Origin of the sequence: Streptomyces sp. NPDC090994 (assembly GCF_044768905.1) — a bacterium.
Taxonomy (GTDB): Bacteria; Actinomycetota; Actinomycetes; order Streptomycetales; family Streptomycetaceae; genus Streptomyces.
Genome location: NZ_JBIVWS010000004.1, coordinates 513,540 through 567,585, shown reverse-complemented (window position 1 = coordinate 567,585; position 54,046 = coordinate 513,540). Strand labels below are relative to the sequence as shown.

Genomic DNA, 54,046 nt, shown 5'->3' with positions numbered 1-54,046 from the left:
CGACCACGCTGGAGACGAGGGCCGTCAGGAGGGGCATGGCCCCGGGGGCCGTCCTGGGGTCCTCGATGGGTTCACCTACCACGTAAAGGGTTCCCCCTTCGTGGATGAAGGAATCCAGGGCGAGCGTGTCGGTTCGGTGTGGAGTGCAGCTCTCGCGGATGTTGAGCGTGGAGAGGGCGGCCAGGGCACGGTTGGTCAACTGGTGGGCCGTGTCGCGGCGGTCGGGGTGCGCGGTGAGCGCGGCTTCGAGTTCGCCGGCGGTGCCGGGGGCGGCCTTCGGGTTCGTACGGAGGATGCGGACGGCGTCCTGGACCTGGCTGCCCTGGGACCACCGGTGGACGTGGCGGACGGTGCGGGCGTCCACGGCGGCGGCGTGCAGGTAGCTGCGGAGGAGGGTTTCCGCGGTGTCGGTGATCGCCTGGTCCAGGCGGGCGGTGGGGCGTACGGGGGCGAGGAGGGCGGTGGCGCGGGCGGTGGCCGTGTGCTTGTCCTCGCAGCCGGTGGTGGGGGACCAGTGGAGGCGGGACGGGGTGTCGCAGCGGTGGGTGGGGTCGTAGAGGTGGACGGGGCCGAGTTTGGCTCGGGCGTCCTTTGTCTCCTGCCAGAGGGCGGGGGACGAGGTGACGACGAGGGCGGGGCCCTCCGCGTCCGCGAGGGCTTGGGTCGCGGTGGTGTGGTGGGTGGCTCTGGGCGCGTAGTGGACCGCGCCTTCGGCGCGGGGGTTCTCCCGGCCGCCCGCCCGTTTGCCGTCGGCTGCGGAGGTGGAGGGCTCCTCCGGTGCCGGCGTCCGCTGGTGCGGTGTCCTCGGGAGCGGGACCTCGTGGGGCGGCGGCGGGGGCGGTGTCTCGCGCCTCCGATGCCGTACCGCCTTCCACCTCGCCAGCGTGCCCAGCACGAAGACCGTGAGGACCACCAGGATCATCAGCTGGCCGATGAACAGGCCCCAGAACAGGCCGGGGCCGGAGAGGCCGGTGGCGGGGACGTCGGGCCAGGCGCCGGGGAGGTCGCCGGGGTGGGTGATCAGGTGGCGCATGGCCAGGGGGGTGCGGGTGAACGACAGGCCGTGCGGCCAGGCGCCGTGGGCGAACAGGGCGGACAGGCCCGTCGCCGTCCACACCAGGACGGTCATGCCGAGGAGGAAGCCGAGGATGCCGAGCAGCAGGCCGTCGGGGATGCCGCCGCTGTGGCCGCCGGGCCGTCGGTCGTCGGGTCTCATCGGTCCCTCCCGCTAGGCGACCGTCGATTCGGACGAGTCGCCGAGGTGCTGTTCCACGAAGGCCGCCGCCCGCTCCTCGGCCTCCAGCTCGGCGGCGTGCAGGGCGTCGTCGGCGAAGTCGGCGGAGGACTCGGTCATCGCGCGGTCGGTGAAGACCAGGGGGCGTTCGGTCTCGGTGACCAGGTGTTTGACGACCTGGACGTTGCCGTTGACGTCCCAGACGGCGATGCCGGGGGTGAGGGTCGGGATGATCTCCACGGCCCAGCGGGGCAGGCCCAGGACGCGGCCGGTCGCGCGGGCCTCGTCGGCTTTCTGGGCGTAGATCGTCCTGGTCGACGCCATCTTCAGGATCGCCGCCGCCTCCTTCGCCGCCGCGCCGTCGACCACGTCGGAGAGGTGGTGGACGACCGCCACGAAGGACAGGCCGAGCCGGCGGCCGAACTTCAGCAGGCGCTGGAAGAGCTGGGCGACGAACGGGCTGTTGATGATGTGCCAGGCCTCTTCCACCAGGAAGATGCGCTTCTTGCGGTCGGGGCGGATCCAGGTGTGCTCCAGCCACACGCCGACGATCGCCATCAGGATCGGCATGGCGATGGAGTTGCGGTCGATGTGCGAGAGGTCGAAGACGATCAGCGGGGCGTCGAGGTCGATGCCGACGGTCGTCGGGCCGTCGAACATGCCGCGCAGGTCACCGTCGACCAGGCGGTCCAGGACCAGGGCGACGTCCAGGCCCCAGGCGCGTACGTCGTCTATGGCGACGTTCATCGCCTCGGCGGACTCGGGCTCGGGGTGGCGCAGCTGCTCGACGATGTCGGAGAGGACCGGCTGGCGTTCGACGATCGTCTCGTTGACGTAGGCGTGCGCGACCTTGAGGGCGAAGCCGGAGCGTTCGTCCAGGCCGTGGCCCATCGCGACCTCGATGATCGTGCGGAGCAGCGCCAGCTGGCCCGTGGTGGTGATCGCGGGGTCGAGGGGGTTGAGCCGGATGCCCTGGTCGAGCGCGGCCATCGGGTCCAGGCGGATGGGAGTTATGCCCAGCTCCTGGGCGATGAGGTTCCATTCGCCGGCGCCGTCCTCGCCCTGGGCGTCCAGGACGACGACCTGGCGGTCCTTGAAGCGGAGCTGACGCAGGACGTAGGTCTTCTCCAGCGCCGACTTGCCGTTGCCGGACTCGCCGAGGACCAGCCAGTGCGGGGCCGGGAGCTGCTGGCCGTACAGCTGGAAGGGGTCGTAGATGTACCCCTTGCCGGAGTAGACCTCGCGGCCGATGATCACGCCGGAGTCGCCGAGGCCGGGGGCCGCGGTGGGGAGGTAGACGGCCTGGGCCTGGCCCGTGGAGGTGCGGACGGGGAGGCGGGTCGTCTCGACCTTCCCGAAGAGGAAGGACGTGAAGGCTTCGGTGAGGACGGTCAGCGGATCCCGCATCAGGCTCAGCCCCTACCTTCGGATGCCGGTGGCGAACGGAAGCGTGTTCACGAAGGCGCGGTGGTGCTCTCGGTCGCACCACTCCAGTTTCAGGTACGACTTCCCGGCCGACGCCCGGATCGTCCGCTTGTCGCGGGCGAGGGCCTCGGGGTTGCGGGAGGAGACGGTGATGTAGCCGACCAGGTTGACGCCGGCGGCGCCGCTGGCGAGGTCCTCGCCGCGCTGGTCCAGGCGGTCGTGGGCGGCCATGTCGCGGGGGTCGACCGTGCGGTTCATCTTGGCGGCGCGGGACTGCTCGGCCACGTCGTTGGTCTTCTCGGTCAGCATCCGCTCGATGGCGACCTCGGTGGGTTCGAGGTCCATGGTGACGGCGACCGTGCGGATGACGTCCGGGGTGTGGACCAGGAGCGGTGCGAGGAAGTTGACGCCGACCGGGGTCATCGGCCACTCCTTCACCCAGGCGGTGGCGTGGCACCAGGGGGCGCGGGTGGCCGACTCGCGGGTCTTGGCCTGGAGGAACGTGGGCTCCATGGCGTCCAGCTCGGCCGGCCAGGCGTTGCGCTGGGTCATCGCCTGGATGTGGTCGATGGGGTGGTCGGGGTCGTACATGGAGTGGATGAGGGAGGCGAGCCGGCCCTGCCCGAGGGGCTGGCGGACGCGGATGTCGGCCTCCTGGAGGCGCGAGCAGATGTCGGTCAGCTCGCGGGCCATGACGACGGCGAGACCGGCGTCGCGGTCCAGCTTGCGGCCGCCCTGGGGGCGGACGGCGCGGGCCATGGCGTGCGCCTCGGCGGCCAGCTCGCGGGTGTAGTGCATGCAGGCGACGAGGTAGGCGCGGTGCTGCTCGCTGCTGGTGGACACCATCGACTGCAGCTGGTCGTAGGACTGCTGGAGCCAGGGCAGGGCCTTGTCGTCGCCGCGCTGGGCGACGTCCTTGGCGTGCGCGTCGGGGTCGGCGGGCAGGGTGCGGGCGAGCATCTGGAGGCGGGTGACGAAGCCGTCGCCGTTGGCCACGTGCTTGAGCAGCGTGCCGAACCGGTCGACCAGGGCCTCCTGGTCCTCGGAGTCGCGCAGGCCGACGCCGGGGCCCTCGATCTCGATGGCGGCGGTGACCGTCTTGCGGTCGGCGTGCAGCAGTACGGCGATCTCGTCGGGGCCGAAGGGGGCGGCGAGCCAGGTGATGCGGCCGATGCCGGGGGGCGGGCCGATCTCGACCTCGCGGCCGTCGAGGCGGGTGCCGGCCTCGACGGCGCCGGAACGGTACGTCGTGCCCTTGCGCAGGGTCCGCTTGTAGCTGCGGTTGATCTCGAACCACTTGTAGAACGTGCGGTGCTTGTACGGCACGTAGACCGCGGCCAGCGCGAGCATCGGGAAGCCGGCGAGCAGCACGATGCGCAGGGAGAGGACGGGGACGAGCAGCCCGCACATCATGCCGAGGAAGGCGCCGACGACGATCAGCGCGATCTCGCCGGTCTCGCGGTTGCGGCCGACGATCGCGTTCGGCCGGGCGCGGCCGATCAGATACGTACGGCGGGGCGTGACCGGATGGGACACGTGGGACTCGGTCGTCAACGCCCGTCACCTCCTGTGCTCTTGCTGTTGCGGGTGTTGCTGGAGTGGGGGCTGTTCATCGGGCTGCCGGAGCGCGGCGCGGGTGCGGCGGAGGGGACAGTTCCGCCGCCGCCGTTCGAGGCGCGGGTGCTGTGGGCGGCGACGCCGCCGGAGGCGGGGTTGGCGGGGCGGGGGCCGGAGGCGGACTGGCCGCCGCCTCCGCCGTCGCCGTTGTTGCGGGTGCTGTGGGTTCTGATGCCCTGGGCCACGAGGTTGGCCGGGGAGCTGATGACGGCGGCGGCCTTGTTCTCGGCGCCCCGCATCAGGCGGTTGTTGCGGGAGCCGGCGATCTCGTCGCCGAAGCCGGGGACGAAGCGGTAGATCATCGCGGAGGCGAAGATGGCCAGCAGGATGATGGCGAGGCCGGAGACGACGGCGGAGAAGGCGTCCGGCCCGTCGTCGGCGGAGAGCGCGCCGGCCAGGCCGAGGACGATGACGATGACCGGCTTGACCAGGATCACGGCGATCATGATCCCGGCCCAGCGGCGGACGTGGCCCCACAGGTTCTTGTCGACGAGGCCGGCGTAGACGACGGTGCCGAGCAGGGCGCCCACGTAGAGCAGGGCGGCCCGGATGACCAGTTCCAGCCAGAGGACGCCGGCGGCGAGGATCGACACCAGGGAGACCACGATCAGCATGATCGGTCCGCCGCCGATGTCCTCGCCCTTCTCCAGGGCGCCGGAGAAGGTGCCGAAGAACGTGTCCGTCTGGTCGCCGGTGGCCTGGGCCAGCACCTCCGTGACGCCGTCGGTGGCCGAGACGACCGTGTAGAGGATCAGCGGCGTGAAGGCCGAGGCGAGGACGGTCAGCCACAGGAAGCCGACGGCCTCGGACAGGGCGGTGGTCAGCGGGACGCCGCGCACGGCGCGCTTGGCGACCGCCAGCAGCCACAGGACCAGGGTGAGGATGGTCGAGGCGGCGAAGACGACGGCGTACTGCTGGAGGAACTTGGGGTTGGTGAAGTCGACGTTGGCGGTGTCCTTCACGGCCTCGCTGAGTTTGTCGACGGTCCAGGCGGCGGCTTCGGCGCAGCCCTTGGCGAGGGAGGAGAGGGGGTCGGCGGTGGTGCTGACGTCGAGGGAGGGGGAGCCGTCGGAGGTTCCGTTGCCCTGCTCGCACAGATCCTTGGCCTGGCCGGAGACCTTGCTGCAGTCGAACGACGACGACGGCGACGGAGACGCCGAGGGACTGCCGGACGGATCGGGCGTGGGCGCGGCGGCGGCGCGGGTCGCCAGCAGGACGACCGCGGTCTGTACGGCCGTCAGCGCTCCGGCCAGCGTGAGCACGCGACGCGGGTTACCGGGCATACGTGAACCCTCCGTACTCCTCGATGGCCTTGCTGATCTCTTCGGACGTGGCGGCCCTGTCGTCGCCGGGGACCGGGGCGGGGCCGTCCTTCTGCGTGTCCTTGACGATCTTCCAGTCGCCGTCCGTCCAGCGCAGGTCGAAGGTCCAGGTCTTCCACGACGAGGTGATGGGGTTGGTGGTCTTCTCCGCCGAGGTTCCGAGCAGTCCCATGTACCAGACGGCGACCCGGGCGTCGCCGTCGCCGTACTTCTCGACGGAGGTGCCCAGCGGCGTGACGCGGGAGACGAACGTGCTCCCCTTCGGCGCCTCGCCGTCGGCGTTCAGCCCCAGCCTGGCGAGGAAGTCGGCCGAGTACGCCGCGTCCATCGGCGTCTTCAGCGCGGCCGCCGCGTCCGGTGTGTACAGGGCGTCGACGATCTCGTGCCGGGTGTCCTTGGTGAACATGCCGGTCGAGCCGAGGGTGACCGCGTAGTTGGCGGCGGCGCTCTGCGCGCCCTGTTCGTCGTGGGCGAAGCCGGACCGGACCGCACGCGTCCCGGTGGGGGCGGTGGCCGAGGTCTGGGGCTTGTCGGCGGATTCCGCGGAGGTCGCGGAATCGTCTCCTCCACGGTTCGCGAAGGCGATCGCGGCGATCAGGACGACCACCACGCCGACCACCGTGACCAGGCTCCGGGAGGAGGACCGGCCGCCTCTGCGCGGGGAGCCGTACGGGTCGGCGTCGCCTTCGGGCAGACGGGTGCGGGTGCCGCCGTAACCGCCGGAGGACTGGTGCTCGTCTCCGAGACTCATGCCGCGTACGCCCCCTCGACGTCGTGCGGAACCGGGTGCCCGTACCCCGTGCCGTAGTAGTACGACGGTAGCCGCACTGGTTCCCGCGCGGGCGCGGTGTGGTGACTCGACATCAGGGTGACGCAACCTCAGCCGGGGGGCACGACGGGCGGGTGGTGGATGGGGAGGAAGGGAACGGGAGGCCGGCGTGGACGCGGACCGGCGGGCTGTCGGACGGTGGCCGGCTACACGGCCATGCCGTAGACGATGGTGAAGAGCGTGCCGAGCGATCCGATGATGAAGACGCCCGTCAGGCCGGCGATGATGAGGCCCTTGCCCTGCTCGGCGCTGAAGGTGTCACGGAGTGCGGTGGCGCCGATGCGCTGCTTGGCGGCGCCCCAGATGGCGATGCCGAGACAGAGCAGGATGGCGACCGCCATGACGACCTGGACCATCGTCTTCGCCTCGGTCCCCAGCGCCCCGAAGGGTCCCCAGTCGGGAGCGATCCCGCCGATGATGGTGTTGATGTCTCCCTTGTCGGCCGCAAAGAACATGTAAGTCACCGCCCCTGGTGGGTAGTTCCGCATCCTCTGCGGTCGTGCAGAGGTCACGCCTCATTGTCGCCGACAATGCCGCCGTCGTATGTCGACTTGGCGTCATTGATTGGCGGGTTTTGTACGAACAGCTTGCCACCGGTTCACGCCGGGCGCTCAGGGAGGCGTGGAGTCCGGGGGCGAGCAGTCACATGGTCACTCTGTGTATCACGGCAGGTCACGCCGGGCAATCATGCTGAAGCGGAACCTGTCGTGTGGTTTCGTCGTTGGGCACTTCTACGGTTCGTCAGGTCCGAGGGGTGGCCGGGCCGTCGGGCGAGCGGGTGAGCGGATCCACTCGTTCCGTGGGCGAAGGCTACCTCTGTTGCGTGAACGGCTTCGGCGCGGAGGAGGGGGCGGCGCGGGGCTGTCAAGACGTCAGGTCGGCCGGTTCGCGGCCGAATAACGCCACTCTTGCCGGAAAGAGTGCTGAACAGCGCCTGTATGGGGCAAGGTTGGGCCGTGCGAAAAGTGTGGGTGATCGGTGGCGCGGCGGTCGGACTCGGCATGGGCTTCGTCATGCTGCTCGTCGTCGGCGTGTACATGGCCGCCGGGAGCCTGGCGGGCGGCGTGAGCGGCGGGGCGAAGAATCTGGCCAAGGGAGCGGTGCCCGCCGCGTACGAGGCGTTGGTGGCCAAGGCGGGCCGGTCCTGCGCGGCGATCAACCCGGCCCTGCTGGCCGCGCAGCTCTACCAGGAGAGCGGCTTCGATCCCAAGGCGCAGAGCCCGGCGGCGGCGCAGGGGATAGCGCAGTTCATCCCCGGCACGTGGGCGACGCACGGCGTCGACGGGGACGGCGACGGGGACCGGGACGTGTGGGACCCGGCCGACGCGATCCCGTCGGCCGCCGCCTACGACTGCTCCCTCGCGTCGTACGTGAAGAGCGTTCCCGGGAATCTGACCGAAAACATGCTGGCCGCCTACAACGCCGGCCCGGACGCGGTGATCCGGTACCAGGGCGTGCCGCCGTACGCGGAGACGCAGAACTACGTCAAGACGATCACGACGCTCGCGGAGAGCTTCGCCGCGCCCGAGACCCGGGTCGACCCCTCCGAGCAGGCCGCCGGGGCCATCACCTACGCCCAGGACAAGCTCGGCACGCCCTACCTCTGGGGCGGCAACGGCACCGCTGACCAGGGCGGACGCTTCGACTGCTCGGGCCTGACCAAGGCCGCGTACGAGTCGGTCGGGATCACGCTGCCGCGCGTCGCCAACGACCAGTACAACGCCGGACCGCACCCCTCCCGGGACGAGCTGCTCCCCGGCGATCTGGTGTTCTTCTCGGACGACCTGACCAATTCGCGGGCCATCCGGCATGTCGGGATCTATGTCGGCGGCGGGCAGATGATCAACGCGCCGTATACGGGTGCCGTGATCCGGTTCGACCCGATCGACACCCCGGACTACTTCGGGGCCACCCGGGTGACCGAGGATGGCGCGAAAGCGCTCCCCGGAAACGCCTGAACGGACCGTGAACCCTTCCCCTGAGCTGCGACGATGCATCTCTCTTCGATAACGTCTCCGTGATCATTTCGTGGATTGTGGAACGGAACGCCGAGGGCCGTGCGTTCCTGTTGGCGTAGATGTGCGAGCCGGCGGACGCCCAGCGGATCTACCACCACGGGGGTGGCAGGAGAGGCGCGTGCAGAAGACGTGCCGGAGAACATGACGAAGGGGCCGCAGCGCTATGGCTGGACTCGCCGATTCCGGGTCGAACCCCGACGTCGACCTGCTCTACGACATCAACGGCCTCGCCAAGGACGCACCGCACTGGTTCGACCGGGTCATGGAGTTCACCGGTGAGTACGGGCTGCTCTTCGCCATCCTCGCGCTCGTGCTGTGGTGCTGGTGGGGCGTACGGCGGCGGGGCGGCGAGGACGCGGCCCCCGCGGTGGCCGCGCTGGTCTGGGCGCCGCTCGCGGCCGGCATAGCCGTGCTGGTCAACGTGCCGATCCGGGGCTTCGTGGAGCGGCCCCGGCCGTTCAAGGACCACCAGGGCCTGGAAGTCCTCGTCGACGGCAAGAACGACTTCTCGTTCGTCAGCGACCACGCCACCCTCGTCATGGCGATGGCCGTCGCCCTGTTCGTCGCCCGCCGCAAGTTCGGCGTCGTCGCGATCGTGCTGGCGCTGCTCGGCGGGTTCTGCCGGGTCTACATGGGCGTGCACTACCCGACCGACGTCGTCGGCGGCTTCGCGCTCGGCACCGCGGTGGCCCTGCTGCTCTCGCCGGTGGCCATGGCCCTGCTGACCCCGCTGGCCCGGGCGATCGAGCGCTCCCCGCGCGTGGGGTGGCTGATCAGCGCACGGGGGCGATCCGCGTCCGGGACACGGGACGCCGTGATCCCCGGCGCGCGCACGGAGCGGGAGTCCGCGGAGGCCGGCGAGCGGGACCTGGCGGCCTGACGGTCACAGGGCCTGCGGCCAGGTGAACAGGCGGTCCGGGTCGTACCGCCGCTTCACCTGCGCCAGCCGGGGCGCGGCGTCCCCGTAGTACGCCGTCCGCCAGTCCGTCAGATCCGGGTCGGGGTAGTTCTGGTAGGCGGCTCCCGAGGCGTGCGGTCGCAGGGCGGCGTGGGCGGCGGCCAGCCAGGAGCGGCCGGCGGCGCCGCTCTCGCCGGCCGGCCAGGAGACCAGGTACTGGGCGAGCGTCCGGGAACGGCGGTGCACGAAGGCGGTGGCCGTCGGGGAGACCCGGTTGACCGCCCCGCCGAGCGCCGTGAACGCGACGGTGCCGGTGCCGCCGCGCACCGAGCGCACCTGGGCGAGCAGGGTGTCGATCCCGGCCGCCGACAGCGAGCGGTCGAAGAAGTCGGAGCGGGCCGCGTACGTCTCCCGCTCCAGGGCCCCCTCCGGGGAGCGGCCCGGGACCGTGCCGGGCAGGTGGCACTGGGCGCCGGAGGCGAAGGACGCGCAGCCGGCGTACGCCTCCATCGTCTCCTCGTACGTGTGCCGGTTCAGGGAGACGCCGCTCGCCGGGGCGCCGATCCGGTCGGCGAGGCGGTCGACGGCGTTCTGGAGTTCGCCGTAGGTGCCCAGCGAGAAGGCGGAGACGGCGACGGTGGGGGTGGCGCCGTCCGCGCTCTCCAGGTGCAGGGACGACCAGATCTCGTCGGGCTGGTCCGGCCCCCACTCCTGCCAGGCGCCGACCACCTCCGCGGCCCTCGCCCAGGGCCAGGTCAGATACGCGGTGACGCCCTGGGGCGCGGCGTGCGTACGGAAGCGCAGTTCCGTCACGACGCCGAAGTTGCCGTTGCCCGCGCCGCGCAGCGCCCAGAACAGGTCGGGGTGTTCGCCGGCGTCGGCGGTGAGCTGCTCGCCGGCGGCCGTGATCAGGGTGGCGCCGGTCAGGCTGTCGCAGGTCAGGCCGTAGGCGCGGGAGACGACGCCGTGGCCGCCGCCGAGGGTGAGGCCGGCGATGCCGACGGTGGGACAGGAACCGGCGGGGACGGTGACGCCCCGGGCGGCCAGCGCGCGGTACACGTCGATCAGCCGGGCGCCGGCGCCGACGACGGCCTCGCCGCCCGAGGCGCGGACGCCGTTCAGTTCCGCGACGTCGATGACCAGGCGGTCGTCGCCGGAGGACCAGCCCGCGTAGGAGTGGCCGCCGCCCCGGATCGCCGGGCGGACCCCGTGGGCGCGGGCGTACGCCAGGGCGGTGCGGATGTCGTCGGCGTGGGCGGCGTATGCGACGGCGGCGGGCCGCAGGCTGTCGAAGCGGGTGTTGTAGAGCTGCCGCGCGGGTTCCCAGTCGGCGTCACCGGGCCGGACGAGCGTGCCGTCGAGGGAGCGGGCGAGGGCGGTCCAGTCGGCGGGGGCGGAGCCGCGCGTCGGGGAGGCCGTGGCCGAGGGGCCGCGGTTCTTGCCACCGCCCGAACCACCGCGGTTGCCGCTGCCGTCGGTGTCGCACGCGGCCGTCGTCGTCACCGTGAGGCCGGCGGCCGCGGCGCCGCCGAGGAAAGTACGCCGGTCCATGGGTCCTCGGTCTCCTCGGTCTCCTCGATCCCCTGGGGGGCTCGTGGAGCGAGACGGGGAGGAGGAGACGGAGGTTCCCCCGGGGACGTGATCCGGCCGTTCAGGAATCGACGTGCTTGCTCGCGTCCGTCCGCGCCAGGCTTCTCGCCCGGCGGGCCGGTCCGCGCCAGCCGCAGGAGCAGCGGGCCGAACAGAAGGGGCCCTGTTCGACCGTGGTCGTCCGGTGTTCCGTGGAATCCGGAAGGTCCTGGGGGGCGTCAAGGCCGTCCTGCTGTGCCACGGCGACCACGTTACCGGGGTCACCCGCACGTCGTTAAGCGGGACGACGGGCGGCCCGGTACGGGGGGTGGACAGGCGATGGCCAGGAGGCAGCGACGGCAGCAGCGGCGACGGGGCGCGGCAGGTGCCGTGGCGGGCGTCGTGGCCTGCGTCGGACTGGGCGCCGGCGGCTGCTCCGACACCGCCGCCGTCGCGCCCGAGGCCCGCCACGGCGACCCGGTCCGGACCCTGCGCGGCGCGGCCGACCGGCTGACCGAGTCCGGCAGCGCCAAGGCGCGCACGTCGATGCAGATGGCCAGCGGCGGCACCCGGGTCACCATCCGGGGCGAGGGCGTCTACGACTTCGCCGGGCGGCGCGGGCGGCTGAAGGTACGGCTGCCGCAGGACGCGGCGGGCACCAGCGACCGCCGGCCCATCACCGAACTGCTGGTCCCCGGCGCGCTCTACATGAAGAACCGGGGCGCCGGCGTCCCCGCCGGCAAATGGGTCCGGGTGGAGACCGCGAGCCTGTCCGACGGCAATCTCGTGACCGGCGGCGCCACCGATCCGCTCACCGCCGCGGAGGTGCTGCGCGGCACCCACGAGGCGGAGTACCTCGGGCGGACGGCGGTCGCGGGCACCCCGCTGCACCACTACCGGGGCACCGCCGACCTGGCGCGGGCCGCCGAGCGCGCCGGGGGCAGCGCGCGCACCTCGCTGCGCGCGGCGGCGAAAGGGTTCGCCACCGTCCAGGTGCCGTTCGACGCCTACCTCGACGACCGGGGCCGCGTCCGCAAGGTCCGCCACCGGTTCGGATTCGTCAACGGGCAGCGGGAAGGCACCGTCGCGGTGGCCTCGACGACGCTGCTGTACGACTTCGGCGTCCCCGTCACCGTACGGCTGCCGGACGAGGACGACATCTACGCCGGCAAGATCGCCGAATAGCCCGCTGTCAAGGAGGACTAGCCCGTCCGTGCCATGCGCGGTGCGTAGAGCGCTCCCTACTCTAGGAATCCGGTACTGGCAGGGACGAGGTGATGCGCGTGGCTCCGGTCGGCGGTACGGCGGTTCAGGACCACGTGGCCCTCGCCGAGATCGAACTGTGCGGCGACCTGATCATCGCGGCGTCGGCGGCCAGGGAACGGCTCAGCCTGGAGAGCATCGACGAGGTGCTGCGGGTGGCCGAGGAGCGAGAACGCGCCAGGCGGGCCGCCGGGCGCTGACCCTCAGGTGCGCAGCAGCCGCCCGATCGCCTTCGTGGCCTCCTCCACCTTGGCGTCGATCTCGGCGCCGCCCTTGAGGGCCGCGTCCGCGACGCAGTGGCGCAGGTGCTCCTCCAGGAGCTGGAGGGCGAAGGACTGGAGGGCCTTGGTGGAGGCGGAGACCTGGGTGAGTATGTCGATGCAGTAGACGTCCTCGTCGACCATCCGTTGCAGGCCGCGGATCTGGCCTTCGATCCGGCGCAGCCGCTTCAGGTGCTCGTCCTTCTGCTGGTGATAGCCGTGCACCCCGCGGTCATGGTCGGTCACGATGTCCGTTTCCGCCCCTTCCGCCTCGGTGGAGGGCGCTCCGGCACCGGCCTGTGTGGTCGTCATCGCGTCCTCCTGTGAGACAGATCGCCGCCATATACCCCTGGTGGGTATATGGTAACGAATTTCCCTGGGTATGGGGCTCTTGGCCCATGCGGTGCGCGACGTCCGGAAACAGGCCCCGGGTCGCCCCCCTGCTCATCACTGTGCCTGATGGGCGACACTGGGGGACGGCCCGTTAGCCGTGGCCGGATGATGCGCCTAGCATCAGCCTGACCGAAACCGATGCATACCGAGGACCCCACGTGCGCTTTCGTCTGACCCCCAGGGAGACGAGCTTCTACGACATGTTTGCCGCGTCCGCGGACAACATCGTCACGGGCTCGAAACTCCTGATGGAACTGCTCGGGGCGGACGCATCCGCCCGGGCCGAGATCGCAGAGCGTATGCGGGCCGCGGAACACGCCGGTGACGATGCGACGCACGCGATCTTCCACCAGCTGAACTCCTCGTTCATCACGCCGTTCGACCGTGAGGACATCTACACCCTCGCGTCGTCCCTCGACGACATCATGGACTTCATGGAGGAGGCCGTCGACCTCGTCGTCCTCTACAACGTGGAGGAACTGCCCAAGGGCGTCGAGCAGCAGATCGAGGTGCTGGCCCGGGCCGCCGAGCTGACCGCCGAGGCCATGCCGAACCTGCGCACGATGGACAACCTCACCGAGTACTGGATCGAGGTCAACCGGCTGGAGAACCAGGCCGACCAGATCCACCGCAAGCTGCTGGCCCACCTCTTCAACGGCAAGTACGACGCGATCGAGGTGCTGAAGCTGAAGCAGATCGTGGACGTCCTGGAAGAGGCGGCCGACGCATTCGAGCACGTGGCGAACACGGTGGAGACCATCGCGGTCAAGGAGTCCTGAGCGCACGCCATGGACACCTTCGCTCTGATCGTGACCGTCGCGGTCGCGCTCTTCTTCACCTACACCAACGGCTTCCACGACTCGGCCAACGCGATCGCCACGTCGGTGTCGACGCGGGCGCTGACGCCCCGCGCCGCGCTCGCGATGGCGGCCGTGATGAACCTCGCCGGCGCGTTCCTCGGTTCCGGGGTCGCCAAGACCGTCAGCGAGGGCCTGATCGAGACGCCCGAGGGCTCGACGGGGATGGGCATCCTCTTCGCCGCACTGATCGGCGCGATCGCCTGGAACCTCGTCACCTGGTACTTCGGCCTGCCCTCGTCCTCCTCGCACGCGCTGTTCGGCGGCATGGTGGGCGCGGCACTGGCCGGCGGCACCACGGTGTACTGGGGCGGGGTCGTCGACAAGATCATCCTGCCCATGTTCATCTCGCCGGTGGTCGGGCTGGTCATCGGCTATCTGGTCATGACCGCGATCATGTGGCTCTTCCGGCGCTCCAACCCGCACAAGGCGAAGCGCGGTTTCCGGATCGCGCAGACGGTGTCGGCGGCGGGCATGGCCCTCGGCCACGGCCTCCAGGACGCGCAGAAGACGATGGGCATCGTGGTGATGGCGCTGGTCATCGCCGACGTCGAGGACTACGGCGACCCGATCCCGATCTGGGTGAAGATCGTCTGCGCGCTGATGCTGTCGCTGGGGACGTACGCCGGTGGCTGGCGGATCATGCGGACGCTGGGCCGGAAGATCATCGAGCTCGACCCGCCGCAGGGTTTCGCGGCGGAGACGACCGGTGCGTCGATCATGTTCACGACGGCGTTCCTCTTCCACGCGCCGATCTCGACGACGCATGTGATCACGTCGGCGATCATGGGGGTCGGGGCGACGAAGCGGGTGAACGCCGTGCGGTGGGGTGTCGCGAAGAACATCATCCTGGGGTGGTTCATCACGATGCCGGCGGCTGCGGTGGTCGCTGCGCTGTCGTTCTGGGTCGTCCAGCTGGCGTTTCTCTGACGTGGCGTGACGTGACCTGACGCGGGGGGTGGGTGGCGCGACCCGGCGCTGCCGGGGTGCGCCGCGCCCACCCTCCCCCACTCTCGGCTTCGCTCGAGCGGGGGGACCCCCATCGCCCCAGGCGGCACGGCTGCCCGCGGTGACGCGGCGTCTGCGGTCGGGCGGGGTACGGACCCGCACCCGCGTACGGCGGGAAGGGGACGGGTGGGGGGTGTCCGCCCGCAGCGGTTGGCGCGTCGACCCGGTTCACCCCCGTAGAAGACCGATTCCGCGCCGTTCCGAGGACGGACACCCCCCCCACCCCGGCCCCGACCCACCCGCACACGACTGGGCGCTACGCGCACCCCCACCGAACCCGCACAGGCGCCGCAGGCACCGGCACGCGAACGGCAATGGGCCCGCCCCCGGGAGCCAGGGGCGGGCCCGTTCCTCGCGGTGGCACCGCCATGCAGCACCGCGAGGGTCAGAGGGGCAGGCTCAGCCGAAGCGGCCGGAGATGTAGTCCTCCGTGGCCTGCACCGACGGGTTGGAGAAGATCCGCTCCGTCTCGTCGATCTCGATGAGCTTGCCGGGCTGCCCGACGGCCGCCAGGTTGAAGAACGCCGTACGGTCCGAGACCCGCGCCGCCTGCTGCATGTTGTGCGTCACGATGACGATCGTGAAGCGCTCCTTCAGCTCACCGATCAGGTCCTCGATGGCGAGGGTGGAGATCGGGTCGAGGGCCGAGCAGGGCTCGTCCATCAGCAGCACGTTCGGCTCGACCGCGATCGCCCGCGCGATGCACAGCCGCTGCTGCTGGCCGCCCGACAGGCCGGAGCCCGGCTTGTTCAGGCGGTCCTTGACCTCGTTCCAGAGGTTCGCGCCCTTGAGGGACTTCTCGACGATGTCGTCCATCTCGGACTTCTTGTACCGGCCGTTGAGCCGCAGGCCGGCCGCCACGTTGTCGTAGACGGACATGGTCGGGAACGGGTTCGGACGCTGGAAGACCATGCCGACCTCGCGCCGCACCGCCACCGGGTCGATCCCGGCGCCGTACAGGTTCTCGTCGTCGAGCATGACCTTGCCGTCGACCCGGCCGCCCGGCGTCACCTCGTGCATGCGGTTCAGCGTGCGCAGGAACGTGGACTTGCCGCAGCCGGAGGGGCCGATGAAGGCCGTCACCGAGCGGGGTTCGACGGTCATCGAGATGTCCTCGATGGCCAGGAAGGAGCCGTAGTAGGCGTTGAGGCCGCTGACATCGATGCGCTTGGCCATGTGAATCACTGCTTCTTTCGGGTCGGGAGGGCCTTAGCGACCGGTCTTGGGGGCCTTCCAGCGGGCGATGCCGCGGGCCACCAGGTTGAGGATCATGATGAACGCGATGAGCGTCAGGGCCGCCGCCCAGGCACGGTCGACCGAGAACTCGGTACCGGCGCTGTACTGCAGGTAGATGTACATCGGCAGCGATTCCTGCGCGTCCTTGAACGGGTTCGCGTTGATGAAGTCCGCGCCCCAGACCAGCAGCAGCACGGGGGCCGTCTCACCGGTGATACGGGCGATGGCCAGCATGATGCCGGTGGTGATGCCGCCGATGGAGGTCGGCAGGACCACCTTGAGGATCGTGCGCCACTTCGGGACGCCCAGGGCCAGGGACGCCTCGCGCAGCTCGTTCGGGACGAGCTTCAGCATCTCCTCGGTGGACCGGACGACGACCGGGATCATCAGGATGGTCAGCGCCATCGAGCCGGCGAAGCCGGAGGGACCCATGTCCAGGATCAGGACCCACACGCTGAGGATGAACAGACCCGCGACGATCGACGGGATGCCCGTCATGACGTCGACGAAGAAGGTGACGGCCTGGGCGAGCTTGCCGCGGCCGTACTCGACCAGGTAGATCGCGGTCAGCACGCCGATCGGCACGGAGATCACGGCCGCCAGGCCGACCTGCTCCGCGGTGCCGAGGATGGCGTGGTAGATGCCGCCGCCGGGTTCGAGGTCGCCGACGACGCCCATCGAGTGGCTGAGGAAGTACCCGTCGAGGACCTTGACGCCGCGCTTGATGGTCGTCCAGACCAGGGAGGCCAGCGGGATGACCGCCAGCAGGAAGGCGACCCAGACCAGGCTGGTCGCCACCCGGTCCTTGGCCTGGCGCCCGCCCTCGACCTTGGCGGAGATGCCGTAGGTGCCGAGGACGAAGAGGACCGCGGCGATCAGCGCCCACTGGATGGAGCTGTCCAGGCCGGCCGCGAAGCTGATGCCGATGCCCAGCACGACCGCGCCCGCGGCGACCGCCCACGCGAACCACTTGGGCAGGGTGGCGCCCTTGAGGGAGCTGGGCGGACGCTGGTCGGGCTTTTCGGTGAGAGTGGCGTTGCTCATGCGTTGGCCCCCGAGTACTCCTTGCGGCGGGCGATGATCATGCGGGCCGCGCCGTTGACCAGCAAGGTGATGAGGAAGAGGACGAGACCGGAGGCGATCAGCGCGTCACGGCCCATCGGGGTGGCCTCGTTGAACTTGCTGGCGATGTTCTGCGCGAACGTGCCGCCGCCCGGGTCGAGCAGGCTGGCGGTGATGTCGAAGCTCGGGGAGAGGACCATGGCCACGGCCATCGTCTCGCCGAGCGCGCGGCCGAGGCCGAGCATCGAGGCGGAGATGATGCCGGAGCGGGCGAAGGGCAGCACCGACATGCGGATGACCTCCCAGCGCGTGGCGCCGAGGGCCAGCGCGGCCTCCTCGTGCATGCGCGGGACCTGCCGGAAGACCTCACGGCTCACGTTGGTGATGATCGGCAGGATCATGATCGCGAGCAGGATGCCGACGGTCAGCAGCGAGCGCGGCGCGCCGTCGTTCCAGGCCAGGACGCCGGTCCAGCCGAGGTACTCGTCCAGCCAGCCGTAGAGCCCGGTCAGGTGCGGTACGAGGACGAGGGCGCCCCACAGGCCGTAGACGATGGACGGCACGGCGGCGAGCAGGTCGATCACGTAGGCGACCGTGCCGCCGAGCTTGCGCGGGGCGTAGTGGGTGATGAACAGGGCGATGCCCACCGCGATCGGGACCGCGATGGCCATGGCGATGACCGACGACACGATGGTGCCGAAGGCCAGGACCGCGATGCCGAACTCGGCCGGCACGGCGGTGGGGTTCCACTCGAAGGTGGTGAAGAAGTTGGCTTCGTCGTTGCTGATCGCGTTCGCGGCGCGGTAGGTCAGGAACGACGCGATCGCGGCCATCAGGACCAGGACGAAGATGCCGGAGCCGCGGGAGAGGCCGAGGAAGATCCGGTCTCCGGGGCGGGTGGCGCCGCGGGCGGCCCGCTTCTGCTCGGCTTCGGTCGGTCGGGGGCTCGGTGGGGCTGCGGGATTCTGTGTCGATATGTCCATCGGGTTCTCCGGTCTGCGGAGCCGTCGTGGGGGACGGCCCGGACGGGGCCGCCCGCGTCTCGGGGGCTCCTGGCGGCGGTGCACCGGACGGTGCGGTCAGGTCCCCCGGAGGTGCGGGGGACCTGACCGCACTCGGGTCAGCTCAGGCCCGAGATGGTGTCGCGGACCTTGGTGATGATCTCGTCGGGCATCGGGGCGTAGCCGGCCTCCGCCAGCAGGCCCTGACCGTCCTCGGAGGCGATGTAGTTGAGGAACGCCTTGGTCGCGGGCAGGGTCTCCGCCTTGTTGCCCTTGTCGCAGACGATCTCGTACGTGACCAGGGTGATCGGGTAGGCGCCCGCGGCGGACGGCGTGTAGTCCAGCTCCAGCGCCATGTCCTTGCCGGTGCCGACGACCTTGGCGGCGCCGATGGCGGCGGTCGCGTTCTCGACGGTGGCCTTGACCGGTTCGGCGGCCTCGGTCTTGATGTCGACCGTCTTGATGCCGCCCTCGGCGTAGGACAGCTCGAAGTAGGAGATGGCGCCGGAGGTCTGCTTCACCTGCTGCGCGAGGCCGGAGGAGCCGGAGGCGGACTGGCCGCCCTTGGCCTCCCAGGACTTGCCCGGCTCGTAGCTCCAGTCGTCGGGCGCGGCGGCCTTCAGGTACTTGGTGAAGTTGTCCGTGGTGCCGGACTCGTCCGAGCGGTGGAACGCCTGGATCTTCAGGTCGGGAAGCTTGGCGTCGGGGTTGAGCTTGGCGATCGCCTCGTCGTTCCAGTTGGTGATCTTGCTGTCGAAGATCTGGGCGAGGGTGGCCGCGTCCAGGGTGAGCGTGTCGACACCGGGGACGTTGAAGCCCACGGCGATCGGGCCGCCGACCATGGGCAGGTCGATGGCCTGGCCGTTGGAGCAGACCTTCTTGGAGGCCGTGATCTCCTCGGGCTTCAGCGCGGAGTCCGAACCGGCGAACGCGGTCTGGCCCTGGGTGAACGCGGTGATGCCGGCGCCCGAACCCGTCGGGTTGTAGTTGATCTGGACGCTCTTGCACGCCGCGGCGAACTGCTTCACCCAGGCGCCGATCGCGTTGTTCTGGGCGGAGGAGCCGGACGCCTGCAGCTGGCCCGAGGCGTCGCCGCAGTCGATGCTGCCGGCCTTGGCGCTCGCCGAGGAGTCGCCGCTGCCGGTGTCACCGGTTTCGTCGGAGCCGCACGCCGTGAGGGCCAGGGCGCCGGAGACGGCGAGAGCACCGAGAGCGAGGGCCCGCCGGTTCATGCGCTGAAGCTTCACTTGAGGAATGTCCTTCCTGGAGCCGCCGTCCTGATTCGGCGGCGTGCGAAGACTGGTGCTGGGGACTGGATATGCAAACGGGGTGATACGAACGCGTTTTCCAGGTGCGCCCCGTATCGGGTAAGGCCGAAATTAGGCAGAACAGGTGAAGGCGCTGATGGCCGTAAATGAACGCGGGGTGAACCCCTGGGGACGGTGCGGTGAGGTCACGGAACGCTTACGTCGAGGACACGGGGTGATTCCGGTGGGCTGTCCCCCCGACTATGGCAGGCGGGCGGTGGCCAGCAGGGCGTCGACCAGGGCGCGGTCCCTCGGTCGAGTGAGCCGGGCCCGGGCGGCGTCGGGCGCCAGCCACAGGACGCGGTCCACCTCGTCGTTCGGTACGAACGTCCCGGAGACGGCCTCGGCGGCCCAGTAGCGCACCTGTTTGGGCCGGCCGTCGGCCGGATAGCGCGCGGTCGGCAGTTCGGGGCCCGGCGCGGCGGTGTGCCCGGTCTCCTCGGCGACCTCGCGCAGGGCGCCGGCGAGGGCGTCCTCGCCCGGCTTCAGCTTTCCCTTGGGGTGGGACCAGTCGTCGTACTTCGGCCGGTGGACGAGACACAGCTCCGTCCCGCCGGTGACCGGCGAGCGGCGCCACAGGACGCAGCCGGCCGCGAGGACCGTGGTGTCGTCGGGGGTGCCGTCCGGGGTGCCGTCCGGGGTGCTCAACGGGTGCCTCCGCTCGGTGCCGGGCCTACGGCGTGCCGACGGCTTCCTTGCGCCAGCAGTGCTGGAACGCGTACCGCGCCGCCTCCACCTCATGCCGCTGGTCGGCGTGGAGCACGCCCAGCGCGTACGCCGTCGCCGGGGCGATCCGGGGGGTGCGGGCCGCCTGGGCGGCGGCCGCGGCGGCCTCCGCGGCGTCCCGGTGCCGGTCCAGGGCCTCGCCGGCCGCGAGCAGGCGTACGCCGACGGGGGCGTCGCCGCCGGTGACGGCCTCACGGGCGTAGCGGTGCAGGCGCAGCAGCAGGCGTACCTGGTGCCAGGGCGCGTCCTGCGGATGCGGGGACGGGTCCGGGGACAGCCCGTGGACCAGGGCTTCCGCGTTGTAAGGGCTGCCGGCGGTGACCAGGGGCAGCGCGGCCACGGCGTCGGTGAGGCGGTCCTCGGCGGCGGCGGCCAGCGGGCGCAGGTCGGCGCCGGCCGCGCCGGTGGCCAGCGGGACGTCGCTGGCCAGGACGGCGACCTTGTCGGCGACCGCGTGGAAGCGGCTGCTGCCCAGGGCTTGCAGCGCCGTGGAGTGGGCCCGGGTGCGGGCCAGGGTCAGCTGGCGGTCCAGCAGGGCGCCCGCCTTGGCCGCGCCCACGGTGAGGGCGCCGCGCTCGGTCCCGGCCGCCTGCTGGGCGGGGACGCCCGGGGGCAGGTCCGGGAAGGCCGAGACGCCCGACAGCCGGTGCAGGGCCTGGAGCAGGCGTTCGAGGCGGGACGCGTACGCGTGCTCCATCGCCAGCGTGCCCGACAGCCAGGCCAGCTCGGGGCGGATGTCCTCCGCCCAGGCGCCGTCGAGCAGCGCCTGGAAGGTGTGCAGGCTGCCGCTGATCCGGCGGGCCGCGCGGCGCAGGGCGCGGGCCGCGTCGACGGAGCCGTCCGCGGTGTGCGCGCCCGCGCCGTTCTCCCGGTGCAGGCGCAGGGCGCGGAGGAACTCCGTGGCCTGGGCGCGCAGGTAGCGGGCGAGGGCGTCGGCGTCCACCGGGCCGTCCGGCCGGGGCGGGGTGTCCGGCCGGGGCGGGGTGTCCGCCTGCGCGGTGCTGTCTTTCCGCGTGGGGCTGTCCGGCTGCATCGGGCTGTCCACCTGCACAGAGCTGTCCGCCGGCGCCGGGCCGGGCAGCGGGGGTGGGCCGGACGGGGCCGGCCGGGACGGGGGGTGCGTCGGTTCAAGGTGTCGCTGTGCCACGCCGGCGCCTCCGGGCGTCTATGAGCATCTCCTGGACGTTGCGCAGGGGGTGACCGTCCGCGTCGGTCGCGTGCCGGGTCCACTCGCCGTCCGGGCCGAGGTGCCAGGACGCGGTGGTGTCGGACATGCCGGTCTCCAGCAGGCGGCACAGGGCCGCCCGGTGGGCCGGGTCGGTGACCCGGACCAGGGCTTCTATCCGGCGGTCGAGGTTGCGGTGCATCATGTCGGCGCTGCCGAACCACACCTCCGGCTCGCCGCCGTTGCCGAACGCGAAGACCCGGGAGTGCTCCAGGAACCGGCCGAGCACCGAGCGGACCCGGATGTTCTCCGACAGGCCGTCCACGCCGGGGCGCACCGCGCAGATGCCGCGCACCCACACGTCGACGGGGACGCCCGCCTGGCTCGCGCGGTAGCAGGCGTCGATCACCGCCTCGTCGACCATGGAGTTGACCTTGATCTTGACGTACGCGGGGCGGCCGGCGCGGTGGTGCTGGATCTCCTTGTGGATGCGGGAGACCAGGCCGTCGCGGAGCGACTTGGGGGCGACCAGCAGACGGCGGTACGTCTCCCGGCGGGAGTAGCCGGAGAGGCGGTTGAAGAGGTCGGAGAGGTCCGCGCCGACCTGCGGGTCCGCGGTGAGCAGGCCGAGGTCCTCGTAGAGCCGGGCCGTCTTCGGGTGGTAGTTGCCCGTGCCGACGTGGCTGTAGCGGCGGAGGGTCTCGCCCTCCTGCCGTACGACGAGGGAGAGCTTGCAGTGGGTCTTGAGGCCCACCAGGCCGTAGACGACGTGGCAGCCGGCCTCTTCGAGCTTGCGGGCCCACTTGATGTTGGCGTGCTCGTCGAAGCGGGCCTTGATCTCGACCAGGACGAGGACCTGCTTGCCGGCCTCGGCGGCGTCGATCAGCGCGTTGACTATGGGGGAGTCGCCGGAGGTGCGGTACAGCGTCTGCTTGATGGCGAGGACGTCCGGGTCCTCGGCGGCCTGCTCCAGGAACGCCTGTACGGAGGTGGAGAACGAGTCGTACGGGTGGTGGAGGAGGACGTCGCGGCTGCGCAGCGCGGCGAAGATGTCGGGGGCGGAGGCGGACTCGACCTCGGCCAGGTCGCGGTGGGTGCCGGCGACGAACTTCGGGTACTTCAGCTCCGGGCGGTCCAGGCTGTGGACGCGGAAGAGGCCGGTGAGGTCCAGGGGGCCGGGGAGGGGGTAGACCTCGGCTTCGGTGATCTTCAGCTCGCGGACCAGCAGGTCCAGTACCTCACGGTCGATGCTCTCCTCGACCTCCAGGCGGACCGGGGGGCCGAAGCGGCGGCGCATGAGTTCCTTTTCGAGCGCCTTGAGGAGGTTCTCGGCGTCGTCTTCCTCTACTTCGAGGTCCTCGTTGCGGGTGACGCGGAAGGCGTGGCTCTCCAGGACCTCCATGCCGGGGAAGAGTTCTTCCAGGTGGGCGGCGATGACGTCCTCGATGGGGACGTAGCGGCCCGGGGAGGCTTCCAGGAAGCGGGAGAGCAGCGGGGGGACCTTGACGCGGGCGAAGTGGCGGTGGCCGGTGACCGGGTTGCGGACGACGACCGCGAGGTTGAGGCTCAGGCCCGAGATGTACGGGAACGGGTGGGCCGGGTCGACCGCGAGGGGGGTCAGGACCGGGAAGATCTGGTGGCGGAAGAGGGTGAACAGGCGGGCCTGCTCCTTCTCCGCGAGTTCCCTCCAGCGGACCAGGTGGATGCCCTCTTCGGCCAGGGCCGGCAGGACGTCCTCGTGGAAGCAGGCGGCGTGCCGGGCCATCAGCTCGCGCGAGCGGGCCCAGATCATCTCCAGGATCTCGCGGGGCTGGAGGCCGGAGGCGGAGCGGGTGGCGACGCCGGTGGTGATGCGACGCTTGAGGCCCGCGACGCGGACCATGAAGAACTCGTCCAGGTTGCTGGCGAAGATCGCGAGGAAGTTCGCGCGTTCCAGGAGCGGGGTGTTCGGGTCCTCGGCCAGCTCCAGGACGCGCTCGTTGAACGCCAGCCAGCTGCGCTCGCGGTCGAGGAAGCGGTTCCGGGGGAGGCGGGTGGCCCTGCCGTTGCCGTAGCCGCTGCCGCTGCCGACGCCGGTGGCCTGGGATTCGTCCAGGTCGTCCTCGTAGGCATCGAGGTCGGAGTCCAGGTCGGGCTCCAGGTCGGAGACCGCGGCGGCGATCGTGTGCGGGCGGTGCGCGGCGATGGAGCCCACGGAGGGCTGCGTGTGCTGGACCTCTGCCTGGGGGTTCGACTGACTCATGGACCTATTCTTCCGCGCACCGAGCAGGACAGGCGCGTCGGAAGGAACGGGCGGGCGCGGGGTTCCCTCCGGGGGCGGTGAAGGCTCTGGCACGGCGGGCTTCATTCGGTGAGCGTCGCAAGCTCGTCTGAATCGATGGTTACGGGGAGATGGCGTGGGGGATAGCGGGGGGCGGCTTGGGGGTGTGGGCGGGTGTATGGGGTGGGCGTGCGCACGGGGTGGTGGGTGGGTCGGGGTCGTGGGGGTGCGGCGAGCCCGCCGCCGGATGGACGCCCGGGTGGGGGGAGTCGTCACCTCTGTGGCGACCGGGTAAGCGGCGGGCTGCGCCGCACCCCCACGACCCGCTCCCGCCGTCGTGCGGCTGCGGGTCGTGGGGGTGCGGGGGGCGCTTCCGTCGTGAGGCGGGTGCGGCGTCGTGCGGCTGGGCTGGTGGGGTGGGGTGAACCGGTCGGGGGGTGTCGTGCGATGAGGAGACGTGAGCGGAACGAGAAGCGACGGGGAGCTGTTGCGGGCCGTCGCGGGCGACGGTGACCGGCGGGCCTTCGAGGAGCTGTACCGGCGGTACGCGCCGTGGCTGACGGCCCGGCTGCGGGGCCGCTGTGCCGATCCGGGCGTCGTCGACGACGTGGTGCAGGAGACCTTCCTCGCGGTGTGGCGCGGCAGCGCGCGGTACCGGGAGGACGGGGACGTCGCCGGGTGGCTGTGGCGTATCGGGTCGCGGCGGCTGATCGACGTACTCCGCGGGGACGGGGCGCGCGGGCGGCTGCGGCAGGCGCTGGCGCGGCTGCGGCACCGGGACGAGGTGTCGGCGGAGGAGCGGGTGCTCGCCGGCGTCGAGCACGGGGACCTCGCGGGCGCCCTCGTCCGGCTCTCCCCGGAACTGCGCGCGGTGCTCCAGGCGACGGTCGTCGACGGGCTGACCACCCGCGAGGCCGCCGTCCTGCTCGGCATTCCGCCGGGCACGGTCAAGACGCGGGCGATGCGGGCCCGCAAGCAACTGCGGGAGGCCCTGGCATGACGGCGTACATCGACGGCGGCTGGCACGTGCCGGAGGAGGAGTTGCGGGCCTACGCGGGGGGTGGGCTGGCGCCGCCCGCGCTGTGGTCCGCCGACACCCATCTGGCCGCCTGCGCGCGGTGCCGTGCGGTGCTGGCGGAGGTCACCGATCCGGTGGCACTGGACGCCGGGTGGGAGCGGCTCGACGCCGAGCTGGACGCGCCGCGGGCGGGGTGGTGCGAGGGGCTGCTGGTGCGGCTGGGCGTGCCCGACCACGTGGCCCGGCTGCTGACGGCCACGCCGGTGCTGCGCGGGTCGTGGCTGGGCGCGGTCGCGGCGATGCTGGCGATGACCGTGGCGGCGGTGCTGGCGTCCGGGTCGCCGGACGGGACGCCGACGCTCTTCCTCGCCCTCGCCCCGCTGCTGCCGCTGGCCGGGGTGGCCCTGTCGTACGGGCCCGCGCTGGACCCGGCGTACGAGATCGCGGTGGTGGCGCCGCTGCACGGGTTCCGGCTGCTGATGATCCGCACGGTCGCCGTGCTGGCCGTGGGGATCGGGCTGAACGGTCTGGCCACGCTGGCACTGCCCGGCTACGGGCTGCGGGCGCTGGCCTGGCTGCTGCCCGCGCTGGCCCTGACGGGGGGCGGGCTGGCGCTGACGCCGCGGCTGGGGCCGGTGGTCGCGCCCTCGGTGGTGGGGGGCGCGTGGATCGGGCTGCTGCTGGTCGCCGAGGCGGTCCGGGAGTCCGGTGACGGGCCGCTCGTGCCGTTCACGGCGGCCGGGCAGGGCGTGTGCGCGGTGGTGGCCGTGGTCGCCGCCGGGGTGCTGTTCGCGGTGCGGGACCGGTTCGACCGGTCGCGGTTCGTTCACTGACCTTTCTTCGTCGTTCGGGTTACGGGAGTTTCGTATGACCATCACTGTCTCTGCCTCCGGGCTGCGCCTGCATTACGGGCGGACCCGCGCCCTCGACGACGTCGGGCTGGGGCTGTCGCCGGGGGTCACCGGGCTGCTCGGGCCCAACGGGGCTGGCAAGACGACGCTGTTGCGGGTGCTGGCCACGGCGGTGCCCGCGGACGAGGGCGCGTTCACCGTGCTGGGGCACGACCCGGGGACCGCGGGCGGACGGCAGGAGGTGCGGCGGCGGCTGGGGTACCTGCCGCAGACGCCCGGCTTCCATCCCGGGTTCACCGCCTTCGAGTTCGTGGACTACGTGGCCGTCCTGAAGGAGATGACCGACCGGGGCGCCCGCCACCGCGAGGTGCGGCGGGTGCTGGAGGAGGTCGGGCTCGGGGAGGTGCGGGGGCGGCGGATCAGGAAGCTGTCCGGCGGGATGCGGCAGCGGGTCGCGCTGGCCGCCGCGCTGGTGGGTGACCCCGGGTTCCTGGTGCTGGACGAGCCGACCGTCGGGCTCGACCCCGAGCAGCGGATGCGGTTCCGGGAGCTGATCGCGGAGGCGGGGGAGGGGCGGACCGTCCTGCTGTCCACCCATCAGACCGAGGACGTCGCCATGCTGTGCCGGCGGGTGCTGGTGATGGCCGACGGGGGCATCCGGTTCGACGGGACGCCGGCCGAGCTGACCGCGCGGGCGGCCGGGCGGGTGTGGCGCAGTGCGCGGCGGGAGGGCGGGGCGAAGGCCGTCTGGCGCACGGGAACGGGGGAGTTCCGGCACGTCGGTGATCCGCCGGACGGGGCCGATCTGGTCGAACCCACCCTGGAGGACGGCTATCTGCTGGTCCTCGACGGCGCGGGCTCGGGCGCGGAGGTGGCGGCATGAGCGCGGTGCTGGAGGAGACGCCGGTGGCGGTGGACGGCCGGGCGAACGGCGGTGGGGTGCGAGCCGTGTTCGAGCTGGCCCGGCTGGAGGCGCGGCGGCTGGTGCTGAGCGTGCCGGTGCTGATCGCCTTCGTGCTGTACGCCGTCCTGATCGTGTGGCGGACCCGGTCGTCGTGGGACGGCTTCCCGGTCCTCCAGGACGCCGACCGGTCGACGCAGGGCTGGCCGCTGCTGGTCGGCTTCGCGGTGCTGCTGAGCGCCAACTTCGCCGCGCTGCGCTCCCGTCGGCACCACACCGAGGAGTGGTTCGGGGCCCTGGTGATGCCGCGCGGGCGGCGTACGGCGGCGCACGTGCTGTCGCTGGTGCCGGTGGTGCTGCTCACCGCGGTGTTCGTGGGCGGGCAGTTCGGCTGGGAGGCGCTCAAGCCGGGGGCGGTCGGGCAGGGTTCGCCGGCCGAACTGCTGGTGGGGCCGCTGACCGTACTGCTGCTGGGGGCGGGCGGCATCCTGCTGGCCCGGGTGGCGGCCTCGGCGTGGGCGGCGCCGCTGCTGGGCGTGTTCTTCCTGTTCACCTCGATGCTCGGCAGCCTGCCGCTCGGCGGTGAGGCCGGGGCCTGGCTGAGCCCGGTCGTCTCCACGTCCGGCGGCCAGCCCCTGCCCTCCGACCTGATCGGCCGCCCGGCCGCCTGGCACGCCCTGTACCTGGCGGGTGTGGCGCTGTGCCTGGCCTTCCTCGCGGTGCTGGCCGGCGGCGGCCGGGGCGCGGCCGTCAAGGCGGGGCTCGCGGTGGCGCTGGTGATGGGCCTGGTCGGGGGCGTCGCACAGTCCCGGGGCGAGTCCGCGGAGCTGGTCGCCGCCCGCGAACGGGCCTCGGTCAGCCCCGAGAAGGAGCAGAAGTGCGTCGAACGGGACGGGACGACGTACTGCGCCTTCGAGGAGTGGATGCCGCGCACCGCTGACTGGGCCGGCGTGGTCGACCGGGTGCGGTCGCTCACCGGCGACGAGGCGCGCGACCGCTCCCTGCTCGTACGGCAGCGGATCGAGGCCCGCTACGGCCTGGCGAGCGACTCCGCGATCCCCCCGCTGACCCGGCGCGACCAGGTGACCGTGGGCACCGAGTGGGGCGGCAACCGGGTGCCGGAGTTCTCCGCCGCCGTCGCCGCCGTGCTGGTCGCGGGCAGCGAGCAGGCGGGCAGCGAGATGTGCGACGGGCGGATGGTGACCGTCATGTGGCTCGCCCTGGGCTGGCAGGACGACCCGATGGACGCCCTGCGCCGGGTCCGCCTCGACGACAGCGTCCAGGGCTCGGCGATCGTCCTGTCGCCGACCGACCCGCTGAGCATGACCGCCGGTCAGACGGACGTCGTACGGCGCCTGCTGGAGAAGCCGGCGGACGGCGTCGCGGCGAAGGTCCGGGAGCACTGGGGCGAGCTGACCTCCCCGAAGCTGACGACGGCACGGGCGGCCGAGCTGCTGGGGGTCGCCGGGCCGGACGAGGCCGACTCGTGCGGCGCGTGACGGTGACGGGACGAAGGGGGCGGCGAGTGAGGGTGGTGAACGGCGTGGCGTCGGAGCTGGTGCGGCCGGTGGGGCGCACGGTGCCGTGGTGGGCGCTGGGCGCGGCCGGGGTCGTGGGGCTGCTGCTCGTCGCGGTGGCGCGGTGGACCGGCGGCGGCGAACCGTCGCCCCACGCGGCGCTCCTCGCGCTGCGCGGCGCCGCGCTGGCCGGCGGGCTGGGCCTGGCGTCCCTCCTGGACGACCCCGCCCGGCACACCACGGCCGCCGTCCCGGTCCCGCGCCCGGCCCGGCAGGCCCTGCGGGCCGCGCTGGTCGCGCCCTTGGTCGCGCTGTGGTGGACGGCGGTGCTGTTCCTGGTCCCCGCGGAGGTACGTCCGCCGGCCGGCGGCATCACCCTGGAAGCGGGGGCCGTCGCCCTGCTGGCGCTCGCCGCGGCGGCGGCGGTGGTCCGGCTGACCGACCGGACCCGCCCCGGCCGGGCCGTGGCGACGGCCCTGCTCGTCGCGGCGGTCGTCAGCCCCCTGTTCGTGCCGGACAGCTGGGCGGTGTTCGTCCAGAGCGGCGACCCGCGCTGGGCGGAGTCCCACGACCGCTGGGCCGTCGCCCTGGCGGCAGCGGCGGCGGTGTGGGCGGCGTCCGCGCGGGAGCCGGTGCGGCGGGGGTGGGGGAGGCGGCGGCTCCCGGCCGGGACCCGGCCGGGGACGGGCAGGTGACGGAAGGGGCAGGCGGTGCGGCCGGGGCGGCCGGTGCGGCCGGGGCGGCCGGTGCGGCCGGGGCGGGCAGGTGACGGAAGGGACAGGCGGTGCGGCCGGGACAGCCGGGACAGCCGGGACAGCCGGGACGGGCAGGTGACGGAAGGACGGGCGGTGCGGCCGGTGCGTCCGGGACGGGCAGGTGACGGAAGGGACAGCCGGTGCCGCCGGTGCCGCCGGGGCGGGCAGGTGACGGCCGGTCAGGGGCGCGAGTCGCCCCGCCGTACCGTCCCCCGCCCGCCCCGCCCGCCCCGCCCGGTCACGTCTCCGTCCGGTCACGTCTCCGTCCGGTCACGTCTCCGTCCGGTACATCAGGTCCGTCTCGTACGTCACGAACCCCAGCCGCTCGTACACGGACACCGCCGCCCCGTTGTCGGCGTCGACGTACAGCATCGCCGTGGGCAGCCCCCGTTCCGCCAGGTGCCGCAGGCCGATCGTGGTGAGGGACCTGCCGAGGCCGCCGCCCTGCGCGTCGGGGCGGACGCCGACGACGTACACCTCGCCGAGCCCCTCCGCCGCGTGCACCTTCGTCCAGTGGAAGCCGACCGGTTCGCCCTTCCGTTCGGCGAGGAAGAACCCGGCCGGGTCGAACCACGGTTCGGCCATCCGGTCGTCCAGGTCGCGCTGGGTGAGCGAGCCCTGTTCGGGGTGGTGGGCGAAGGCCGCGGCGTTCACGGCGAGCCAGGCCGCGTCGTCCTGCCCGGGCACGAAGGTCCGGACGGTCACGCCCTCGGGCAGCACCGGTTCGGGCAGGTCGAGGCCGGTCAGCGGGCGCCGCATCTGGCGCAGTTCGCGGAAGAGCGTCATGCCGAGGACCTGGGCCAGGTGCCGCGCGGCGGAGTGCCCGCCGTGCGCCCACGCCCGCAGCCGCTTGCCGGACGCGGCGAGCAGCGCCGACCCCAGCGCCCGCCCGTGTCCCTGCCCGCGCCGGGAGGGGTGCACGACCAGTTCGGCGGCCGGGGGTTCCACCGGGTCGGTGCCCTCCAGCTGGGCGTAGCCGACGAGTTCGCCGTCGACGGTCAGCAGGAAGTGCGATACGCCTTCGCGGGCCTCGCCCCGCAGGTGGAGCCGGCCCTGCTCGGACACGGCCTGCTGACCGTCGGTGCGGGCGGCCTCGGCGAGCAGGGCGAGGACCGCCTCGGTCTGCTCGGCGGTGAGGGCGTCGTACGTGTCGATCGAACGGGGGCGGCCGGGCCGCAGGGTGTCGTCGCTGGTCATGCGTACGAGGGTAGAGCGCCGGGACCGGCCGGGGGGCGGTGTGACGGCGGCGGAGCGTAAACCAGGATGTAACCCGCGCCCCCCTGTCGCGCTACGCGCGTCGACCTTAGGCTGCGCCCACCTGTTCCCAGCACACCCACAGGGGGCCGTCATGCCACCAGCCAACGCACACTCACCGCACGATCCGCGCCGCAGACGCCGGACCACCCGTCTGCTCGCGGTGGCCGTAGGGGCCCTCACCGTGGGCTCGCTCACCGCCGCCGCGCTGCCGGCCGGCGCGGGGGAGAAGGGCGGCCACGGGCATCAGCGGAGCCGGTACCAGGACGTCCAGCTCCTCTCCTTCAACGACCTGCACGGCAACCTGGAGCCCCCGGCCGGCTCCAGCGGCCGGGTCACCGAGACCCACGAGGACGGCACGACCGAGACCATCGACGCGGGCGGCGTCGAGTACCTCGCCACCCACCTGCGCCAGGCCCGCAAGGGCAACGCGTACTCCATCACCGCGGCCGGCGGCGACATGGTGGGAGCCTCCCCGCTGATCTCCGGGCTGTTCCACGACGAGCCCACCATCGAGGCGCTGAACAAGCTCGACCTGGACGTCACCTCCGTCGGCAACCACGAGTTCGACGAGGGCGCCACCGAGCTGGCCCGGCTCCAGAACGGCGGCTGCCACCCCACCGACGGCTGCTACACCGACAAGGAGTTCAAGGGCGCCGACTTCCCCTACCTCGCCGCCAACGTCCTCGACGAGAAGACCGGCAAGCCGGTCCTCGCCCCGTACTGGGTGTGGAAGAAGAACGGCGTCAAGGTCGGCTTCATCGGCGTCACCCTGGAGGGCACCCCCGGCATCGTCTCCGCCGAGGGCGTCAAGGGCCTCGCCTTCAAGGACGAGGTCGAGACGATCGACAAGTACGCCAAGGTGCTCCAGCGCCAGGGCGTGAAGTCGATCGTCGCGCTGGTGCACGAGGGCGGTTACCCGGCGTCCTCCTCCTACAACTACGACTGTGACTCGCCCGGCGCCGGGGACGGCATCTCCGGGCCGATCGTCGACATCGCGAAGAACGTCACGCCCCAGGTGGACGCGCTGGTCACCGGCCACACCCACAACGCGTACGTCTGCACGATCGACGACCCGGCGGGCAACCCGCGCATGGTCACCTCGGCCTCCTCCTTCGGCCGCCTGTACACGGACACGACCCTGACCTACGACCGCCGGACCGGTGACATCGCCCGTACGGCGGTGGAGTCGGCCAACCACGTCGTCACCCGGGACGTCGCCAAGGCGCCCGACATGACCGCGCTGATCGGCAAGTGGAACGCGCTGGCCGCGCCCATCGGCAACCGGGCCGTCGGCTGGATCTCCGGCGACATCGGCAACACCGGCACCGAGTCCCCGCTCGGCGACCTGATCGCCGACGCGCAGCTCGCCCACGGCAGGGAACTGGACCCGGAGACCGACCTCGCGCTGATGAACCCGGGCGGCATCCGCGCCCCGCTGACCTACGCGGCGAGCGGCGCCGAGGGGGACGGGGTGGTGACGTACGCGGAGGGCTTCACGGTGCAGCCGTTCGCCAACACCGTCAACCTCCAGGACCTCACCGGAGCGCAGCTGATCCAGGTGCTCAAGGAGCAGGTGAGCGGGACGAACGAGGCGGCGCCGAAGATCCTCCAGGTGTCGGACGGGCTGACGTACACCCTCGACCTGACGAAGACGGGCGCGGACCGGGTGGTGACCGACTCGATCCGGCTGAACGGGGCGGCGATCGACCCGGCGGCCACCTACCGCGTCGCCAGCAACAGCTTCCTCGCGGGCGGCGGTGACGGGTTCACGACCCTGGGCCAGGGCACGAACGACGTCGTCGGCGCGGACGACCTGACGGCACTGGAGCAGTACCTGACGGCCAACTCGTCGGCGTCGGCCCCGCTGGCGCCGCCGGCGGCGGACCGGATCACGATCGTGCGGTAGCGGCTGCCGCGCCCGGTTCCACGGCCCGGCAGGGACACGCGGTGTCCCTGCCGGGCTTTTCGCTGCCTAAATTCTGTGTCAGTTCCCGCCCGGTTCCCTTTCCCTCCTGAAATCTGATCTCAGCTCCAATTAATCGAGGTCTCAGCGGAATCGGCGCTTTTCGGGGTCGGCGTCCCGTAGTGTTTTCCATGTCGACAGCGAACGACACCAAAGCAAACAACGAAGGAGAACATCATGAGCTTCCACAAGGTCACCCCGGTCAAGAAGACCCGCAAGCCCGCCGCTCAGGCCGCCAAGAAGGCCACCAAGCCGGCGCCGAAGAAGGCCGCGCAGAAGCGCCGTCCGGTCGGCAACAAGGGCTGATCTGATTCACAGCCGTAAAGGATGACGCATACTTGGCTCCTATGAGGTGCCAGGTGGTTCACATAAAACACGCATAAGAAATCGCAGGGGAAAGGGACACTCATGAGCTTCCACAAGGTCGCGCCGGTGAAGAAGAACAACAACCGCAAGGCCGCCGCTCAGCCGGCGAAGAAGGCCGCCCCGAAGAAGGCCGCGCCGAAGCAGGCCGCGTCGAGCCGCCGCCGTCCGGTCTCCCGCCAGGGCTGAGCCGCACCGCACCGCACCCGTCACACCTCACCCACACCGCAGTACAGAGAGGAACCACTCATGAGCTTCCACAAGGTCGCCCCCGTGAAGAAGAACAACAACCGCAAGGCCGCCGCCCAGCCGGCGAAGAAGGCCGCCCCCAAGAAGGCCGCCCCGAAGCAGGCCGCGTCGAACCGCCGCCGTCCGGTCTCCCGCCAGGGCTGAGGCCGCTCACGAGGCGGGGCCGCCGGAGCGTACGCGCTCCGGGGCCCCGCCTCGGGCATGTCCGGAGCAGAGAAGGAGCCGATCATGAGGGAAGTCCGTGCGGCGTTCCGCCGTTTCTGGCCGCTGACCCGCGGCGACCGCCGCTGGCTGGTGGTCGTCGTGGCCTGCGTGGTGGTCGCCGCGCTCGCCGAGACCGCGTCGATCCTGCTCTTCGCGGAGCTGACGGACCACGCCCTGAAGGCCGGTTCGCTCTCCGCCTTCTGGGGACCGGCCGGCGGCTGGCTGGCCGTCGCCGTGCTCGGCGCGGTGGTCGGCTACCTCGGCAACTCCCTGGCCACCTGGACCGCCGAGAGATTCGTCCTGCGGCTGCGCGCGGGCGTCTTCCGCCACCTCCAGACCCTGCCCCCGCACTTCTTCCAGCGGCACCGGCGCGGTGACCTGGTGGAACGGATGACGGGGGACGTGGAGGCCATCGAACAGATGGTCGTGTCCGGGGTCGTCGGCACGGTCTCCGCCGCCTTCTCGGCGGTCTTCTACGCCGCCGCGGCCCTCTGGCTCCGCTGGGACCTCGCCCTCGCCACCTTCGTCCTGGCCCCCCTCTTCCTGCTCGCCGCCCGCCGCTTCGCCGGCCGGATCAAGAAGGCGTCCACGGACGAGCGGGTCGCCGACGGCGCGATCACGTCGGTGGTGGAGGAGGCCCTCGGCAACGTGGTCCTCACCCAGGCGTACAACCGGCGCGGCGCGGAGGAGGCCCGCCTCGACCGCGAGGCCCGCGCCTGGATGAAGGCGTCGGTGCGGGGCGCCCGGCTGAGCGAGCTGTACGAGCAGTTCGTCGAGGTCGTCGAGACGCTGTGCGTGCTGGCGGTCATCGGCCTGGGGGTCTGGGAGATCTCCGCCGACCGCATGACCCTCGGCCAGCTGCTCGCCTTCGCGGCCTTCATCGGCTACCTCTACCCGCCCGTCCGCAGCCTCGGCCAGCTCGGCCTGACCCTCACCGCGGCCACCGCCGGCGCCCAGCGGCTCGGCGAGATCCTGGACGCCAGGCCCGCCGTGACGGACCCGGCCGTCCCCGTCACCCCCGGTCCGGTCCGCGGCTGGGTCGCCTTCCACGACGTGACCTTCCGCTACCCGGAGGCCGACCGGCCCTCCCTGAGCGACCTGGCGTTCACCGCCCGCCCCGGCGAACTGGTCGTCGTCACGGGCCCCAGCGGCGCCGGCAAGTCGACCCTGGCCAAGCTCCTCACCCGCTTCTACGACCCGACGGCGGGCATGATCTGCCTGGACGGCGTCCCGCTGCGGGACCTGCGCCTCGACTTCCTGCGGGAACAGGTGACCCTCCTGCCCCAGGAGACCCTGATCCTCCACGGCACGATCCGCGAGAACATCGCGTGCGGGCGCCCCGGCGCGACGCGGGACGAGATCGAGGCGGCGGCGCGCGCGGCGGCGGCCCACGACTTCGTCGCGGCCCTCCCCGCCGGTTACGACACCCTGATCGCCCCCGGCACGGCCGCCCTCTCCGGCGGCCAGCTCAAGCGGCTGACCATCGCCCGCGCGATGCTCCGCGCGTCGCCCGTCCTGATCCTCGACGAACCCACCGCCGGCCTCGACGCGATCGCCGCCCGCCAGGTGGTCCAGCCCCTGCGCCGCCTGGTGTCCGGCCGTACGACGCTGATGATCACCCACGACCTGACGCTGGCGCCGGACGCGGACCGCATCCTGGTGGTGGACGGGGGACGGCTGGTGGAGTCGGGGACACACGCCGAACTGGTCGCGCGCGGCGGGACGTACGCGCGTCTGGCGGTCACGAACCGCCCGCTGCCCGCCCTCCCCGGCTGACCGCCACCCGCAGCACCTCCTCCAACGACTCGACGGCTCGCGCCAGCGCGAAACGGAGGGCACGTTCGCCGGCCTTCTGGTCGCCCAGCACGGCTCGGGCTCCGGCCAACACCTGCGTGCCGGACGCCAGCTGGGCCGCCTCGATGTCATCGGCGACACGGGACATGAGGGAGTCCGGGCCGCCGTCGGTACTGAGGTAACAGGGGTTGCCTTCGGGGGTGGTCCAGGGCAGGAGGCGGTAGGTCATGGAGGGCTCCTCGCACGTGTGATTACGGTTCGCGTCTCCACTGTCACTGTCCGTGCGTACTCTCGTGAAGAGGGCTGGCGTTGTCGGTGCGCCAGGCAAGGGAGAGGGGGCGGCATGGACGAACACTCGCTCGGTGAAGGGGTGTCGAAGCGCGTGCTCTTGGGGCGGACGCTTCGTTTTCTGCGCGAGAAGGCGGGCAAGTCACTGGGGCAGCTCGCCGAGGAGACGTCGTACGACAAGAGCTATCTGTACCGCCTGGAGACGGGTGAACGGCTCTCCAAGCGGGCGGTCATGGAGGACCTGGACCGGTATCACGGCTCGGGGGACCTGTTGGTCGGCCTGTGGAGCGACGCCCGGAAAGAGGTGATCAAAGGCAAGTACCAGGGATACATGGAGCTGGAGTCGACCGCGCGGGTCATGTGGAAGTTCCAGCTACGCGTGCCGGGACTGCTGCAGACCGAGGAGTACGCACGTGCCGTGTTGTCAGGGTTGTCCCGAGCCCAGACGGCTGTCGGCAACGGCGATGTGATCGAGGAGCAGGTGGCCGCGCGCATGGGGCGCCAGGAACTCCTGCACCGAGTCCCGACGCCTCACATCCGGGTGATCCTGGATGAAGGCGCGGTACGGCGTCCGGTTCCTGATACCAAGGTGTGGGCTGACCAGTTGTCGCACTTGGTGGATTCGGCGGAACTGCCGTCGGTCGCCCTGCAAGTGCTGCCCTACACGGCTGGTGTGCACGACCTGATGAACAGCGACCTGACGCTGATGTGGCAACGCGTAGGAGACCCGGTTGCCTACGTGGAGGGAAACGGGTTCGGTGAGCTGACCGACGATCCGGACAAGGTCTTGTCTTTTCGCTTGTCCTACGATCTGGTCAGAGATGCGGCGCTGACTCCGCAGGAGTCGACGGCGTTTCTCAAGCGCCTTCTGAAGGAGTGCAGAACATGAACCGGATGCCGGACCTCACCACGGCCGTGTGGCGCAAGTCCTCCTACAGCGACGGCGGTGACTCGAACTGCGTCGAGGTCGCCGAAGGCTACCCGGCCGTGATCCCCGTCCGTGACAGCAAGACCCCGGACGGACCGGTGATCGTGTTTGGGGCGTCGTCTTGGGTGGGCTTCCTCGACGCACTGGAAGCGCCCCGTACATGACCCACGCCCCCGACCTCAGCCTCGCCACTTGGCGTAAGTCGAGCTACAGCGACGGGGGAGGGACGAACTGCCTGGAGATGGCCGAAGGCTTCCCCACCCTCGTCCCCGTCCGAGACAGCAAAGTCACGGACGGGGCGGTGATCGTGTTCGGGCGGGACGCCTGGGCGGCGTTCGTCGGTGGGGTCAGGATGCCGTAGGCGTCCAGTCGCCGAGCCAGTCAGCGACCTCCTGGTCGGCTGCCTGGGCGTCGGTCAGGAAGGGGCGGTCGGTGCTCGCGGAGCCCGCGCCCGCGCCGGTGTTCCTGTACTCGGCGAAGCGGTCGGCCTTCCAGGAGAAGCCGCTCATGTCGGTCCACGGCGTCGACTTGACCGCCGCGCTGAGGTTGGTGTTGCGGACCGTCGTCTGGGGGTCGAGGGTCGCGTCGCCGCCCGCGTGCCAGGGGCGGCCGAGATAGAAGGACGCGCTGGACACGTCGCCGTTGACCGTGGAGTTGGCGATGAGGATGCCCTTGCGGTCGGCGGCCGTGCTGGGGGCGGTGACGTAACCGGCGGAGGAGCCGTCCCACCGCTTGCGCAGGGTGATGACGGAGCGGTCGATCACCGCCGTGGCGCGGCCGAAGATGAAGTCGACGTTGCCGAGGACGTAGGAGTCCGAGACGTAGACGCGGCCCAGCTTGTCCTTGGCGGCGGTGTCGAGGAGCAGGGTGTCCTGGTCGCCGGTGACGATGACGCCGTCCAGGAAGACCTTGTCGGCCGCCGTGCGCAGGGCGACCGCCTGGTGACCGGAGAGGGACTGGTTGGCGGCCTCGTCGAAGTCGTTGGTGATGGAGAGGTTGCGGGCCTGGAAGTCGTCGGCCTCGACGGCGACCGTGGCGCTGCCGCCGGTGCCGTAGGTGCCGGAGCCGTCGGGCTTCTGCGTGCCGGCCGCGTTGTTGTAGACGATCACCGTGTCCTTGCGGGACGCGCCCGTGCCCTGGATGGTGACGTGCGGCTTGTTGGAGGGGACCTTGACCAGCTCGCGGTAGGTGCCCGGCGCGACGGCGATGACGACGCGGGAGGCGTTGTTCGCGGGGACGGCGTTCACCGCGGCCTGCACGGTCGTGTACTGGGCGGAGCCGTCCTTGGCGACGGTGAGGGTGGTCGCGGCGGCGCTCACGGCGTCCGTGACGACGGGCCCGTTCGCCTCCGTCGCGTAGGCCAGGGTGGCGGCGGTCAGGGTCAGCGGGAGGAGAGCGGTCAGGGCGGTGCGGCCATGGGGGTGGCTCATCTGCTGCTTCCGATCAGTGCGAGGGCGTACATGACACCCGCAGGTCGCAGCCGAGCGGCACGAGGTTGCCGCGTCCGGGGCATGGCGGCGCTATGGCGTCGCTATGGCAGACACCACGACCATTCAGGTGTCCCGCGAGGCCCGCGACCACCTCGCGCAGCTGGCCAGGGAGCGGGGCGTGACACTCGGGAAGCTCGTCGAACAGCTCGCTTCGCGAGAGCCGACGGCCGGGCAGATCGTGGAGCGGGTGGCGGCCACCCGTAAGGTGCTGCGCGACCGGCTGGGCTGCACGCTCAGCGACGAGGAACTGGACAACGGACCGGACGTGCCGGCCAACGTGTACGCGACGGCAGCCGAGAAGGCACGGGCCCGCGCGGAGCGGGCCGCGTGATCATTCCCGACACCGGCGCGGCACTCGCGCCGGCCCACGGGCACGAGGCCCTGCACCGCCGCCTGGAAGACCTTGAGCACCGTGCGGCGGAGTCAGCGAACGTCTCCGAGGCCAGGGCACTCCTCGAAGAGGCGTCCCGCATCCGCTACCGGGCGCAGCGAGCGGAGCCCGCCGGTCACCCCTGACCCCCGTCCTCCCCGTCCCCCTCCGGCGAGGAGTCCGGCGGCGGCACAGGTGCCCCCGGCAGCCGGATCACCGCCACCGTGCCGTCGCCCTCGGGGGCCGGGGCGAGGGTGACCTCGCCGCCCGCCTGCTGGACCGTGCGGGCCACGATGGACAGGCCGAGGCCCGAGCCGGGGAGGGAGCGGGCCGACTCCGAGCGCCAGAAGCGGTCGAAGACGTGGGGGAGTTCGGACGCGGAGATGCCGGGACCGTGGTCGCGGACGGTGAGCGTGCCGGCGGTGAGGCGGACGTCGATCGTGCCGCCCTCGGGGCTGAACTTCACCGCGTTGTCGAGGATGTTGACCACCGCCCGTTCCAGCGCGGCCGGCTCGGCGCGTACGTACCAGGGCTCGACGTCCGCCGTGATGGTCAGCTCGGGGCCGCGCAGGCGGGCCCGGCGCAGGGCCGACTCGACGGTCTCCTGCCAGGCGACGATCTGGGTGCGGCCCGCGTGCTGGCCGGTGTCGGGGCGGGAGAGTTCCTGGAGGTCGCCGATGAGGGCGGCCAGTTCCGTCATCTGCGCCTTCACCGAGGCGAGCAGCGCCTTGCGGTCGGCCTCGGGGAGCGGGCGGCCGGTCTCCTCGCTGCGGGTGAGGAGTTCGATGTTGGTGCGGAGTGACGTCAACGGCGTACGCAGCTCATGTCCCGCGTCCGCGATCAGCTGCTGTTGCAGTTCGCGGGAGTTGGCCAGGGACGACGTCATGGAGTTGAACGAGTGCGAGAGGCGGGCGATCTCGTCCTCGCTGTCGTCGTCCACCGGGATGCGGACGCTCAGGTCCTCGGTGCGGGCGACGTGCTCGACGGCCTCGGTGAGTTTGTCGACGGGGCGCAGTCCGGCGCGGGCGACGGCGAGACCCGCCGCGCCGGCGCCGATCACGCCGATGCCGGAGACGAGGAGGAGGAGCAGGGCCAGGTCGTTCAGGGTCGACTGGGTGCCGTCCAGGGGGACGGCGGCGATGAGGACCGCGTCGGCACGGGCCTGGGTGCGCTGGTCGGTCAGCGGCAGCGACACCGTGAGCACGCGCAGGGCCTTGCCGTCCTCGGCGGTGCCGTTGCGCAGGATGCCCTCACCGGCCGAGGACTGCTGCATCACCTTCTCGTCGGCGTCGGTCACCTTGACCTCGCCGTAGGAGTTGGTGAACAGGCAGGTGGTGCCGTCGGCGGTGACGATCTGCGAGTAGGTGGTGCCGAAACCGCCCTCGCGGGGGGTCTGCGTGCAGGTGGCGAGGGCCTCCCGGATCTGGCCGACCTGCTTGGGGTCGGTGAGGGCCGTGGCCTTGCGCAGATCGGCGTCGAGCTGGTCGTACAGCTTCCCCTGCACGATGAACCAGCACGTCACCGACACGGCCGCCACCGCGAAGGCGACCGCCGCCGCGACCAGCAGGGCCAGCCGCGAGCGCAGGGGCAGGGAGCGCAGCCGCTTGATCACTCCGCGCCGCCCTGGCGCAGCACGTACCCGACGCCGCGCACGGTGTGGACCAGGCGCGGCTCGCCGCCCGCCTCGGTCTTGCGGCGCAGGTACATCACGTACACGTCGAGGGAGTTGGACGACGGCTCGAAGTCGAAGCCCCAGACCGCCTTGAGGATCTGCTCCCGGGTGAGGACCTGGCGCGGGTGCGCCATGAACATCTCCAGGAGGGTGAACTCGGTGCGGGTCAGCTCGACGGAGCGTCCGGCGCGGGTGACCTCGCGGGTGGAGAGGTCCATGGTCAGGTCGGCGAAGGCGAGGACGTCGTCGTTCTCGTCGGCGGTGGCGGCCTGCGCCGCCGCGTAGGAGCTGCGGCGCAGCAGGGCCCGGACGCGGGCGAAGAGTTCGTCCAGTTCGAAGGGCTTGACCAGGTAGTCGTCGGCGCCGGCGTCCAGGCCGGTGACCCGGTCGCCGACGGTGTCGCGGGCGGTCAGCATCAGGATCGGGGTGGTGTCGCCGGTGGCGCGGATGCGGCGGGCGGCGGTCAGGCCGTCCATCCGCGGCATCTGGATGTCGAGGATCAGCAGGTCGGGCCGGTACGCCGCCGCCTTCTGCAGGGCGTCGGCGCCGTCCACGGCGACCTCGGTGTCGTACCCCTCGAAGGCGAGGCTGCGCTGGAGGGCTTCGCGGACCGCCGGTTCGTCGTCGACGATCAGGATGCGCTGGGTGTCACGGTCGCCTTCTGCGGGGCTCATGGCTCGGTGTTCCTCGGGTGCGGTGGGGGACGGGGCTGGACCCCTTCAGCGTAAGCGGGGACTCAGCCGCGTACGGCGCCGCGGCGGCGGGCCGGGGCGTGCGGGGCCCGGTGGTGGCGGGGCGCCAGCTCGGGGGCCCGGGGCGCCGGCGGGTGCAGTGCCGACGCCACCTCCAGGGCCAGGGCGAAACCGGCCGGGTCGGTGCCGGTGACCGGGTGGGAGACCTGCTCGATCATGGCGCTGCTCCTCAGCTGTCGGTGCCGCCGGCCCGCAGGGTGTCCAGGTCGGCCTTGACGGTGTTGATCGGGATCGCGAAGCCCAGGCCCACGCTGCCCGCCTCGGACGAGGACGAGGAGGAGCCGGAGGCCGAGTACATCGCGGAGTTGATGCCGATGATGTTGCCGTTCATGTCGATCAGCGCGCCGCCGGAGTTGCCCGGGTTGAGGGAGGCGTCGGTCTGGATCGCCTTGTACGTCGTCGTGGACGAGCCGGTGTCGCCGTTGAACTCCTGGCCGCCGAACTCGAACGGCCACTGACCGCTGCCGCCGCCCTGCTGCTGTTGCTGCTGCTGGCTCTCGTCCGTGGAGACGGTCACGTCGCGGTTGAGGGCGGAGACGATGCCGCTGGTCACCGTGCCGGTCAGGCCCTCGGGGGAGCCGATCGCCACGACCTCGTCGCCGACCTGCACGCCGTCCGAGTCGCCGAGGGTCGCCGCCGTCAGCCCGGAGGCGTCCTGGAGCTTGATCAGGGCCAGGTCCTTGGAGGCGTCGGTGCCGACGACCTCGGCGGTGTACTCCTTGCCGTCGCTGGTGGAGACCTTGACGGAGGTGGCGCCGGAGACGACGTGGTTGTTGGTGATGATCTCGCCGTCACTGGTGATGATCACGCCGGAGCCGGTGGAGGAACCGGCCGACGAGGTGGCGCTGATCTCGACGATGCTCGGGCTGACCGCCTTGGCGACCCCGGAGACCGTGCCCTTCTGGCTGGACGGCACCACGCTGGCGCTGGTGGAGCTGGAGACGACGGTGTCGCTGCCGGTCAGCTCCTGGATGCCGTAGGCGGTGCCGCCGCCGACCGCCGCCGCGACGATCGCCACCGCGGCCAGCAGAGCGAAGGGGCGCCGGGCGCGCTTCTTCGGAGCCCCGTCCACGGCGAGCGCGACGGGCGGCTGGGCCGGCGGGGGCGGCCACTCGGGGTTCACGGCGGAGGTCTGGTACTCACCCTCCGCGGCGGCCTGCTGAGCGTAGGCGTGCTGCTGGGCGCCCTCGTAGGGGTTGGCGTACGGGTTCTCGGAGGTCTCGTACTCGCCGTCGCGGCGGATGCTCTCGGTCATGTCCACGAGCATTACGGCCGACCATGAGAGGCTCCTGAGCGCCGACTGAGAAGCCCGGCAGAAGCTCGTATGCCCGATATAAAGCGCCCGGGGCGGCGGGTCACCCGCAGCCGCAGGACCGGCGGACCACCAGCCGGGACGGGAACACCTTCAGCCGCTCGCGCCGCGAACCGGCGATCCGCAGCGCGTCGTCGAGGACGAGGTCCACCGCCGCCCGGGCCATCGCGGAGCGGTCGGAGGCGACCGTCGTCAGACCCGGGTCGGCGAGCCCCGCCTCCTTGATGTCGTCGAACCCGGCCACCGCCAGCTCGCCCGGCACGTCCAGGCGCAGTTCGCGGGCGGCGCGCAGCACGCCGATCGCCTGGTCGTCGGTCGAGCAGAAGATCGCGGGCGGGCGGCGCGGCCCGGCGAGGATCTCCAGGGCCACCTGGTAGGCGTCGTAGCGGTTGTACGGGGCCTCGAAGAGCCGGCCCTCGGTGGACAGCCCGGCCTCCCGCATCGCGCGCCGCCAGCCCTCGACGTGGTCGGAGACGGGGTCGCCGACGGACGGGGTCTCGGCGGTGCCGCCCATGCAGGCGACGTAGTCGTGGCCGTGCTCCAGCAGGTGGCGTACGGCGAGCTGGGCGCCGCCGAGGTCGTCGGTGACGACGGCCACCTCGTCGATCCCCTCGGGGCGCTCGTGCAGCAGGACGACCCGGGCGTCCCAGGCCTCGATCTCGGCGGCGGCCAGGTCGTTCAGCGCGTGGCTGGCGAGGATCAGCCCCGAGACCCGCATGCCGAGGAAGGCGCGCAGGTAGTGCACCTCGCGCTCGGCCACGTAGTCGGTGTTGCCGACCAGCACCATCTTGCCGCGCTCGGCGGCGGCCCACTCGACCGCGTGCGCCATCTCCCCGAAGAAGGGCTGGCGGGCGTCGGGGATGATCAGGCCTATGAGGTCGGTGCGGCGCGACGCCATGGCCTGGGCGACCCGGTCCGGCCGGTACCCCAGCTCCTTGATCGCGGCGAGGACACGCTCGCGCGTGGCCGGGGCGACCGGCCGGGGTCCGTTGTTGATGACATAGCTGACCACGGCAGTGGAAGTCCCTGCCAGCCGCGCCACATCGTCCCGAGTCACCTTGGCCACGCGCGGAGTCTACGCGGATGGACCAGTCCAGGGGCAGGCCGTGTCAGACCTTGGTCGCACCCTCGCCGACCTCGGCGGCGCTCTCCGCCCCGGCCGCGCTGTCCGCCGCCGCCCGCCCGGAGTCGGCGTCCTCCGCCGCGCGGGCCGGCTTCTCGGGCTTCTCGGGCGTCACGAACCGGTAGCCGACGTTGCGGACGGTGCCGATCAGCGACTCGTGCTCGGGGCCGAGCTTGGCGCGCAGCCGCCGTACGTGCACGTCGACCGTGCGGGTGCCGCCGAAGTAATCGTAGCCCCAGACCTCCTGGAGGAGCTGGGCGCGGGTGAAGACCCGGCCCGGGTGCTGCGCGAGGTACTTCAGCAGCTCGAACTCCTTGAAGGTCAGGTCCAGCACCCGGCCCTTGAGCTTGGCGGAGTACGTCGCCTCGTCGACCGACAGGTCGCCGTTGCGGATCTCCATCGGGGAGTCGTCGGCGACGATCTGCTGGCGGCCCATCGCCAGGCGCAGCCGGGCCTCGACCTCGGCCGGTCCGGCGGTGTCCAGGAGTACGTCGTCGATGCCCCAGTCGGCGGTGACGGCGGCGAGACCGCCCTCGGTGACGACCAGGACCAGCGGACAGCCGGGGCCGGTGGAACGCAGCAGCTGGCACAGGCTGCGCACCTGCGGCAGGTCACGGCGGCCGTCGATCAGGATCACGTCGGCCCCGGGGGTGTCCACCAGGGCGGGGCCCTCCGCGGGGGCCACGCGCACGTTGTGCAGCAGCAGTCCGAGGGCGGGCAGCACCTCCGTCGACGGCTGGAGGGCGTTGGTCAGGAGCAGCAGAGAACTCATACGTCGGGTTCCTCCTCGGTCCCTGCGAGGACGTTTGCGTCTTTGCTCTGCGATCCCGGGGCTCCGTACACCTGCGGTTTCCCGCCTCGTATACAACGCTTCCGAAAGCACAAAAGGACCCGGGGGCTTCACTGCCCGAGTCCTCTGCCCAGCACAATAGCCGACATGAGCGACGGTCCGGCAGGTCATGTGGCACGTTCCACCTTTCGTCCGCATTCCGAGACGGCTCGCCGGCGGCCTCTCCGGGAGTATTTGCGCACGTCCGACGGGGTGCGAATCGATTTCGTATACGACCCGCCGCGACTTGTATACGACAGCTCCCGGCCACCCTGTCGTGATCTCGCGTTCGTCGTCGCCCATGGGTTCACGGGCGACGCCGACCGCCCGCACCTCCGCCGGATCGCCGCCGAATTCACCCGGTACGGGGCTGTCGCCACGTTCTCCTTCCGCGGCCACGGGGCGTCCGGCGGGCGCTCCACGGTCGGCGACCGCGAGGTCCTCGACCTGGCCGCGGCGGTCGACCGGGTCCGGAGCCTCGGGCACGCGCGCGTGGTGACCGTCGGCTTCTCCATGGGCGGCTCGGTGGTACTGCGGCACGCGGCGCTGCACGGCGGCGTCGACGCGGTGGTCTCGGTCAGCTCGCCGGCCCGCTGGTACTACCGGGGCACCGCCCCCATGCGGCGCCTGCACTGGCTGGTGCTGCGCCCCGAGGGCCGGCTCGTCGGCCGCTACGCCCTGCGCACCCGCATCCACGACCGGGACTGGGACCCGGTGCCGCTCTCCCCGGCCGGGGCGGCGGCCAGGATCGCGCCGGTACCGCTGCTGATCGTGCACGGCGACAACGACGGCTACTTCCCCCTCGACCACCCCCGGATGCTGGCCGAGGCCGCCGGTGACCACGGCGAACTCTGGCTGGAGCCCGGCATGGGCCACGCCGAGCACGCCGCCACGGCCGAACTCCTGTGCCGTATCGGGGACTGGGCGCTCTCGCGGGCGAGCTAGCCTGACGGTGTCCACAGCCCGTAGACACAGGACTCAAAAGGATTTAGATGGCAAAGGTCACGGTGCGCTACTGGGCCGCCGCGAAGGCCGCCGCCGGGGTGGCGGAGGAGCCGTACGAGGCGGACACGCTCGCCGAGGCGCTCGACGCCGTACGCGCGCGCCACGCTGGTTCCGGCTCCGGCTCGGGCGAACTGGCGCGCGTGCTGCTGCGCTGCTCCTTCCTCGTCGACGGCGATCCCGTGGGCACGCGCGGGCATGAGACGGTACGGCTGGCCGACGGCGGCACGGTCGAGGTGCTCCCGCCGTTCGCAGGAGGGTGACGACCGACCGATGACGAACCAGCCGTTCGACAGACACGAGCCGCGGCAGTGGCAGGGCCCCGCGCAGGGGTACGACGACCCGCGCGAGGCCGAGCAGTACACGCAGCAGTGGCAGGGGCAGACCTGGGAGACGTCCGTACAGCCACCGGTACCGGCGGCCCCGGCGGAGGAGACGGCGTATCTGCCGCAGCAGCAGTACGAGCAGCCGCAGTACGAGCAGCAGCAGTACGGGCAGCAGTACCAACAGCCGTATCAGCAGTACCCGCAGCAGCAGTACGGACAACAGCACGGGCAGCAGTACGGACAACAGCACGGGCAGCCTCAGCAGTACCCGGCGCAGACCTACACGCCGCAGCCGCAGCCGCAGCCGGAACCCCAGCCACAGCCCCAGCCCCAGCCGTACGAGCCGCCCCCCGCCCCGGACACCGGGTACGGCCCCGCCACCATCGCCGGGAACGCCCGGATCACCGATGCCCAGCGGGCCCGCGCCGAGGGCCGTTCGCCGATCATCGAGCCCGGCGGGCAGCCGGCCGCGCTCACCGCGCTGCTGGGGCTGCTGCTGGCCGGTGCCGCGGCGGTCGGCGGCTACGCCGTGCTCGTGCCGCTGGTCGTGCTCCAGGCGGTCACCGCGGCGGGCTGGTTCCGGCTGAACGGGATGTGGCCGGCCCGGCAGGGCATCGCGCTGGGCTTCCTCGGCGCGCTGGTCGCGGACGCGGCGCTGCTGGTCTCGGACCGCTCCCCGGCGGCCCTGCTCGGCACGATCGGGGTGTGGGTGCTCCTCTCCCTCGTCCTGCACCTGCGGTCGCACGCCGATCCGGACGAGCGGATGTACGGCCTGACGGCCACCGTCGTCGCCTCGGCGCTGGCGATCGTGGCGGGCGGCTGGCTCGCGGCCGACGCGGACGCGGTGACGGTCGGCGCGATCGCGGTGGCGGTCGCCGCCCTGGTCCGCGCCCTGCCGCTGCCGACGCCGGTGTCGGTGGCCGTGGCGCTGCTCGCCGCGGCCGGTGCCGGGTTCGCCGCGGGCGGGATCACGGACCTCGGCTCGTCGGGGGCGCTGCTCGGGGCGGGCGCGGCGGTGTGCGCGCTGGTCGGCCACCGAGTGGCGAGCTACGACTACCCGTCCCGGTTCGTGCACTTCACCGCGGGTGTCGCCCTGCCGCTGAGCGCGGCGGCGCCGGCCGTGTGGGCGCTCGGACGGGTGCTGGGCTGACCGTGGCGCGGGCCGTCACTGTCACAGATGATCGACGGATTGTTCGGGGTCGGCCGGGGACGGCTACGGTGGCCCTCGACCGTGAAGTCCGCTGGGGTGGGAAGAAATGCGCGCACTGCGAATACTGCTGATCGTCGTCGTGGTCCTGGGCGGGCTGTTCGTGGCCGCCGACCGGCTCGCGGTGAACTTCGCGGAGGGCGAGGTCGCGGACAAGCTGAAGACCCAGGAGGACCTGACCGCCACCCCGGACGTGTCGATCAACGGCTTCCCCTTCCTCACCCAGGTCGTGGGCGGTGAACTGGACGACGTCGAGGTCACCATGGACGAGTACGCGGCGACGGCCGGCGGCGGCACGGAGCAGGTCCGGATCGACGACCTGCGGGCGCACATGAAGGGCGTCGCGTTCTCCGGCGACTACAGCTCCGCCACCGCGGCCAGCGCGTCCGGCACGGCCACCGTCTCCTACGACGAGCTGCTGAAGGCCGCGGGGTCCGAGCCCGTACAGATCACCTCCGGCGTCACCGCCGGCATCGTCGGCCTCTCGGACGGCGGCAACGGCAAGATCGACGTCGCCGTGGAGGCGACGGTGCTCGGCACCAAGCTGCCCGAGCCGATCCACGTGCTCAGCTCCGTGACGGTCGAGGGCGACAAGGTCGGCGTGACCGCCGACGACCTGCCGTCGTTCGGCCAGGTCGACCTGTCCGACGCCCAGATCCGGCAGATCACCGACTTCCAGCAGGTGATCGACGAACTGCCCGGCGGCATCAAGCTGGACAAGGTCGAGGCGGCGAAGGACGGCGTCGAGATCTCGGTGACGGGTTCGAACGTCAAGCTGGCCGGGTAGGACGGAGTCCGGGCGGACGGGCGAGCGCCCGGCCGCCCCGCCGCCCGGTCCGGCAGGCAGACCACCCGGTCCGGCCCCCGGTACGGCCCCGGTCCGGCCCCCAGGCCGCCCGGTCCGGCACCCAGGACGGACGGCGACTGTCCGCCAGATGAGACGGCGGCGTCCGCCCGGCAGCGCACCGGGCCCCGCACCCCGTCCCGTATCCCACATCGCGGACGATCCTGTCTCATCATTCGACACGACGGTGACACGCCCGCAGGGTCGTCCTTACGATCGGACACCATGAAGCGACAGGCGGATCTCACGAAGCGGCGGGCAGTGGACCTGTGCCGCGTTGCCGCCATGCTCTGTCGCCCGTTCTGAGCGGAAGCCCGCCTTCCGCGTTCGCCGCCTGCCCTGTTCCAGGGCACCGGTGCGCCGTGCGCGCACCCACCGCACTCGCACGCCCCGCCGCAACTGCCCCGGAGGAGAGAACATGAGCCGCAGTGACGTCCTGGTCGACGCCGACTGGCTGCAGGACCACCTGGACGACGAGAACATCGCGATCGTCGAGGTGGACGAGGACACGTCCGCGTACGACAAGAACCACATCAAGAACGCGATCCGGATCGACTGGACCAAGGACCTCCAGGACCCGGTCCGCCGTGACTTCATCGACCAGGAGGGCTTCGAGAAGCTCCTGTCGGCGAAGGGCATCGCCAACGACACGCTGGTGATCCTCTACGGCGGCAACAACAACTGGTTCGCGTCCTACGCCTACTGGTACTTCAAGCTCTACGGCCACGAGAACGTCAAGCTGCTCGACGGCGGCCGCAAGAAGTGGGAGCTGGACGCCCGCGAGCTGGTCGAGGAGGTCCCCGAGCGGGCCACCACGAACTACAAGGCCAAGCCGCAGGACACGTCCATCCGCGCCTTCCGCGACGACGTCGTCAAGGCGATCGGCGCGCAGAACCTGGTCGACGTCCGCTCGCCCGACGAGTTCTCCGGCAAGCTGCTCGCCCCGGCCCACCTGCCGCAGGAGCAGTCGCAGCGTCCGGGCCACGTCCCGTCCGCGCGCAACATCCCGTGGTCGAAGAACGCCAACGACGACGGCACCTTCAAGTCGGACGAGGAGCTGAAGCAGCTCTACACCGACGAGCAGGTCGACCTGGCCAAGGACACCATCGCCTACTGCCGCATCGGCGAGCGCTCGGCCCTGACCTGGTTCGTGCTGCACGAGCTGCTGGGCGTGGAGAACGTCAAGAACTACGACGGCTCCTGGACCGAGTACGGCTCCCTGGTCGGCGTGCCGATCGAGCTCGGCGCCGCCAAGTAACCCGCTGCGACCCGCGACGTAAGGACTAGGACATGTGTGGAGCGAAGGCCGGCGGCCCGGACGCCTCGACGATCAAGCCCGGTGAGACCACCATCCAGGGCCAGGTGACCCGCGACGGCGAGCCGGTGACGGGCTACGTCCGGCTGCTGGACGCCACCGGCGAGTTCACGGCGGAGGTCCCGACCTCCGCGACGGGCCAGTTCCGCTTCTACGCGGCCGAGGGCACCTGGACCGTCCGCGCCCTGGTCCCGGGCGGCACGGCCGACCGCACGGTGGTCGCCCAGCAGGGCGGCCTGGCGGAGGTCGCGATCGCCGTCTGACGCATGCGTGACGGCATGTTCGACGGCATGTGCGACGGAATGTGTGACGGCCGAGGGCCGCGCCCCACGGGTTGGACGCCCGGGGCGCGGCCCTCCGGCATGTCCGGACCTACCCTGGAGTACATGTACACACGGCGTCGGCACGTGTACTTCGCCCTCATGGGCGCCTGTATCGCGCTCTTCGTGCTGGCCTGGGGCGTCGTCCGGATCTGGTCCGTCCCGGCGGCCGTCGGCATGTGCGTGGTCGCCATGGTCATCCCGCCGTTCGCCGCGATCGTCGCCAACCGCCGCGGACCCGAGGACCGCTGGTGGGACGACCCGTCCGGCGACCCTGAGTCGGACGAGTGGTGGGACGAACTGGACGGCAGGAAACGACGACGCTGATCCAGGGAAGCCGGTCGGGTCACTCGCCCCGGGCGGCTCAGTAGACGAGCGCCTGGGTGTCGTCGGCCAGGGCCTCCTGGACGAAGACCTGGGCGCCGGCGATGCGGACGCCCTCGATGACGTCCTCCTCGGTGATGCCGCGCCGCGCCGCGCACTGGGTGCACAGCGTCAGCCGGCCGCCGCTCAGCAGGGAGTCGATCAGGTCGGGCAGCGGCGCCGCGTGCGGCAGTTCGAACTCGGCGGCGCGGCCCGGCAGGGCGAACCAGGCGGACTCGCCGGTCAGCCACAGGGAGACGTCCACGCCGCTGGCCACGGCCACCGCCGCCACCGTGAACGCCTGCGAGCAGCGTTCGGGGGCATCGGCCCCCGCGGTCACCTTGATCACGAGCTTCTTCGCCATGGCCGAATCGTAATCAACGCCCCCGCAACCCCTGGTGACAGCCATGAGTCTCCTGTGCGCGCTCGCGGAATGCGCGCTTCACGTCCTGTGGGGGACATCTTGGAAGAACAAGCAGAACCAGAAGACAGAGCCGGGGCGGTACGGCCCCGGCGGAAGGGGCGTACCGCCCTGCTGATCGGTACCGCCGCCGTGCTCGGTGTGATCGCCGGTACCTGCGGCGGCTACCTCGTCCAGGCCGACCGGGAGCCGACGCGGCTGCCCGCGCTGTCGCAGGCCGCGCTCGCGCGGGGCGAGGGCGACGGGCCCGAGCCGCTGCCGGCCGCGCGGGACCGCCAGGTGCGGACCGACGGCGACCTCCGTGAGCTGCTGGTGGACAAGCCCGGCGGGACGCGGGAGGCCGACTGGCTGACCGGCTCCGACGGCTGGCTGGACCTGGCCGGCTACTCCGCCAGTTTCAACCGGCCGGACAGCGCCTTCGAGACCCTGGTCGACCAGGAGTTCCGCCGGGCGGCCGTCACCGGCTGGGAGACGGACGACGGCACGGTCGAGGTCCGGCTGATCCAGTTCCGGCAGGAGGAGTACGTCGCCGCCGCCGAGGTCGGTGACGAGGCCCAGTACTGGGCCGAGCAGGGGGACACCGACAGCTGGCCGATCGCCGGTACGGGGGACGGGCGGGCGTACGTCCACAACGTGCCCGACAGCGAGGCGGGCGTCCCGGTGTACAGCGCGGAGGCGCACGCCTGGCGGGGCGACATCGCCATGGAGATCTGGATCTACAGCGCCCAGCCGATCGAGAAGAAGACGATCACCGACCTGGCCGACCGGCAGATGGAGCGGCTGTGACCGACGACCACCGCGAGGACCGGTCCGCTGCCGCGCCCGGCACGCCCTCCGCCGCCGCCCCGGACGCACCCGCAGCGGACCTCCCGGCCCCCGCCGAGGCCGAGACGGCTCCCGTCCCGGCCGTGCCCGAGACGGCTCCCGCCCCTGCCGAGGCCGAGACGGCTCCCGTCCCGGCCGTGCCCGAGACGGCTCCCGTCCCGGCCGATGCCGGTGCGATCGCGGAGGCACCCGCGCCGGCCCCCGCCGCAGCCGACCTCCGCAAGCCCGCCCGCCGGCGCCGGATCGTCGCCGTGGCCGGGTGCCTGCTGCTGGCGGCCGCCGTGGCCGGCGGCGTCGGGTACACCGGTGTCGTCGTCGACGGGGCCGACCGGGACGCCGGCGCGCCCGTGTGGGCGTCCCCGAAGGCCGCCGCGGACGAGGAGGAGGCCGAGGCCACCGGGCTGGCCGCCACCCTGGTGCCGTACCGGTCCGACGGCTGGACGCGCGGCCCCGACCTCGGGGAGTTCGGCTCCGACACCGTGCTCAGCGGCGCCCAGGCGACCGCCTTGCGCAAGGAGTCGCTGCGCGGACTGCCCCGCTCGGAGCGCCGCCGGCTGGAGAAGGAGATCGACCGCCGTCCCGTGGCCGGCATGGCGATGCGCAGCTACGTCCACACGCCGGCCTTCGACGAGGGCGAGAAGGGCTCCGTCACGACCGGCATCGTGCTGGCGCAGATGGAGAGCCGGGCGGCGGTCCGGGACATGTCGACCGTGCAGAACGATTTCTTCGCGTCCCTGGACATCTTCCGCGAGGGCCCGCGGATCAAGGGCCACACCAACGCCCGGTGCTTCCTGCCGCCGGCCGACTCCGACGAGGATCTCGACCTGATGTTCTGTTCCGCGTACCAGGGCGACGTCCTGGTCACCCTCACGGCCGAGGGCGTGAAGCCGTTCGACTCCGACGGTGTCGCCGCGCTGCTGACCGAGCAGCTCGACCGCATAGCCGAGCCCGGGGAGGCGGTGTGACCGAGCAGCAGGCACCGACGGAGCAGTCCCCCGTAGGACAGCCCCCCGGCACCCCTCCGCCCCCGCCCCTCCCCACCTCCCCGCCCCTCCCCACCTCCCCGCCCGACCAGCCCGCGCCCGTGCCCACGTCCCCGCCCCCGTTCTCGCCCCCGAAGGACCGCCGATTCCTCCGTGCCGCCCTACGCTGGACGGCCGCCGTGGCCGTCTTCGCGGTGGCCGGGGCCGGGACGGCGTACGGGATCAGCGGCCTGGAGCGGACCGACGTACCGGGGCTGGCCACCGCGTCGGACGGCCGCTGGGCCTACCCCGAGCTCACCGCGCCGCCGCTGCCCGAGGGCAGCCCCGGGCCGTTCGCCGAGACGAACCCGGCCGGCGCCCACTACGTGGACCTGCGCGAGCTGGTGCTGCCCGCGCCCGAGGGGGCGACGGAGGACAAGGCGCTGCGCGGCGACGACGGCTGGCTGGCGACGAAGGACCTGCTGGCGGAGTACGTCGAGGACGACCGGGACGAGCTGCGGCAGAAGCTCACCGACCACGGCCTGCGGCACATCGCCGCCCGCGGCTGGACCACCGACGACGGCACCCGCACCCGGATCTACCTGCTCCAGTTCGGCACCGCCGCCGTCGTGGACGAGCTGAGCGGCGACATCGCCCAGGTCGGCCGCCCCGCCCACGCCCTGCGCGGCGCCGGCGAGTCCGTCTGGGACGAGGACTTCCCCGTGAAGGCCACCGTCTCCGGCGTCACCCGCATGATGTACACGGAGGCCGAGCCCTACGGCGCCGAGCAGGTCCGGCACGGCTATCTCACCGCCGGCGACGTCCTCGCCCTGGTCGTGCAGTCCCGCGAGGGCACCGCACTCGCCGTCCCCTTCCAGCAGACCGCGGCGCTCCAGAGCCGGCTGCTGGCCTGACCCGGCGGGCAGGGCGTACCTCACCCGACAGGGCCGGGCCCCGGCCGCGTAAGCTGGGCCCCGGCCCTGTGCACACCACCGCACCCCCGCTCAAGGAGCACCCCGTGGAGATCTTCTTCGAAGCCCTGCTGGTCCTGGTCTGCGTCGGCGTTCTCGCCTTCGCCGGACTGACCGTGAAGAAGCTGTTCCAGGGCCAGCGCTGACCCCCACGCCAGGAAGCACGTCAGGAAGTAAGTTCCGCTCATGATCGAGATCCCGTCCGACCTGCACAAGGACCTCGTCCCGCTCGCCTTCCTGCTCGGCAACTGGGCCGGCGCGGGCGTGCACGACTTCCCCGGCGCCGAGAAGTGCAACTTCGGTCAGGAGGTCACCTTCTCCCACGACGGACGTGACTTCCTGGAGTACGCCTCCCACACCTGGGTGCTCGACAAGGACGGCAACAAGGTCCGCCCGCTGGAGTCCGAGCACGGCTTCTGGCGCATCGACGCCGACCGCAAGGTCGAGGTGACGATGACCCGCGACGACGGCGTCATCGAGATCTGGTACGGCGAGATGGCCGCCCAGAAGCCGCAGATCGACCTGGTGACGGACGCCGTGGCCCGCACGGCGGCCGCCCAGCCCTACACCGGCGGCAAGCGCCTGTACGGCTACGTCAAGAGCGACCTGATGTGGGTCGGCGAGAAGCAGACCCCCGAGGTCGAGCTGCGCCCCTACATGTCCGCGCACCTGAAGAAGGTCGTCACCCCGGAGGACGTCGAACGCTGGGCCAAGGCCCTCCCCGACGACATGCCGGACGACGGGATCGCTTTCTTCAAGTAGTCCTAGACTCAAGGGTGTGGTGAGCACCGACTGGAAAAGCGACCTGAGGCAGCGCGGCTACCGGCTGACCCCGCAGCGGCAACTGGTGCTGGAGGCCGTGGACACCCTGGAGCACGCGACCCCCGACGACATCCTCGGCGAAGTGCGCAAGACGGCGTCGGGGGTCAACATCTCCACGGTCTACCGGACGCTGGAGCTGCTGGAGGAGCTGGGCCTGGTCAGCCACGCCCACCTCGGGCACGGGGCGCCGACCTACCACCTGGCCGACCGGCACCACCACATCCACCTGGTCTGCCGGGACTGCACCAACGTCATCGAGGCCGATCTGTCGGTGGCCGCCGAGTTCACCGACAAGCTGCGCGAGCAGTTCGGGTTCGACACCGACATGAAGCACTTCGCGATCTTCGGCCGGTGCGAGGACTGTTCGCTCAAGGGTTCAACTACCGAGTCGTAGAACGGCCGTGGTCCGGTCGTAGGCTGGAACCATGAAGAGCCCCCTGCTGTCCCTGCCCGGTGCCGTACCCGCCGAGGGGGTGGACGAAGGCGTCGCCGCCCACTACGGCGACCTGTTCCGCGAGCAGCGCGCCCTCGCCGGCGGCACCGGATTCGTCGACCTCTCGCACCGCGGGGTCGTCACCGTCACCGGCGACGACCGGCTGAGCTGGCTGCACCTGCTGCTCACCCAGCACGTCAGCGACCTGCCGGCCGGACAGGCCACCGAGGCACTGATCCTCTCCGCCAACGGACACATCGAGCACGCCCTGTACCTGGTCGACGACGGGAAGACGGTCTGGGCGCACGTCGAGCCCGGCACCCGCGAGGCGCTGGTCGCCTACCTGGAGTCGATGAAGTTCTTCTACCGGGTCGAGGTCGCCGACCGCACCGAGGACATCGCGGTGGTGCACCTGCCCGCCGGGTCCATCGCCCCCGTCCCCGAGGGCGTCGCCGTACGGGAGACCCCGTACGGGCGTGACCTCTTCCTGCCCCGCGAGGAGCTGGAGGCGTACGTCGCGCAGGCCGGGCCGCCGGCCGGGCTGCTGGCGTACGAGGCGCTGCGGGTCGAGCAGCACCGGCCCCGGCTCGGCTTCGAGACCGACCACCGCACCATCCCGCACGAGCTGGGCTGGATCGGCACCGCCGTCCATCTCCAGAAGGGCTGCTACCGCGGCCAGGAGACCGTCGCCCGGGTGCAGAACCTGGGCAAGCCCCCGCGCCGACTGGTCTTCCTGCACCTGGACGGCAGCGAGGTGCACCTGCCGGTGGCGGGGACGGAGATCCGGCTCGCGGACGAGGGGGCCGAGGGGCGGAAGATCGGCTTCATCACCACCTCCGTACGCCACCACGAGCTGGGCCCGGTCGCCCTCGCCCTGGTCAAGCGGAACGTGCCGGTGGACGCGCGGCTGGTGGCCGGGGACACGGCGGCGGCCCAGGAGACGGTCGTAGCGCCCTGACCGGTCAGATCTCCAGCAGTACGGTGAACGGGCCGTCGTTCGTCAGCGTCACCCGCATGTGCGCGCCGAAGCGGCCCGTCGCCACGGTCGCGCCCAGCGCGCGCAGCTGGGCGACCACCTCGTCGACGAGGGGTTCGGCGACGTCGCCGGGGGCGGCGGCGTTCCAGGTGGGGCGGCGGCCCTTGCGGGCG

61 protein-coding genes (1 of these 61 running past the window's edge) are annotated in these 54,046 nt (G+C 71.9%); 34 read left to right on the top strand and 27 right to left on the bottom strand.

What is annotated here, in order from left to right:
- The 6 genes from ACIQR3_RS12840 to ACIQR3_RS12815 form a co-directional block, all read right to left on the bottom strand.
- On the bottom strand, window positions 1-1,216 hold the 5' portion of the coding sequence (locus ACIQR3_RS12840; protein ID WP_403537767.1) for a type IV secretory system conjugative DNA transfer family protein. It extends 212 nt beyond the left edge of the window; 1,216 of the gene's 1,428 nt are visible here — the first part of the coding sequence; it begins with the start codon at window positions 1,214-1,216; its stop codon lies off the left edge, out of view.
- 12 nt (window positions 1,217-1,228) lie between these two features.
- Window positions 1,229-2,641: an ATP-binding protein gene (locus ACIQR3_RS12835; RefSeq protein WP_403537765.1), complete on the bottom strand. Its 1,413-nt coding sequence runs from the start codon at window positions 2,639-2,641 to the stop codon at window positions 1,229-1,231.
- 12 nt (window positions 2,642-2,653) lie between these two features.
- Entirely contained in the window at window positions 2,654-4,213 is a 1,560-nt protein-coding gene (locus ACIQR3_RS12830; protein WP_215169245.1) for an SCO6880 family protein, read from the bottom strand.
- A complete protein-coding gene (locus ACIQR3_RS12825) occupies window positions 4,210-5,559 on the bottom strand; it encodes a hypothetical protein (protein WP_403537764.1) in 1,350 nt (449 codons plus the stop codon). Before ACIQR3_RS12825 ends, ACIQR3_RS12830 begins: the two co-directional genes overlap by 4 nt.
- Window positions 5,549-6,349 carry a hypothetical protein gene (locus ACIQR3_RS12820; protein ID WP_403537762.1) on the bottom strand — a complete coding sequence of 267 codons (801 nt, stop codon included), beginning with the start codon at window positions 6,347-6,349 and terminating at the stop codon, window positions 5,549-5,551. The genes ACIQR3_RS12825 and ACIQR3_RS12820 overlap by 11 nt, the downstream gene beginning before the upstream one ends.
- 224 nt (window positions 6,350-6,573) lie before the next feature.
- The gene (locus ACIQR3_RS12815) at window positions 6,574-6,882 is read right to left on the bottom strand and encodes a hypothetical protein (RefSeq protein WP_215169250.1); all 309 of its coding nucleotides are present in this window, start codon (window positions 6,880-6,882) and stop codon (window positions 6,574-6,576) included.
- A gap of 483 nt (window positions 6,883-7,365) precedes the next feature.
- Between ACIQR3_RS12815 and ACIQR3_RS12810 the strand changes: the two genes are divergently transcribed.
- Together ACIQR3_RS12810 and ACIQR3_RS12805 are read left to right on the top strand one after the other, a co-directional pair.
- On the top strand, window positions 7,366-8,385 hold the full coding sequence (locus ACIQR3_RS12810) for an NlpC/P60 family protein (RefSeq protein WP_403537760.1): 1,020 nt from the start codon (window positions 7,366-7,368) through the stop codon (window positions 8,383-8,385).
- A 223-nt stretch (window positions 8,386-8,608) separates the two neighbouring features.
- A complete protein-coding gene (locus ACIQR3_RS12805; protein WP_403537758.1) occupies window positions 8,609-9,325 on the top strand; it encodes a phosphatase PAP2 family protein in 717 nt (238 codons plus the stop codon).
- 3 nt (window positions 9,326-9,328) lie between these two features.
- On the opposite strand, the gene ACIQR3_RS12800 is transcribed toward ACIQR3_RS12805, so the two are convergent.
- Window positions 9,329-10,894 (bottom strand): FAD-binding oxidoreductase, encoded by a 1,566-nt coding sequence (locus ACIQR3_RS12800; protein WP_403537756.1) that lies wholly within the window; start codon window positions 10,892-10,894, stop codon window positions 9,329-9,331.
- A gap of 100 nt (window positions 10,895-10,994) precedes the next feature.
- Window positions 10,995-11,174 (bottom strand): hypothetical protein, encoded by a 180-nt coding sequence (locus ACIQR3_RS12795; RefSeq protein ID WP_403537754.1) that lies wholly within the window; start codon window positions 11,172-11,174, stop codon window positions 10,995-10,997.
- A gap of 77 nt (window positions 11,175-11,251) precedes the next feature.
- Here ACIQR3_RS12795 and ACIQR3_RS12790 point away from each other — a divergent pair, with 77 nt between their 5' ends.
- Window positions 11,252-12,097, top strand: a complete 846-nt coding sequence (locus ACIQR3_RS12790) for a hypothetical protein (RefSeq protein ID WP_403537753.1) — start codon at window positions 11,252-11,254, stop codon at window positions 12,095-12,097.
- Window positions 12,098-12,189: 92 nt separating this feature from the next.
- Window positions 12,190-12,375, top strand: a complete 186-nt coding sequence (locus ACIQR3_RS12785) for a hypothetical protein (protein WP_215169258.1) — start codon at window positions 12,190-12,192, stop codon at window positions 12,373-12,375.
- A gap of 3 nt (window positions 12,376-12,378) precedes the next feature.
- Here ACIQR3_RS12785 and ACIQR3_RS12780 read toward each other — a convergent pair whose 3' ends face one another.
- On the bottom strand, window positions 12,379-12,747 hold the full coding sequence (locus ACIQR3_RS12780) for a metal-sensitive transcriptional regulator (protein WP_403537751.1): 369 nt from the start codon (window positions 12,745-12,747) through the stop codon (window positions 12,379-12,381).
- A 239-nt stretch (window positions 12,748-12,986) separates the two neighbouring features.
- Between ACIQR3_RS12780 and ACIQR3_RS12775 the strand changes: the two genes are divergently transcribed.
- Together ACIQR3_RS12775 and ACIQR3_RS12770 are read left to right on the top strand one after the other, a co-directional pair.
- Window positions 12,987-13,607 carry a DUF47 domain-containing protein gene (locus tag ACIQR3_RS12775; protein WP_189421789.1) on the top strand — a complete coding sequence of 207 codons (621 nt, stop codon included), beginning with the start codon at window positions 12,987-12,989 and terminating at the stop codon, window positions 13,605-13,607.
- 9 nt (window positions 13,608-13,616) lie between these two features.
- Entirely contained in the window at window positions 13,617-14,615 is a 999-nt protein-coding gene (locus ACIQR3_RS12770; protein WP_403537749.1) for an anion permease, read from the top strand.
- Window positions 14,616-15,092: 477 nt separating this feature from the next.
- On the opposite strand, the gene pstB is transcribed toward ACIQR3_RS12770, so the two are convergent.
- The 7 genes from pstB to ACIQR3_RS12735 all read right to left on the bottom strand — a co-directional run bounded on the left by pstB (window position 15,093) and on the right by ACIQR3_RS12735 (window position 23,537).
- On the bottom strand, window positions 15,093-15,869 hold the full coding sequence (gene pstB / locus ACIQR3_RS12765) for a phosphate ABC transporter ATP-binding protein PstB (RefSeq protein WP_403537747.1): 777 nt from the start codon (window positions 15,867-15,869) through the stop codon (window positions 15,093-15,095).
- Window positions 15,870-15,902: 33 nt separating this feature from the next.
- On the bottom strand, window positions 15,903-16,973 hold the full coding sequence (pstA, locus tag ACIQR3_RS12760) for a phosphate ABC transporter permease PstA (protein WP_403537746.1): 1,071 nt from the start codon (window positions 16,971-16,973) through the stop codon (window positions 15,903-15,905).
- Window positions 16,970-17,974 carry a phosphate ABC transporter permease subunit PstC gene (pstC, locus tag ACIQR3_RS12755; protein WP_403537745.1) on the bottom strand — a complete coding sequence of 335 codons (1,005 nt, stop codon included), beginning with the start codon at window positions 17,972-17,974 and terminating at the stop codon, window positions 16,970-16,972. Before pstC ends, pstA begins: the two co-directional genes overlap by 4 nt.
- Before the next feature lie 137 nt (window positions 17,975-18,111).
- Window positions 18,112-19,239, bottom strand: coding sequence for a phosphate ABC transporter substrate-binding protein PstS (pstS, locus tag ACIQR3_RS12750; protein WP_403537744.1), 1,128 nt, complete (start codon window positions 19,237-19,239; stop codon window positions 18,112-18,114).
- Window positions 19,240-19,500: 261 nt separating this feature from the next.
- On the bottom strand, window positions 19,501-19,947 hold the full coding sequence (locus ACIQR3_RS12745; RefSeq protein ID WP_403537742.1) for an NUDIX hydrolase: 447 nt from the start codon (window positions 19,945-19,947) through the stop codon (window positions 19,501-19,503).
- A 25-nt stretch (window positions 19,948-19,972) separates the two neighbouring features.
- Window positions 19,973-21,058: a CHAD domain-containing protein gene (locus ACIQR3_RS12740; protein WP_403537740.1), complete on the bottom strand. Its 1,086-nt coding sequence runs from the start codon at window positions 21,056-21,058 to the stop codon at window positions 19,973-19,975.
- A gap of 94 nt (window positions 21,059-21,152) precedes the next feature.
- Window positions 21,153-23,537, bottom strand: coding sequence for an RNA degradosome polyphosphate kinase (locus ACIQR3_RS12735; RefSeq protein ID WP_403537738.1), 2,385 nt, complete (start codon window positions 23,535-23,537; stop codon window positions 21,153-21,155).
- Between the two features lie 370 nt (window positions 23,538-23,907).
- Here ACIQR3_RS12735 and ACIQR3_RS12730 point away from each other — a divergent pair, with 370 nt between their 5' ends.
- From ACIQR3_RS12730 to ACIQR3_RS12710, 5 genes are read left to right on the top strand one after another with little or no spacing between them, the layout of a single operon-like run.
- Window positions 23,908-24,450, top strand: a complete 543-nt coding sequence (locus ACIQR3_RS12730; protein ID WP_215166708.1) for an RNA polymerase sigma factor — start codon at window positions 23,908-23,910, stop codon at window positions 24,448-24,450.
- Window positions 24,447-25,301, top strand: coding sequence for a zf-HC2 domain-containing protein (locus ACIQR3_RS12725; RefSeq protein WP_403537735.1), 855 nt, complete (start codon window positions 24,447-24,449; stop codon window positions 25,299-25,301). The genes ACIQR3_RS12730 and ACIQR3_RS12725 overlap by 4 nt, the downstream gene beginning before the upstream one ends.
- Window positions 25,302-25,335: 34 nt before the next feature.
- The gene (locus ACIQR3_RS12720; protein ID WP_403537734.1) at window positions 25,336-26,202 is read left to right on the top strand and encodes an ABC transporter ATP-binding protein; all 867 of its coding nucleotides are present in this window, start codon (window positions 25,336-25,338) and stop codon (window positions 26,200-26,202) included.
- Window positions 26,199-27,719 carry an ABC transporter permease gene (locus ACIQR3_RS12715; protein ID WP_403537732.1) on the top strand — a complete coding sequence of 507 codons (1,521 nt, stop codon included), beginning with the start codon at window positions 26,199-26,201 and terminating at the stop codon, window positions 27,717-27,719. The genes ACIQR3_RS12720 and ACIQR3_RS12715 overlap by 4 nt, the downstream gene beginning before the upstream one ends.
- A 26-nt stretch (window positions 27,720-27,745) precedes the next feature.
- Entirely contained in the window at window positions 27,746-28,432 is a 687-nt protein-coding gene (locus ACIQR3_RS12710; RefSeq protein ID WP_403537731.1) for an ABC transporter, read from the top strand.
- 330 nt (window positions 28,433-28,762) lie between these two features.
- Here the strand turns inward: ACIQR3_RS12710 and mshD are convergent, their stop codons facing one another.
- On the bottom strand, window positions 28,763-29,689 hold the full coding sequence (mshD, locus tag ACIQR3_RS12705) for a mycothiol synthase (RefSeq protein ID WP_403537729.1): 927 nt from the start codon (window positions 29,687-29,689) through the stop codon (window positions 28,763-28,765).
- Between the two features lie 151 nt (window positions 29,690-29,840).
- Between mshD and ACIQR3_RS12700 the strand changes: the two genes are divergently transcribed.
- From ACIQR3_RS12700 to ACIQR3_RS12680, 5 genes are all read left to right on the top strand, one after another.
- The gene (locus ACIQR3_RS12700) at window positions 29,841-31,655 is read left to right on the top strand and encodes a bifunctional metallophosphatase/5'-nucleotidase (protein WP_403537727.1); all 1,815 of its coding nucleotides are present in this window, start codon (window positions 29,841-29,843) and stop codon (window positions 31,653-31,655) included.
- A gap of 234 nt (window positions 31,656-31,889) precedes the next feature.
- Complete coding sequence (locus ACIQR3_RS12695; protein WP_285442525.1) at window positions 31,890-32,018, top strand: hypothetical protein; 129 nt, start codon at window positions 31,890-31,892, stop codon at window positions 32,016-32,018.
- Between the two features lie 102 nt (window positions 32,019-32,120).
- On the top strand, window positions 32,121-32,264 hold the full coding sequence (locus ACIQR3_RS12690) for a hypothetical protein (RefSeq protein WP_403537725.1): 144 nt from the start codon (window positions 32,121-32,123) through the stop codon (window positions 32,262-32,264).
- Between the two features lie 60 nt (window positions 32,265-32,324).
- Window positions 32,325-32,468, top strand: a complete 144-nt coding sequence (locus ACIQR3_RS12685) for a hypothetical protein (protein WP_403537723.1) — start codon at window positions 32,325-32,327, stop codon at window positions 32,466-32,468.
- Window positions 32,469-32,552: 84 nt separating this feature from the next.
- Complete coding sequence (locus ACIQR3_RS12680) at window positions 32,553-34,304, top strand: ABC transporter ATP-binding protein (protein ID WP_403537721.1); 1,752 nt, start codon at window positions 32,553-32,555, stop codon at window positions 34,302-34,304.
- Here the strand turns inward: ACIQR3_RS12680 and ACIQR3_RS12675 are convergent.
- Window positions 34,270-34,551 carry a hypothetical protein gene (locus tag ACIQR3_RS12675; RefSeq protein WP_403537719.1) on the bottom strand — a complete coding sequence of 94 codons (282 nt, stop codon included), beginning with the start codon at window positions 34,549-34,551 and terminating at the stop codon, window positions 34,270-34,272. The genes ACIQR3_RS12680 and ACIQR3_RS12675 overlap by 35 nt on opposite strands.
- A 114-nt stretch (window positions 34,552-34,665) precedes the next feature.
- Between ACIQR3_RS12675 and ACIQR3_RS12670 the strand changes: the two genes are divergently transcribed.
- Genes ACIQR3_RS12670 through ACIQR3_RS12660 form a run of 3 tightly spaced genes read left to right on the top strand, consistent with a single transcriptional unit; the run spans window position 34,666 to window position 35,899 of the window.
- Entirely contained in the window at window positions 34,666-35,499 is an 834-nt protein-coding gene (locus ACIQR3_RS12670; RefSeq protein WP_403537717.1) for a helix-turn-helix domain-containing protein, read from the top strand.
- Window positions 35,496-35,702, top strand: coding sequence for a DUF397 domain-containing protein (locus ACIQR3_RS12665; RefSeq protein WP_403537715.1), 207 nt, complete (start codon window positions 35,496-35,498; stop codon window positions 35,700-35,702). Before ACIQR3_RS12670 ends, ACIQR3_RS12665 begins: the two co-directional genes overlap by 4 nt.
- A complete protein-coding gene (locus tag ACIQR3_RS12660) occupies window positions 35,699-35,899 on the top strand; it encodes a DUF397 domain-containing protein (RefSeq protein WP_403537713.1) in 201 nt (66 codons plus the stop codon). The genes ACIQR3_RS12665 and ACIQR3_RS12660 overlap by 4 nt, the downstream gene beginning before the upstream one ends.
- Here ACIQR3_RS12660 and ACIQR3_RS12655 read toward each other — a convergent pair.
- Entirely contained in the window at window positions 35,886-36,968 is a 1,083-nt protein-coding gene (locus ACIQR3_RS12655) for a pectinesterase family protein (RefSeq protein WP_403537712.1), read from the bottom strand. The two genes, ACIQR3_RS12660 and ACIQR3_RS12655, sit on opposite strands and share 14 nt — an antisense overlap.
- A gap of 103 nt (window positions 36,969-37,071) precedes the next feature.
- Here ACIQR3_RS12655 and ACIQR3_RS12650 point away from each other — a divergent pair, with 103 nt between their 5' ends.
- On the top strand, window positions 37,072-37,359 hold the full coding sequence (locus tag ACIQR3_RS12650; RefSeq protein WP_403537710.1) for a hypothetical protein: 288 nt from the start codon (window positions 37,072-37,074) through the stop codon (window positions 37,357-37,359).
- Window positions 37,356-37,544 (top strand): hypothetical protein, encoded by a 189-nt coding sequence (locus ACIQR3_RS12645; RefSeq protein ID WP_403537708.1) that lies wholly within the window; start codon window positions 37,356-37,358, stop codon window positions 37,542-37,544. Before ACIQR3_RS12650 ends, ACIQR3_RS12645 begins: the two co-directional genes overlap by 4 nt.
- On the opposite strand, the gene ACIQR3_RS12640 is transcribed toward ACIQR3_RS12645, so the two are convergent.
- From ACIQR3_RS12640 to ACIQR3_RS12615, 6 genes are all read right to left on the bottom strand, one after another.
- Entirely contained in the window at window positions 37,535-39,010 is a 1,476-nt protein-coding gene (locus ACIQR3_RS12640) for a sensor histidine kinase (protein WP_403537706.1), read from the bottom strand. The two genes, ACIQR3_RS12645 and ACIQR3_RS12640, sit on opposite strands and share 10 nt — an antisense overlap.
- Window positions 39,007-39,744 (bottom strand): response regulator transcription factor, encoded by a 738-nt coding sequence (locus ACIQR3_RS12635; protein ID WP_403537704.1) that lies wholly within the window; start codon window positions 39,742-39,744, stop codon window positions 39,007-39,009. Before ACIQR3_RS12635 ends, ACIQR3_RS12640 begins: the two co-directional genes overlap by 4 nt.
- Window positions 39,745-39,806: 62 nt before the next feature.
- Window positions 39,807-39,980, bottom strand: a complete 174-nt coding sequence (locus ACIQR3_RS12630) for a hypothetical protein (protein WP_403537702.1) — start codon at window positions 39,978-39,980, stop codon at window positions 39,807-39,809.
- Between the two features lie 11 nt (window positions 39,981-39,991).
- Window positions 39,992-41,077 (bottom strand): S1C family serine protease, encoded by a 1,086-nt coding sequence (locus ACIQR3_RS12625; RefSeq protein WP_403537700.1) that lies wholly within the window; start codon window positions 41,075-41,077, stop codon window positions 39,992-39,994.
- 100 nt (window positions 41,078-41,177) lie between these two features.
- Window positions 41,178-42,200: a LacI family DNA-binding transcriptional regulator gene (locus ACIQR3_RS12620; RefSeq protein ID WP_403537698.1), complete on the bottom strand. Its 1,023-nt coding sequence runs from the start codon at window positions 42,198-42,200 to the stop codon at window positions 41,178-41,180.
- A gap of 43 nt (window positions 42,201-42,243) precedes the next feature.
- The gene (locus ACIQR3_RS12615; protein ID WP_215166689.1) at window positions 42,244-43,029 is read right to left on the bottom strand and encodes a response regulator transcription factor; all 786 of its coding nucleotides are present in this window, start codon (window positions 43,027-43,029) and stop codon (window positions 42,244-42,246) included.
- A 165-nt stretch (window positions 43,030-43,194) separates the two neighbouring features.
- Between ACIQR3_RS12615 and ACIQR3_RS12610 the strand changes: the two genes are divergently transcribed.
- The 7 genes from ACIQR3_RS12610 (at window position 43,195) to ACIQR3_RS12580 (ending at window position 48,427) form a co-directional block, all read left to right on the top strand.
- Window positions 43,195-44,031, top strand: a complete 837-nt coding sequence (locus tag ACIQR3_RS12610) for an alpha/beta hydrolase (RefSeq protein WP_403537697.1) — start codon at window positions 43,195-43,197, stop codon at window positions 44,029-44,031.
- A 47-nt stretch (window positions 44,032-44,078) separates the two neighbouring features.
- Window positions 44,079-44,351, top strand: coding sequence for a MoaD/ThiS family protein (locus ACIQR3_RS12605; RefSeq protein WP_403537696.1), 273 nt, complete (start codon window positions 44,079-44,081; stop codon window positions 44,349-44,351).
- Between the two features lie 10 nt (window positions 44,352-44,361).
- Window positions 44,362-45,564, top strand: a complete 1,203-nt coding sequence (locus ACIQR3_RS12600) for a hypothetical protein (RefSeq protein WP_403537694.1) — start codon at window positions 44,362-44,364, stop codon at window positions 45,562-45,564.
- Window positions 45,565-45,670: 106 nt separating this feature from the next.
- Entirely contained in the window at window positions 45,671-46,408 is a 738-nt protein-coding gene (locus tag ACIQR3_RS12595) for a DUF2993 domain-containing protein (protein WP_403537693.1), read from the top strand.
- Between the two features lie 475 nt (window positions 46,409-46,883).
- Window positions 46,884-47,723 (top strand): sulfurtransferase, encoded by an 840-nt coding sequence (locus ACIQR3_RS12590; RefSeq protein WP_403537691.1) that lies wholly within the window; start codon window positions 46,884-46,886, stop codon window positions 47,721-47,723.
- A gap of 32 nt (window positions 47,724-47,755) precedes the next feature.
- Window positions 47,756-48,043, top strand: coding sequence for a DUF1416 domain-containing protein (locus ACIQR3_RS12585; RefSeq protein ID WP_030187974.1), 288 nt, complete (start codon window positions 47,756-47,758; stop codon window positions 48,041-48,043).
- A gap of 123 nt (window positions 48,044-48,166) precedes the next feature.
- A complete protein-coding gene (locus tag ACIQR3_RS12580) occupies window positions 48,167-48,427 on the top strand; it encodes a DUF3099 domain-containing protein (protein ID WP_403537689.1) in 261 nt (86 codons plus the stop codon).
- Window positions 48,428-48,464: 37 nt separating this feature from the next.
- Here the strand turns inward: ACIQR3_RS12580 and ACIQR3_RS12575 are convergent, their stop codons facing one another.
- The gene (locus ACIQR3_RS12575) at window positions 48,465-48,827 is read right to left on the bottom strand and encodes a DsrE family protein (RefSeq protein ID WP_403537688.1); all 363 of its coding nucleotides are present in this window, start codon (window positions 48,825-48,827) and stop codon (window positions 48,465-48,467) included.
- A gap of 99 nt (window positions 48,828-48,926) precedes the next feature.
- Between ACIQR3_RS12575 and ACIQR3_RS12570 the strand changes: the two genes are divergently transcribed.
- From ACIQR3_RS12570 to ACIQR3_RS12545, 6 genes are all read left to right on the top strand, one after another.
- Window positions 48,927-49,670, top strand: coding sequence for a hypothetical protein (locus ACIQR3_RS12570; RefSeq protein ID WP_403537686.1), 744 nt, complete (start codon window positions 48,927-48,929; stop codon window positions 49,668-49,670).
- Entirely contained in the window at window positions 49,667-50,674 is a 1,008-nt protein-coding gene (locus ACIQR3_RS12565; RefSeq protein ID WP_403537684.1) for a hypothetical protein, read from the top strand. The genes ACIQR3_RS12570 and ACIQR3_RS12565 overlap by 4 nt, the downstream gene beginning before the upstream one ends.
- Window positions 50,671-51,585, top strand: a complete 915-nt coding sequence (locus ACIQR3_RS12560; protein WP_403537682.1) for a hypothetical protein — start codon at window positions 50,671-50,673, stop codon at window positions 51,583-51,585. The genes ACIQR3_RS12565 and ACIQR3_RS12560 overlap by 4 nt, the downstream gene beginning before the upstream one ends.
- Before the next feature lie 243 nt (window positions 51,586-51,828).
- The gene (locus ACIQR3_RS12555; protein ID WP_215174636.1) at window positions 51,829-52,404 is read left to right on the top strand and encodes an FABP family protein; all 576 of its coding nucleotides are present in this window, start codon (window positions 51,829-51,831) and stop codon (window positions 52,402-52,404) included.
- Between the two features lie 16 nt (window positions 52,405-52,420).
- A complete protein-coding gene (locus tag ACIQR3_RS12550; RefSeq protein ID WP_215174634.1) occupies window positions 52,421-52,858 on the top strand; it encodes a Fur family transcriptional regulator in 438 nt (145 codons plus the stop codon).
- A 31-nt stretch (window positions 52,859-52,889) separates the two neighbouring features.
- Window positions 52,890-53,855, top strand: coding sequence for a YgfZ/GcvT domain-containing protein (locus ACIQR3_RS12545; protein WP_403537679.1), 966 nt, complete (start codon window positions 52,890-52,892; stop codon window positions 53,853-53,855).
- A 4-nt stretch (window positions 53,856-53,859) separates the two neighbouring features.
- On the opposite strand, the gene ACIQR3_RS12540 is transcribed toward ACIQR3_RS12545, so the two are convergent.
- A partial coding sequence (locus ACIQR3_RS12540) for a D-aminoacyl-tRNA deacylase (protein WP_403537678.1) occupies window positions 53,860-54,046 on the bottom strand: 187 nt, incomplete at its 5' end.

Coding starts and splice junctions, on each gene's coding strand:
- ACIQR3_RS12835 (WP_403537765.1), bottom strand. CDS start 2,641: ATGCGGGATCCGCTGACCGTCCTCACCGAAGCCTTCACGTCCTTCCTC.
- ACIQR3_RS12825 (WP_403537764.1), bottom strand. CDS start 5,559: ATGCCCGGTAACCCGCGTCGCGTGCTCACGCTGGCCGGAGCGCTGACG.
- ACIQR3_RS12820 (WP_403537762.1), bottom strand. CDS start 6,349: ATGAGTCTCGGAGACGAGCACCAGTCCTCCGGCGGTTACGGCGGCACC.
- ACIQR3_RS12815 (WP_215169250.1), bottom strand. CDS start 6,882: ATGTTCTTTGCGGCCGACAAGGGAGACATCAACACCATCATCGGCGGG.
- ACIQR3_RS12810 (WP_403537760.1), top strand. CDS start 7,366: ATGGGGCAAGGTTGGGCCGTGCGAAAAGTGTGGGTGATCGGTGGCGCG.
- ACIQR3_RS12805 (WP_403537758.1), top strand. CDS start 8,609: ATGGCTGGACTCGCCGATTCCGGGTCGAACCCCGACGTCGACCTGCTC.
- ACIQR3_RS12800 (WP_403537756.1), bottom strand. CDS start 10,894: ATGGACCGGCGTACTTTCCTCGGCGGCGCCGCGGCCGCCGGCCTCACG.
- ACIQR3_RS12790 (WP_403537753.1), top strand. CDS start 11,252: ATGGCCAGGAGGCAGCGACGGCAGCAGCGGCGACGGGGCGCGGCAGGT.
- ACIQR3_RS12785 (WP_215169258.1), top strand. CDS start 12,190: ATGCGCGTGGCTCCGGTCGGCGGTACGGCGGTTCAGGACCACGTGGCC.
- ACIQR3_RS12780 (WP_403537751.1), bottom strand. CDS start 12,747: ATGACGACCACACAGGCCGGTGCCGGAGCGCCCTCCACCGAGGCGGAA.
- ACIQR3_RS12770 (WP_403537749.1), top strand. CDS start 13,617: ATGGACACCTTCGCTCTGATCGTGACCGTCGCGGTCGCGCTCTTCTTC.
- pstB (WP_403537747.1), bottom strand. CDS start 15,869: ATGGCCAAGCGCATCGATGTCAGCGGCCTCAACGCCTACTACGGCTCC.
- pstA (WP_403537746.1), bottom strand. CDS start 16,973: ATGAGCAACGCCACTCTCACCGAAAAGCCCGACCAGCGTCCGCCCAGC.
- pstC (WP_403537745.1), bottom strand. CDS start 17,974: ATGGACATATCGACACAGAATCCCGCAGCCCCACCGAGCCCCCGACCG.
- ACIQR3_RS12740 (WP_403537740.1), bottom strand. CDS start 21,058: ATGCAGCCGGACAGCCCCACGCGGAAAGACAGCACCGCGCAGGCGGAC.
- ACIQR3_RS12735 (WP_403537738.1), bottom strand. CDS start 23,537: ATGAAGCCCGCCGTGCCAGAGCCTTCACCGCCCCCGGAGGGAACCCCG.
- ACIQR3_RS12725 (WP_403537735.1), top strand. CDS start 24,447: ATGACGGCGTACATCGACGGCGGCTGGCACGTGCCGGAGGAGGAGTTG.
- ACIQR3_RS12720 (WP_403537734.1), top strand. CDS start 25,336: ATGACCATCACTGTCTCTGCCTCCGGGCTGCGCCTGCATTACGGGCGG.
- ACIQR3_RS12715 (WP_403537732.1), top strand. CDS start 26,199: ATGAGCGCGGTGCTGGAGGAGACGCCGGTGGCGGTGGACGGCCGGGCG.
- mshD (WP_403537729.1), bottom strand. CDS start 29,689: ATGACCAGCGACGACACCCTGCGGCCCGGCCGCCCCCGTTCGATCGAC.
- ACIQR3_RS12700 (WP_403537727.1), top strand. CDS start 29,841: ATGCCACCAGCCAACGCACACTCACCGCACGATCCGCGCCGCAGACGC.
- ACIQR3_RS12695 (WP_285442525.1), top strand. CDS start 31,890: ATGAGCTTCCACAAGGTCACCCCGGTCAAGAAGACCCGCAAGCCCGCC.
- ACIQR3_RS12690 (WP_403537725.1), top strand. CDS start 32,121: ATGAGCTTCCACAAGGTCGCGCCGGTGAAGAAGAACAACAACCGCAAG.
- ACIQR3_RS12685 (WP_403537723.1), top strand. CDS start 32,325: ATGAGCTTCCACAAGGTCGCCCCCGTGAAGAAGAACAACAACCGCAAG.
- ACIQR3_RS12680 (WP_403537721.1), top strand. CDS start 32,553: ATGAGGGAAGTCCGTGCGGCGTTCCGCCGTTTCTGGCCGCTGACCCGC.
- ACIQR3_RS12675 (WP_403537719.1), bottom strand. CDS start 34,551: ATGACCTACCGCCTCCTGCCCTGGACCACCCCCGAAGGCAACCCCTGT.
- ACIQR3_RS12670 (WP_403537717.1), top strand. CDS start 34,666: ATGGACGAACACTCGCTCGGTGAAGGGGTGTCGAAGCGCGTGCTCTTG.
- ACIQR3_RS12665 (WP_403537715.1), top strand. CDS start 35,496: ATGAACCGGATGCCGGACCTCACCACGGCCGTGTGGCGCAAGTCCTCC.
- ACIQR3_RS12660 (WP_403537713.1), top strand. CDS start 35,699: ATGACCCACGCCCCCGACCTCAGCCTCGCCACTTGGCGTAAGTCGAGC.
- ACIQR3_RS12655 (WP_403537712.1), bottom strand. CDS start 36,968: ATGAGCCACCCCCATGGCCGCACCGCCCTGACCGCTCTCCTCCCGCTG.
- ACIQR3_RS12650 (WP_403537710.1), top strand. CDS start 37,072: ATGGCAGACACCACGACCATTCAGGTGTCCCGCGAGGCCCGCGACCAC.
- ACIQR3_RS12635 (WP_403537704.1), bottom strand. CDS start 39,744: ATGAGCCCCGCAGAAGGCGACCGTGACACCCAGCGCATCCTGATCGTC.
- ACIQR3_RS12630 (WP_403537702.1), bottom strand. CDS start 39,980: ATGATCGAGCAGGTCTCCCACCCGGTCACCGGCACCGACCCGGCCGGT.
- ACIQR3_RS12625 (WP_403537700.1), bottom strand. CDS start 41,077: ATGACCGAGAGCATCCGCCGCGACGGCGAGTACGAGACCTCCGAGAAC.
- ACIQR3_RS12615 (WP_215166689.1), bottom strand. CDS start 43,029: ATGAGTTCTCTGCTGCTCCTGACCAACGCCCTCCAGCCGTCGACGGAG.
- ACIQR3_RS12610 (WP_403537697.1), top strand. CDS start 43,195: ATGAGCGACGGTCCGGCAGGTCATGTGGCACGTTCCACCTTTCGTCCG.
- ACIQR3_RS12605 (WP_403537696.1), top strand. CDS start 44,079: ATGGCAAAGGTCACGGTGCGCTACTGGGCCGCCGCGAAGGCCGCCGCC.
- ACIQR3_RS12600 (WP_403537694.1), top strand. CDS start 44,362: ATGACGAACCAGCCGTTCGACAGACACGAGCCGCGGCAGTGGCAGGGC.
- ACIQR3_RS12595 (WP_403537693.1), top strand. CDS start 45,671: ATGCGCGCACTGCGAATACTGCTGATCGTCGTCGTGGTCCTGGGCGGG.
- ACIQR3_RS12590 (WP_403537691.1), top strand. CDS start 46,884: ATGAGCCGCAGTGACGTCCTGGTCGACGCCGACTGGCTGCAGGACCAC.
- ACIQR3_RS12585 (WP_030187974.1), top strand. CDS start 47,756: ATGTGTGGAGCGAAGGCCGGCGGCCCGGACGCCTCGACGATCAAGCCC.
- ACIQR3_RS12580 (WP_403537689.1), top strand. CDS start 48,167: ATGTACACACGGCGTCGGCACGTGTACTTCGCCCTCATGGGCGCCTGT.
- ACIQR3_RS12575 (WP_403537688.1), bottom strand. CDS start 48,827: ATGGCGAAGAAGCTCGTGATCAAGGTGACCGCGGGGGCCGATGCCCCC.
- ACIQR3_RS12555 (WP_215174636.1), top strand. CDS start 51,829: ATGATCGAGATCCCGTCCGACCTGCACAAGGACCTCGTCCCGCTCGCC.
- ACIQR3_RS12545 (WP_403537679.1), top strand. CDS start 52,890: ATGAAGAGCCCCCTGCTGTCCCTGCCCGGTGCCGTACCCGCCGAGGGG.